43 protein-coding genes, 6 pseudogenes and 1 other annotated feature (2 of these 50 running past the window's edge) are annotated in these 57,671 nt (G+C 46.7%); of the genes and pseudogenes, 32 read left to right on the top strand and 17 right to left on the bottom strand.

The annotated features are described in order from the left end of the window. A pseudogene (gene nadB / locus KW548_16015) lies at positions 1 to 1,060 on the bottom strand (L-aspartate oxidase) (it extends 556 nt beyond the left edge of the window). A gap of 385 nt (positions 1,061 to 1,445) precedes the next feature. Here nadB and rpoE point away from each other — a divergent pair. From rpoE to acpS, 11 genes and pseudogenes are all read left to right on the top strand, one after another. Continuing rightward, positions 1,446 to 2,024, top strand: a complete 579-nt coding sequence (gene rpoE, locus KW548_16010) for an RNA polymerase sigma factor RpoE (GenBank protein QXX06531.1) — start codon at positions 1,446 to 1,448, stop codon at positions 2,022 to 2,024. 26 nt (positions 2,025 to 2,050) lie between these two features. Beyond that, a complete protein-coding gene (locus tag KW548_16005; GenBank protein ID QXX06530.1) occupies positions 2,051 to 2,674 on the top strand; it encodes an anti-sigma E factor in 624 nt (207 codons plus the stop codon). After that, positions 2,671 to 3,633, top strand: a complete 963-nt coding sequence (rseB, locus tag KW548_16000) for a sigma-E factor regulatory protein RseB (GenBank protein QXX06529.1) — start codon at positions 2,671 to 2,673, stop codon at positions 3,631 to 3,633. Before KW548_16005 ends, rseB begins: the two co-directional genes overlap by 4 nt. Beyond that, positions 3,633 to 4,103 (top strand): SoxR reducing system RseC family protein, encoded by a 471-nt coding sequence (locus tag KW548_15995; protein ID QXX06528.1) that lies wholly within the window; start codon positions 3,633 to 3,635, stop codon positions 4,101 to 4,103. The genes rseB and KW548_15995 overlap by 1 nt, the downstream gene beginning before the upstream one ends. Positions 4,104 to 4,208: 105 nt before the next feature. Further along, a pseudogene (gene lepA / locus KW548_15990) lies at positions 4,209 to 6,001 on the top strand (translation elongation factor 4). Positions 6,002 to 6,089: 88 nt separating this feature from the next. Next, on the top strand, positions 6,090 to 6,986 hold the full coding sequence (gene lepB / locus KW548_15985; protein ID QXX06527.1) for a signal peptidase I: 897 nt from the start codon (positions 6,090 to 6,092) through the stop codon (positions 6,984 to 6,986). Positions 6,987 to 7,148: 162 nt separating this feature from the next. Continuing rightward, positions 7,149 to 7,826, top strand: a complete 678-nt coding sequence (gene rnc / locus KW548_15980; GenBank protein ID QXX06526.1) for a ribonuclease III — start codon at positions 7,149 to 7,151, stop codon at positions 7,824 to 7,826. Further along, a complete protein-coding gene (era, locus tag KW548_15975; protein ID QXX06525.1) occupies positions 7,819 to 8,796 on the top strand; it encodes a GTPase Era in 978 nt (325 codons plus the stop codon). Before rnc ends, era begins: the two co-directional genes overlap by 8 nt. Positions 8,797 to 8,889: 93 nt before the next feature. Then, the gene (gene recO / locus KW548_15970) at positions 8,890 to 9,618 is read left to right on the top strand and encodes a DNA repair protein RecO (GenBank protein ID QXX06524.1); all 729 of its coding nucleotides are present in this window, start codon (positions 8,890 to 8,892) and stop codon (positions 9,616 to 9,618) included. After that, positions 9,615 to 10,345 (top strand): annotated as a pseudogene (gene pdxJ, locus KW548_15965) (pyridoxine 5'-phosphate synthase). Before recO ends, pdxJ begins: the two are co-directional and overlap by 4 nt. A 5-nt stretch (positions 10,346 to 10,350) precedes the next feature. Further along, positions 10,351 to 10,734, top strand: coding sequence for a holo-ACP synthase (gene acpS / locus KW548_15960; GenBank protein QXX06523.1), 384 nt, complete (start codon positions 10,351 to 10,353; stop codon positions 10,732 to 10,734). Here acpS and barA read toward each other — a convergent pair. Then, positions 10,719 to 13,501 (bottom strand): annotated as a pseudogene (gene barA, locus KW548_15955) (two-component sensor histidine kinase BarA). The gene acpS and the pseudogene barA sit on opposite strands and share 16 nt — an antisense overlap. A gap of 166 nt (positions 13,502 to 13,667) precedes the next feature. On the opposite strand from barA, the gene rlmD reads away from it, so the two are divergent. The 6 genes and pseudogenes from rlmD to KW548_15925 all read left to right on the top strand — a co-directional run bounded on the left by rlmD (position 13,668) and on the right by KW548_15925 (position 23,789). Continuing rightward, entirely contained in the window at positions 13,668 to 14,987 is a 1,320-nt protein-coding gene (gene rlmD / locus KW548_15950; GenBank protein ID QXX06522.1) for a 23S rRNA (uracil(1939)-C(5))-methyltransferase RlmD, read from the top strand. Between the two features lie 73 nt (positions 14,988 to 15,060). Next, a pseudogene (gene relA / locus KW548_15945) lies at positions 15,061 to 17,279 on the top strand (GTP diphosphokinase). Between the two features lie 317 nt (positions 17,280 to 17,596). Further along, complete coding sequence (gene mazG / locus KW548_15940) at positions 17,597 to 18,391, top strand: nucleoside triphosphate pyrophosphohydrolase (protein QXX06521.1); 795 nt, start codon at positions 17,597 to 17,599, stop codon at positions 18,389 to 18,391. 162 nt (positions 18,392 to 18,553) lie between these two features. Further along, on the top strand, positions 18,554 to 20,194 hold the full coding sequence (locus KW548_15935; protein QXX06520.1) for a CTP synthase: 1,641 nt from the start codon (positions 18,554 to 18,556) through the stop codon (positions 20,192 to 20,194). 78 nt (positions 20,195 to 20,272) lie between these two features. Then, the gene (eno, locus tag KW548_15930) at positions 20,273 to 21,571 is read left to right on the top strand and encodes a phosphopyruvate hydratase (GenBank protein QXX06519.1); all 1,299 of its coding nucleotides are present in this window, start codon (positions 20,273 to 20,275) and stop codon (positions 21,569 to 21,571) included. 1,058 nt (positions 21,572 to 22,629) lie between these two features. Then, positions 22,630 to 23,789 (top strand): IS3 family transposase gene (locus KW548_15925; protein QXX06518.1). Its coding sequence is split into 2 segments (ribosomal slippage): positions 22,630 to 22,897 and positions 22,897 to 23,789, totalling 1,161 coding nucleotides; the frame shifts between segments, so codons are not numbered across the junction. Positions 23,790 to 23,848: 59 nt separating this feature from the next. On the opposite strand, the gene KW548_15920 is transcribed toward KW548_15925, so the two are convergent. Further along, positions 23,849 to 25,060 (bottom strand): multifunctional CCA addition/repair protein, encoded by a 1,212-nt coding sequence (locus KW548_15920; GenBank protein QXX06517.1) that lies wholly within the window; start codon positions 25,058 to 25,060, stop codon positions 23,849 to 23,851. A 90-nt stretch (positions 25,061 to 25,150) separates the two neighbouring features. Between KW548_15920 and KW548_15915 the strand changes: the two genes are divergently transcribed. After that, positions 25,151 to 26,758, top strand: a complete 1,608-nt coding sequence (locus KW548_15915; GenBank protein QXX06516.1) for an AAA family ATPase — start codon at positions 25,151 to 25,153, stop codon at positions 26,756 to 26,758. Further along, on the top strand, positions 26,758 to 27,534 hold the full coding sequence (locus KW548_15910; GenBank protein QXX06515.1) for a general secretion pathway protein GspB: 777 nt from the start codon (positions 26,758 to 26,760) through the stop codon (positions 27,532 to 27,534). Before KW548_15915 ends, KW548_15910 begins: the two co-directional genes overlap by 1 nt. A 39-nt stretch (positions 27,535 to 27,573) precedes the next feature. On the opposite strand, the pseudogene KW548_15905 reads toward KW548_15910, so the two are convergent. From KW548_15905 to KW548_15895, 3 genes and pseudogenes are all read right to left on the bottom strand, one after another. Next, positions 27,574 to 28,186: pseudogene (locus KW548_15905) on the bottom strand (SH3 domain-containing protein). 154 nt (positions 28,187 to 28,340) lie between these two features. Next, positions 28,341 to 29,600 (bottom strand): inorganic phosphate transporter, encoded by a 1,260-nt coding sequence (locus tag KW548_15900; protein QXX06514.1) that lies wholly within the window; start codon positions 29,598 to 29,600, stop codon positions 28,341 to 28,343. Between the two features lie 130 nt (positions 29,601 to 29,730). Further along, positions 29,731 to 30,411, bottom strand: coding sequence for a TIGR00153 family protein (locus KW548_15895; protein ID QXX06513.1), 681 nt, complete (start codon positions 30,409 to 30,411; stop codon positions 29,731 to 29,733). A gap of 204 nt (positions 30,412 to 30,615) precedes the next feature. Between KW548_15895 and KW548_15890 the strand changes: the two genes are divergently transcribed. After that, entirely contained in the window at positions 30,616 to 32,133 is a 1,518-nt protein-coding gene (locus KW548_15890; protein ID QXX06512.1) for an inorganic triphosphatase, read from the top strand. Positions 32,134 to 32,161: 28 nt separating this feature from the next. Here the strand turns inward: KW548_15890 and KW548_15885 are convergent, their stop codons facing one another. Next, positions 32,162 to 32,926, bottom strand: a complete 765-nt coding sequence (locus KW548_15885; protein ID QXX06511.1) for a potassium channel family protein — start codon at positions 32,924 to 32,926, stop codon at positions 32,162 to 32,164. 119 nt (positions 32,927 to 33,045) lie between these two features. Between KW548_15885 and KW548_15880 the strand changes: the two genes are divergently transcribed. The 3 genes from KW548_15880 to hldE all read left to right on the top strand — a co-directional run bounded on the left by KW548_15880 (position 33,046) and on the right by hldE (position 38,732). Then, positions 33,046 to 34,302, top strand: a complete 1,257-nt coding sequence (locus KW548_15880) for a methyl-accepting chemotaxis protein (protein ID QXX06510.1) — start codon at positions 33,046 to 33,048, stop codon at positions 34,300 to 34,302. 98 nt (positions 34,303 to 34,400) lie between these two features. Continuing rightward, a complete protein-coding gene (gene glnE, locus KW548_15875) occupies positions 34,401 to 37,241 on the top strand; it encodes a bifunctional [glutamate--ammonia ligase]-adenylyl-L-tyrosine phosphorylase/[glutamate--ammonia-ligase] adenylyltransferase (GenBank protein QXX06509.1) in 2,841 nt (946 codons plus the stop codon). 60 nt (positions 37,242 to 37,301) lie between these two features. Continuing rightward, positions 37,302 to 38,732 (top strand): bifunctional D-glycero-beta-D-manno-heptose-7-phosphate kinase/D-glycero-beta-D-manno-heptose 1-phosphate adenylyltransferase HldE, encoded by a 1,431-nt coding sequence (gene hldE / locus KW548_15870; protein ID QXX06508.1) that lies wholly within the window; start codon positions 37,302 to 37,304, stop codon positions 38,730 to 38,732. Positions 38,733 to 38,867: 135 nt separating this feature from the next. Here hldE and arcA read toward each other — a convergent pair whose 3' ends face one another. Further along, on the bottom strand, positions 38,868 to 39,584 hold the full coding sequence (gene arcA, locus KW548_15865; GenBank protein ID QXX06507.1) for a two-component system response regulator ArcA: 717 nt from the start codon (positions 39,582 to 39,584) through the stop codon (positions 38,868 to 38,870). Between the two features lie 324 nt (positions 39,585 to 39,908). On the opposite strand from arcA, the gene KW548_15860 reads away from it, so the two are divergent. Together KW548_15860 and KW548_15855 are read left to right on the top strand one after the other, a co-directional pair. After that, positions 39,909 to 40,298 (top strand): DUF3293 domain-containing protein, encoded by a 390-nt coding sequence (locus tag KW548_15860; protein ID QXX06506.1) that lies wholly within the window; start codon positions 39,909 to 39,911, stop codon positions 40,296 to 40,298. A 29-nt stretch (positions 40,299 to 40,327) separates the two neighbouring features. Beyond that, positions 40,328 to 40,813, top strand: coding sequence for a putative 4-hydroxy-4-methyl-2-oxoglutarate aldolase (locus KW548_15855; GenBank protein QXX06505.1), 486 nt, complete (start codon positions 40,328 to 40,330; stop codon positions 40,811 to 40,813). Here KW548_15855 and KW548_15850 read toward each other — a convergent pair. Next, a complete protein-coding gene (locus tag KW548_15850) occupies positions 40,810 to 41,271 on the bottom strand; it encodes a hypothetical protein (GenBank protein QXX06504.1) in 462 nt (153 codons plus the stop codon). The genes KW548_15855 and KW548_15850 overlap by 4 nt on opposite strands. A 268-nt stretch (positions 41,272 to 41,539) precedes the next feature. On the opposite strand from KW548_15850, the gene thrL reads away from it, so the two are divergent. From thrL to thrC, 4 genes are all read left to right on the top strand, one after another. Next, the gene (gene thrL, locus KW548_15845) at positions 41,540 to 41,617 is read left to right on the top strand and encodes a thr operon leader peptide (GenBank protein QXX08093.1); all 78 of its coding nucleotides are present in this window, start codon (positions 41,540 to 41,542) and stop codon (positions 41,615 to 41,617) included. Further along, positions 41,550 to 41,672: a sequence feature (Thr leader region), on the top strand. It overlaps the preceding gene by 68 nt. A 30-nt stretch (positions 41,673 to 41,702) precedes the next feature. Beyond that, positions 41,703 to 44,162 carry a bifunctional aspartate kinase/homoserine dehydrogenase I gene (thrA, locus tag KW548_15840; GenBank protein ID QXX06503.1) on the top strand — a complete coding sequence of 820 codons (2,460 nt, stop codon included), beginning with the start codon at positions 41,703 to 41,705 and terminating at the stop codon, positions 44,160 to 44,162. A gap of 17 nt (positions 44,163 to 44,179) precedes the next feature. Beyond that, positions 44,180 to 45,136, top strand: a complete 957-nt coding sequence (gene thrB, locus KW548_15835; GenBank protein ID QXX08092.1) for a homoserine kinase — start codon at positions 44,180 to 44,182, stop codon at positions 45,134 to 45,136. Further along, on the top strand, positions 45,133 to 46,416 hold the full coding sequence (gene thrC, locus KW548_15830; protein QXX06502.1) for a threonine synthase: 1,284 nt from the start codon (positions 45,133 to 45,135) through the stop codon (positions 46,414 to 46,416). Before thrB ends, thrC begins: the two co-directional genes overlap by 4 nt. A 221-nt stretch (positions 46,417 to 46,637) precedes the next feature. On the opposite strand, the gene KW548_15825 is transcribed toward thrC, so the two are convergent. The 5 genes from KW548_15825 to KW548_15805 all read right to left on the bottom strand — a co-directional run bounded on the left by KW548_15825 (position 46,638) and on the right by KW548_15805 (position 50,317). Further along, positions 46,638 to 47,258 carry a TRIC cation channel family protein gene (locus tag KW548_15825; GenBank protein QXX06501.1) on the bottom strand — a complete coding sequence of 207 codons (621 nt, stop codon included), beginning with the start codon at positions 47,256 to 47,258 and terminating at the stop codon, positions 46,638 to 46,640. 84 nt (positions 47,259 to 47,342) lie between these two features. Beyond that, complete coding sequence (btuF, locus tag KW548_15820; GenBank protein ID QXX06500.1) at positions 47,343 to 48,167, bottom strand: vitamin B12 ABC transporter substrate-binding protein BtuF; 825 nt, start codon at positions 48,165 to 48,167, stop codon at positions 47,343 to 47,345. Next, positions 48,168 to 49,121, bottom strand: a complete 954-nt coding sequence (locus tag KW548_15815) for a cobalamin biosynthesis family protein (GenBank protein ID QXX06499.1) — start codon at positions 49,119 to 49,121, stop codon at positions 48,168 to 48,170. It lies immediately after the preceding gene. Between the two features lie 23 nt (positions 49,122 to 49,144). Continuing rightward, a complete protein-coding gene (mtnN, locus tag KW548_15810) occupies positions 49,145 to 49,843 on the bottom strand; it encodes a 5'-methylthioadenosine/S-adenosylhomocysteine nucleosidase (protein ID QXX06498.1) in 699 nt (232 codons plus the stop codon). Between the two features lie 315 nt (positions 49,844 to 50,158). Then, a complete protein-coding gene (locus KW548_15805; protein QXX06497.1) occupies positions 50,159 to 50,317 on the bottom strand; it encodes a hypothetical protein in 159 nt (52 codons plus the stop codon). Positions 50,318 to 50,464: 147 nt separating this feature from the next. Between KW548_15805 and rpsO the strand changes: the two genes are divergently transcribed. Continuing rightward, positions 50,465 to 50,734: a 30S ribosomal protein S15 gene (gene rpsO, locus KW548_15800; protein ID QXX06496.1), complete on the top strand. Its 270-nt coding sequence runs from the start codon at positions 50,465 to 50,467 to the stop codon at positions 50,732 to 50,734. Between the two features lie 185 nt (positions 50,735 to 50,919). Here the strand turns inward: rpsO and KW548_15795 are convergent, their stop codons facing one another. The 3 genes from KW548_15795 to KW548_15785 are packed head-to-tail and all read right to left on the bottom strand — an operon-like array spanning position 50,920 to position 53,214. Then, the gene (locus KW548_15795; protein ID QXX06495.1) at positions 50,920 to 52,026 is read right to left on the bottom strand and encodes an AAA family ATPase; all 1,107 of its coding nucleotides are present in this window, start codon (positions 52,024 to 52,026) and stop codon (positions 50,920 to 50,922) included. Further along, entirely contained in the window at positions 52,023 to 52,403 is a 381-nt protein-coding gene (locus tag KW548_15790; protein QXX06494.1) for a hypothetical protein, read from the bottom strand. The genes KW548_15795 and KW548_15790 overlap by 4 nt, the downstream gene beginning before the upstream one ends. After that, the gene (locus tag KW548_15785; GenBank protein QXX06493.1) at positions 52,375 to 53,214 is read right to left on the bottom strand and encodes a hypothetical protein; all 840 of its coding nucleotides are present in this window, start codon (positions 53,212 to 53,214) and stop codon (positions 52,375 to 52,377) included. The genes KW548_15790 and KW548_15785 overlap by 29 nt, the downstream gene beginning before the upstream one ends. A gap of 387 nt (positions 53,215 to 53,601) precedes the next feature. On the opposite strand from KW548_15785, the gene KW548_15780 reads away from it, so the two are divergent. Next, positions 53,602 to 56,409: a hypothetical protein gene (locus KW548_15780; protein QXX06492.1), complete on the top strand. Its 2,808-nt coding sequence runs from the start codon at positions 53,602 to 53,604 to the stop codon at positions 56,407 to 56,409. Between the two features lie 21 nt (positions 56,410 to 56,430). Continuing rightward, a protein-coding gene (locus KW548_15775; GenBank protein ID QXX06491.1) for a BRCT domain-containing protein crosses the window boundary here: on the top strand, positions 56,431 to 57,671 show its 5' portion. Its footprint extends 1,090 nt past the window's final position; 1,241 of the gene's 2,331 nt are visible here — the first part of the coding sequence; its start codon is at positions 56,431 to 56,433; its stop codon lies off the right edge, out of view.

Here is a 57,671-nt window from a genome sequence, read left to right as displayed (position 1 = left end):
AGGTATAGTGAGCTGCTGGTACGACAGGTATGGGCTCTTTGGTCATATCGATTCCAAGGTCCATTAAGCGTGTGTAGATTGTCGGAAAATGCTTTTCGATGAAGTCTGCCGGTTTATGACTGATGTCCAAATACATACAGTCTGCACCAAGGCGCTTCATTTCGAAGTCAATCGCACGTGCGACGACATCACGGGGCGCTAATTCTTCTCTTTGATCAAAATCTGGCATAAAGCGAGTACCATCCGGCCGACGCAGGTAAGCCCCTTCGCCTCTCAGAGCCTCGGTCAGGAGGAAGTTTCTCGCTTCAGGATGATACAAACAAGTTGGATGGAATTGGTTGAATTCCATGTTTGCGACTCGGCAGCCTGCTCGCCAAGCAATGGCAATACCATCACCAGAGGAAACGTCTGGGTTGGAGGTGTACTGATAAACCTTCGAAGCGCCACCGGTTGCGAGGACCACAAATTTTGCTCGAACCGTTTCAACATGTTCCTGATTTCGGTTCCAGATATAAGCACCAACAATTTTTTGATTGTCGCCACCGACTTTATCTTCACAGATTAAATCGAGGGCATTATGTCGTTCCAATACCGTGATATTGGGGTGGCTGTGCGCATTATCTTGCAAGGACGTTTGCATGGCCATGCCTGTAGCATCGGCGGCATGTAGAATTCTACGATGGCTATGGCCACCTTCACGTGTCAGGTGGTAGCGTGGTTTTTCGTCGCTGTCGCCATCTTCTCGATCAAATGGAACCCCGCCATCAATGAGCCACTGAACACACTCTTTCGCATTTTCAGCGATAAACTCAACGGTTTCTTGCTCACATAGACCAGCGCCAGCTATTAGCGTGTCCTCTACATGCGACTCAATGCTATCTGATTCGTCAAAAACAGCAGCTATCCCTCCTTGAGCGTAAAACGTGGCGCCTTCGCTTCTCGGCCCCTTACTCAATACAATGACTTTGCCATATTCCGCGACACGTAACGCTAAAGACAGACCGGCTGCGCCACTACCCACCACTAACACATCACATTGATGTTCACGGTTTGCGTTCATAAAACTTTTAAATTCCCGAGTTAAGTTGTACTGGCGCCAATCCAACATTTTAGCGTCAGCAACAGAGCGGTCTCGCTCTCCAAATCAATTTTAAAATTGCAACATGGACCCTGAAAAAAACAGAGTTAGCTCACTATAGTAGCACTGGAGTGCTTGCAATTCTTCGTAAATAACATTGCTTTTGAACTCTTTCGTCCCCACAATCTGGAACAGAAGTTACTGGTCCATCACTTCCCAAATAAAATTCGAAGAAAGTTTGAACTTTATATTCATTACAGAGTCACAATAGTGCTCAAGTAAGCAGTGGTGTCAATACTACATTTTGCATAATTAATGCTCATATCTGTCAAGATAGGGGTTAATAACAATAGGAGTACCCGCTCGAATGAACGAGCAGCTGACCGATCAGGTGTTAATTGAGCGAGTTCAGAGTGGAGATAAGCAAGCATTTAATTTGTTGGTCACAAAATACCAAAACAAAGTATGTAATCTTATTTCTCGCTACGTCAATAATCCAGGGGATGTGCCTGACGTAGCACAAGAAGCATTTATTAAAGCTTATCGTGCTATACCAAGTTTTCGTGGCGAAAGTGCCTTCTATACTTGGTTGTATCGAATTGCTGTTAATACTGCGAAAAACCATATTGTTGCTCAGGGCCGTAGACCGCCTGCGCAAGATGTGGATACTGAAGAAGCTGAATATTACGAAACTGGTAGTGCATTAAAAGAAATTTCGAACCCTGAGAACTTAACGTTGTCCAAGGAATTGAAACAAGTAGTTTTTAGTGCGATCGAAGCACTACCTGATGACTTAAAAACCGCAATGACGTTGCGCGAGCTTGATGGCTTGAGTTACGAGGAGATCGCTGCGGTGATGGATTGTCCTGTTGGAACGGTACGTTCGCGTATCTTCCGAGCTCGTGAAGCGGTTGAAAAAAAGATTCAACCTCTTTTGCAACGCTAGTACCAGTAACGTTAATGGTGAAAAGAATGGCTGACAAAGAGAAACTTTCAGCACTCATGGATGGAGAGTTGGTCGATAAGGCTTTAATCGGTGAATTAGAGCAAGACCAAGCTAGCCTACAAATCTGGAAAAATTACCATTTAATTGGTGATGTGATGCGAGGTGAAGCGCCGGAAAAACCGGAGTGGAATATTGCAGACAGCGTTGCTCTTGCGCTAGAAGACGAACCAGCGCATTCAACGTTTACTGCTGGCAAAATCGCTGACATAAACCGTATAGAATCACAACCAACGCCTTCTCAAGCTCGCCGGCAGCTTCCAGCATGGCTGAGTCAGTTTGGCCAAGTAGCCGTTGCGGCCTGTGTGTCACTCGCTGTCATTTTGGGTGTTCAACAATATAGTGGTAGTGATCCTAGTCAACCAGAAACAGAACAGTTGCCTGTTCTGCAGACGATTCCATTTACTGGCAGCGCTGAACCAGTGAGCTTGACACGTTTTTCGGTAGAGCAGCAGACTGCTGCAAGTGAAGCTAACATCCAAGAGCAGCGCCGTCGAATTAACGCCATGCTGCAAGACTATGAATTACAGTTGCGTTTAAACAGCGACAGTGCTGCAGAGCATAACGACAACCCAGAAACGGTAGTTGAATGAGAAAATTTCTGATCAGTGTGCTGACACTGTTCAGTTTGAGCTCGCCACAAGCCTTTGCAGAAGAAAAACCTGCAGAGGCTTTGTTGCATCAAATGAACGAAGCCAGTCAGCATCTCAATTATGAACTGTCTTATATTCTGATTAAGAAAAACAGCATCGAACCTTTACTTTATCGTCATGCTCGTAGCGAAGATCAGCAACTTGCTCATCTTGTATATCTTAGTGGACCTGTACGTGAAGTGATTCGCCGAGGTGATGAGGTCAGCTACATAGAGCCAGGTGTTGAACCGTTTACCATAGAGTCCGGTAATATGGTTGCCCCAACTATCCCGCTTCTAAATGCCGATGTTGATGAACTGAGTGGCATTTACGACTTTATCCAAGTGGGTCGAGCGCGTGAAGCGGGAGCGGCATGTCAGGTATTGAGAATCGCACCGAAAGATGGGCTACGTTATTCTTATATCCTGTGGATCGATGAGCAAACTAAACTTCCACTAAGAGCGGATCTTGTGGATCGTGATGGCGAGGTTCTAGAGCAGTTTCGCACGATTTCTTATAGCGTGAACGATCAGATTTCAGATATCTTGAGTCGACTCAATACCGTCAAATTGCCGGACGTGCTCTCTTTACCCAAAGGGGAGCTGGAGGAAAGCTTTTGGACGGTTGGCTGGATTCCGAAAGGATTTGAGTCTAAAGAATTGAATCGTTATCGAATGGCGAACACCAACCGTATGGTTGAGACACAGATGTATAGTGACGGGCTGTTTAGTTTCTCTGTTTATGTGTCAGCGAGTGACAATTATTCGCTTAAAGGTCAATTGGTTCGTCAGGGACGTCGTACACTTCATAGCTTTGTAAAAGGTGATAAAGAGATCTCAGTGATCGGGGATATCCCACCAGCAACCGCTAAGCGCATAGCGCAATCTGTTACCATCAATAAACAAACGAGTACCAAGTAATGATGACCGCGTTAGCGACAGTATCGGCAGTAAAATCAGGGCCTAAAGGCTATGATGTTGAGCTGAATTGCGAACAGCAAACCAGCTGCAGTAGTTGTTCATCGCAAAAAAGCTGTGGTACTGGCATTGTCTCGAAAGCGGTGGGGAACAAATCTCTGCACTGGCATCTAGTGACGAGTACAAGAGTTAAAGAAGGTCAGGTTGTGGAAATCGGCTTACCAGAGAAAAGCCTACTGCAATCTGCTGCCGTCGTTTATTTGGTTCCGCTGTTTGCCATGATTTTAGGCGCAGTTCTAGGGCAGTGGCTATTCGCCCCTATTTTAGGTCTTGGTGAAGGTATTGCTATCCTGACATCTGCTATCTTTACTATGGCAGGCATTTATGGTGCCAAAAGTTTGGCCAGTAATTTTGAACGCCAGTCGCTACGAGAAGTCATACTACTTCGGGTTTTGGGAGATCCAATTAGCTAGTGCGAAGTGCACAGAAATTGGGTAGAATCTGCCAACTTGATTGAAACGCCGTCAAAAGACGGCTTTCTTATTTCCCTATTTTAAAGAGTTTAGTCACACCAAATCATGAAGCACATTCGTAACTTTTCGATTATCGCCCACATCGACCATGGTAAGTCGACCCTATCAGACCGTTTGATCCAAGACTGCGGTGGATTGAGTGACCGTGAAATGGCAGCTCAGGTTCTGGACTCCATGGATCTTGAACGTGAGCGTGGCATCACTATTAAATCTCAAAGTGTGACACTCAACTATACCGCTAATGACGGTGAAACTTATCAATTAAACTTCATCGATACACCAGGACACGTTGACTTCGCCTATGAAGTTTCTCGTTCTCTAGCAGCATGTGAAGGTGCGTTGCTGGTGGTTGATGCGGGTCAGGGGTTGAAGCTCAGACTTTGGCGAACTGCTATACCGCGATCGAAATGGATCTGGAAGTGGTGCCAATTCTGAATAAGATTGATCTACCAGCTGCGGATCCTGAGCGAGTAGCAGAAGAGATCGAAGAAATTGTTGGCATCGATGCGATGGAAGCAACCCGCTGTTCAGCTAAAACGGGCCTAGGTATTGAAGATGTACTAGAAAACATCGTCTCTGCGATTCCGGCACCAGAGGGTGACCCAGAAGCACCATTGCAAGCTTTGATCATTGACTCTTGGTTTGATAACTACCTAGGTGTGGTGTCTCTGGTCCGTATTAAAAATGGCGTCCTGAAGAAGAACGATAAGATCAAGGTGATGAGCACTGGCCAAGTTTGGGGTGTGGATCGTCTTGGTATCTTCACACCTAAGCAGGAAGACACGACGGAACTGCGAACGGGTGAAGTTGGTTGGGTTGTCTGTGGTATCAAAGATATCCTAGGTGCGCCTGTTGGTGATACGCTAACGCTGGCAAAGCATGGTTGTGATGAGCCGCTGCCAGGGTTTAAGAAAGTGAAGCCTCAGGTATATGCTGGACTGTTCCCAGTCTCTTCGGATGACTACGAAAACTTCCGTGATGCCCTAGGTAAACTGAGCCTAAACGATGCATCTCTGTTCTATGAACCAGAAAACTCTGCTGCACTTGGCTTTGGCTTCCGTTGTGGTTTCCTTGGCATGCTGCACATGGAAATCATCCAAGAGCGTCTAGAGCGTGAATACGATCTCGATCTGATTACCACGGCGCCAACGGTAGTGTACGAAGTAGAGCAAACGGATGGTGACATTCTTTACGTTGATAGCCCAGCTAAGCTACCAGCAGTGAATGATATCGAAGAAATTCGTGAGCCGATTGCACGTTGTAATATCCTTGTACCTTCTGATTACTTAGGTAATGTGATTACTTTATGTGTTGAGAAGCGCGGCGTTCAGGTTGATATGGTGTATCACGGTAACCAAGTTGCGGTGACTTACGATATTCCGATGGCGGAAGTGGTACTCGATTTCTTTGACCGTTTGAAATCAACGTCTCGTGGTTATGCGTCTCTGGATTACAATTTTCAGCGTTTTGAAGCGTCTAACATGGTTCGTGTGGATGTACTCCTTAACGGTGACAAAGTGGACGCATTGGCATTGATTACGCACAAAGATCACTCTCAAACTCGTGGCCGTCAGCTCGTAGAGAAGATGAAAGAATTCATTCCACGTCAGATGTTTGATATTGCGATTCAGGCGGCGATTGGTAACCATATTATTGCGCGTTCAACGGTTAAGCAGCTACGTAAGAACGTAATTGCAAAATGTTACGGTGGTGACGTGAGCCGTAAGAAGAAGCTACTGAAGAAGCAGAAAGAAGGTAAGAAACGTATGAAGCAGATCGGTAACGTAGAGCTGCCTCAAGAAGCCTTCTTAGCCATCTTACACGTAGGTAAAGATTAATTTGTTGGGTAACGACTCAATATAAGAACTTGTTAAGTGAAAGGGTTTCGGCTCTTTCACTTTCGTATTTTTGAGGTAAGGGAAGTCAATGGCAAATACATTTTCACTGATCTTGGTTATTGTCACTCTAGTCACTGGTATTGTTTGGGTGTTGGAAAAACTGGTGTTTGCGAAGCAACGTCAGGCTAAACTCGCTGCTGTTGAAGCTCAAACAAACGGACTGGATACTGCAACGGTTGAACAAGTGGAAAAGCAACCATGGTGGATTGAAAACAGTGTTTCAATTTTCCCTGTTATTGCTGCTGTCTTGGTATTGCGCTCGTTTATCTATGAACCGTTCCAAATCCCTTCAGGTTCAATGAAGCCGACCTTATTGGTTGGAGATTTCATCCTGGTTGAAAAATACGCATACGGTCTGAAAGACCCTGTGTGGCGTACACAACTTGTTGAAACGGGTAAACCAGAGCGCGGTGACATCGTAGTATTCAAATACCCACCTCAGCCAAACATTGACTATATCAAGCGTGTTGTTGGCCTACCGGGTGATACTGTGCGTTATAGCAGCAAGAAAGAAGTCTGTGTTCAACCGAAAGGTGAGAGCCAATGTACTCAGGTACCGTTGTCGAATGTGGAAGAAAGCCCATTTATCCAAGATGGTGTGCCACTGATTCAACTGAATGAAAAACTGGGTGAGGTTGAACACCAAATTTTGGTGAACCCATTACGCCGTGATCGCGTATCGGCTTATCAGCCACGTGCTGGTGTTAATGAGTGGGTTGTGCCGCAAGGTCAGTACTTTGTGATGGGTGATAACCGTGACAACAGTGCAGACAGCCGCTACTGGGGCTTTGTTCCAGAGGCGAATCTGGTTGGTAAAGCAGTAGGTATCTGGATAAGCTTTGAGTTCGAACGCAGTGCAGATAGCGTTTTACCATCATGGATTCCAACTGGTGTTAGGTTTAACCGCATCGGTGGTATTAACTAAATTTTCCTCATAGTTGATATCACAGCGTTGTGACTGCATAAATCCACCGCAACGCCGGCCACCCAAATTACATAGAATCTCTATGCTAATAGGGTTGGATTTATTTGTCGCCTAGCCGTGAAATCAACTATTTAGAAAATTCGAAATTATTAATGAGAGAGCATGAATTCTCCTATTGCCAAACTAGAGAAAAAGCTCGGCTATCAGTTCAATGATGCAGAGCTTATTAACTTAGCACTGACTCACCGCAGTGCTCATGGAAAACACAATGAGCGTCTTGAGTTTCTGGGCGATTCAATTTTAAGTTTTGTCATTGCTGACGATCTTTATCACCGATTCCCTAAAGTGAATGAAGGGGACATGAGCCGCATGCGTGCGACACTTGTTCGTGGCAACACGCTGGCGGAGCTAGGTCGAGAATTCGAACTAGGAGATCACTTAAAATTAGGTCCAGGTGAATTGAAGAGTGGCGGTTTCCGTCGTGATTCAATTCTAGCTGATGCTGTTGAAGCTATCATAGGTGCAATCTACCTAGACAGTGATATTGAAGTGGTGCGTGGCATTATCCTTAGCTGGTATAAGCAACGCCTTGAAGCGATACAGCCGGGTGTTTCTCAGAAAGACCCTAAAACGCGTCTTCAAGAGTTCCTGCAAGGACGAAGAAAACCACTGCCGGTCTACACAGTGACTAATATTAAAGGTGAAGCACACAACCAGCAGTTTACTGTGTCGTGTGAAGTCGCAGGTGTCGGATCGCCTGTAATAGGTAAAGGCACCAGCCGCCGCAAGGCAGAACAAGCGGCTGCTGAACTAGCACTAGAGCAACTGAGCAATGACTGATTCAACTGACAACAACGAATTTGATATCGATGCGTTTTTCTCATCGAGTGACGAGCAAGCAAGTACACCAGAAAATCAACATTGTGGTTTTGTGGCGATCGTTGGTCGTCCGAATGTAGGTAAATCAACGCTACTGAATCGAATTCTTGGACAAAAAATTTCGATCACTTCTCGTAAGCCGCAAACAACGCGTCACCGCATTATGGGGGTAGACACCGAGGGTGATTATCAGGCGATTTACGTCGATACACCTGGTCTTCATATTGAAGAGAAGCGGGCAATTAACCGTTTAATGAACCGTGCGGCTAACTCATCATTGAGTGATGTAAACCTAGTATTTTTCCTTGTTGACGGTACTCATTGGACTAGCGACGATGAGATGGTACTGACTAAACTGCAGAAGTCGAACTTCCCAGTGGTTTTGTGTGTCAATAAGGTTGACAACGTACAAGATCGCAATGACGTCATGCTACACATGATGGAGATGTCGAAAAAGATGGAATTCGTAGATGTGGTGCCTATCTCCGCGAAGCAAGGCAAAAACATCGATGTACTGCGTAAACATGTTCGTCACCATCTACCACAAGCGACACACCATTTCCCAGAAGAGTATGTCACTGACCGTTCTCAGCGCTTTATGGCATCGGAAATTGTACGTGAGAAACTCATGCGTTTTACTGGTGAAGAGTTGCCTTACTCTGTGACGGTGGAGATTGAACGTTTTGATTACAATCCTGAAACCGATGGTTTCCATATCAATGCGTTAATTCTGGTTGAACGTAATGGCCAGAAGAAAATGGTGATTGGCAAGGGCGGCGAGAAGATCAAAACGATTGGTCGTGAAGCACGTCTAGATATGGAAGAGCTGTTTGGTCGCAAGGTTTACCTAGAAACGTGGGTGAAAGTGAAATCTGGCTGGGCCGATGATGAACGAGCACTACGTTCTCTTGGTTACATCGACGATCTGTAATTTTTGCAGCGAAATCACTTCGCTCCAACATAAGTAAGTATAAGGAGCCATCAGGCTCCTTATTTTTTATGTAACATTCATCTGGCAACCTCTATGACCTCAGAAGGATTACAGCGCTGTTTTGTTCTTCATCGTCGTCCTTACAGTGAGTCGAGTTTAATTCTCGATGTTTTCAGTGAGGAGTTTGGTCGTGTTACTTTGATGTCTAAAGGCGCGCGCAGTAAACGCTCAAACCTCAAAGGTGCGTTACAGCCATTTACGCCTTTATTGCTCAAGTGGTCGGGTAAAGGATCGATGAAGACATTGCGTCAGGCAGAACCGATCAGTCTAGGTTTGCCACTCACGGGTATCAACCTATACTCCGCCATGTATGTCAACGAATTGATAGGACGAGTGTTGATGGCCGAAGTGTCAATGCCGGCCCTGTTTCATGATTACCTTCACGTTCTCACCGAACTGGCTCAGTGTGAGAATCCGGAACCCGCATTGCGCCGTTTTGAACTGGCACTGCTGTCTGCAATGGGATATGGCGTCGATTTTCTGCATTGCGCTGGTACAGGAGAGCCGATTGACCCTGAAATGACCTATCGATATCGAGAACAAAAGGGTTTTATTGCCTCAGTGCGGCGCGACAATCTGACCTTTGTTGGTAATGAACTGATTGCGATTAGTGAGCGTAGGTTTACCACAAAAGAACAACTTAAAGCGGCAAAACGCTTTACACGGATAGCATTAAAGCCGTATCTTGGCGGCAAACCATTAAAGAGTCGGGAGCTATTTATGCAAATTTTAGCGCCCAAATCACGGAGTATTGGAAAATGAGCTCAATTTATCTGGGTGTTAACATCGATCACATTGCTACATTACGTAACGCGCGCGGTACCAAGTACCCAGATCCTGTTCATGCAGCTGAAGTTGCCGAGCGTGCTGGAGCAGACGGCATTACCATTCACCTTAGAGAAGACCGCCGTCACATCCTTGATCGTGACGTACGTATCCTAAGAGAAACGATCCAAACTCGTATGAACCTTGAAATGGCTGTAACGGATGAGATGGTTGATATTGCCCTGAAAACTCAACCTGAATACGTGTGTTTGGTTCCAGAAAAACGTGAAGAGCTCACTACTGAAGGGGGTTGGACGTGGCGGGTCATGTAGAAAAGATCAAAGCGGCAACAAAAAAGCTGACAGAAGCGGGCATTAAAGTCTCTCTGTTTATTGATGCAGACCGTGAACAGATTGATGCAGCAAAAGCCTGTGATGCGCCTTATATCGAGCTACACACTGGTCATTATGCTGATGCGAAAAACGATGAAGATCAGCAAGATGAACTAAAGAAAATTGCTGCTGGTGCAAGCTATGCGGCTGATTTGGGTATTACCGTAAATGCAGGTCATGGTTTGACTTACCATAACGTAGCTCCTATCGCCGCTATCCCTGAAATCTATGAGCTGAACATTGGTCACTCTATCATCGGTCGTGCGGCCTTTGATGGTTTGCATAAAGCCGTAGCTGATATGAAAGCACTGATGGTTGAAGCGCGTAAGTAACCGTAATGGCGATTGTAGGTCTAGGGACAGATATTGCGGAAATTGAACGTATTGAAAAGGCACTGTCCCGCAGTGGTGAAGCGTTTGCTCGACGTATTTTGACGGATATTGAGCTACAACGCTTTCAATCGCTTAAGCAACAAGGGCGCTTTTTAGCTAAGCGCTTTGCGGCTAAAGAAGCGGCGTCTAAAGCATTAGGGACCGGCATCGCATTGGGGGTGACTTTCCATGATTTCACTATTACCAATGATGAATACGGTGCGCCAAATTTGTCTTTGTCTGGTAAAGCTCTAGAGTTTGCCCAAAAAAAACAGGTGGAGAGCATCCACCTGTCTATTTCTGATGAACGGCATTATGCCGTTGCTACTGTTATTTACGAATCTAAATAAGGCGCCGCACTCGCGGTGACCTTCTCCATTTCGTCTTGCAGCTCAAACAGCTCCGGTTCGACATCTTCAAGACGTTCACCCGAACGCAGGGCTCTCTCTATGGTAGCACACACTTTTTCAGTCTTGGGACGCCACAATATGAACTGCTACCGTGTAGCTTATGTATGTGATGGATCAGTGTCTCGCTGTCAAAGTCATCCTCTTCCAGAGCGCTTTCAACCACACTGTTCACCTCAGGAATGAAGTCGATCAGCATTTGCAGCATGTCACGTGCAAGATCTTCTTTATTGGCGGATTGCTTTAGCGCTGCTTGCCAGTCGATAATGATGTTGTCATGCTCAATCACTGCTGATGAAGGTAACCCTGACGGTTCAATGTTGGACGGCAACTCAATCTTAGCCATTTCTGATTGCGTCGTGTGCGGGTTCCAGTGCATTAAGACTTGTTGCAAAACATGCTCCTCAATTGGCTTAGTGAGGTAATCATCCATGCCGGCTCCGAGGAGTCTGTCACGTTCTCCACTCATCGCGTGTGCGGTAACAGCGATCACTGGAGTGTTAGCATTAAGCTCAGTTTGTTTGATTTTGCCACAAGCGGTCACGCCATCCATGTGTGGCATCTGAATATCCATTAGGATGATATCGAAATGCTGACTTTCAGCTTGAGTTACAGCATCGAGGCCGTTAGTACAAGTCACCACTTTTTCGACCCGTTCCTGAAGCAGGGCACTGATCAATTTTAGGTTTGCTGGGTTGTCATCGACGGCCATAACCGTTAGAGGAAGCGTCTCGTTGTAAGCTGGTTCAACCTCAACCATCGGCAAGCTATTCTGGTTAGCGGCTAATATCTGTAATAGTTTTCGGCGAGATAATGGCTTCGTAATGCAATGAACGTGATAGGTCTGTGTTAAGTGATCAGATAAAGCCAACGCAGTACTCGGAATACCGACCACGACTTGAGGTGAACATTTCTGGGCTTGTTTTACCCACTGTTCGACAAGCTCAGGCTCGTTAGCTCTGTTCGGCGCAAGGTTCAACAAGACATAATCAAACGGGTTAGCCTCTTCTGGTACTGATGAACGATAGGTTACGACCAAACCTTCTTGTACCAAAGTTTGTTGAGTGACAGAAGCGGCTTGCATGTTAGGTTCAATAAGCAGTAGCGTGCGCTGCTTCAAAACCTGAGTTTCGAGTAAATCGCTCATTGGCATATCGGTTGAGTTCAATCTCAGCGTAAACCAAAACGTCGAACCTTGGTGCAGACGACTGGTAAGACTGATCTCACCTCCCATCTGACTAACCAGTTTCTGAGTGATGACTAAGCCAAGTCCAGTACCGCCGTAACGGCGAGAAATACTCGCATCTGCTTGGCTGAAAGCTTGGAATAATTGTGATTGTTGGCGTTCAGAAATACCAATGCCTGTATCTCGCACCATAAATTGCAATTCAACAACATCTTCTTTTTGTGAACGAAGCTCAACACTGATGTCAATGTTACCTCGCTCGGTAAATTTGATTGAGTTACCCACTAGGTTAGTCAGTACTTGTTGGATTCGCAGCGGATCGCCAACAAGACCTGCCGGGATCTTATGATCCACTTTGAGTGTCAGTTCTAGGCCTTTTTCATGCGCGCTGGTGGCTTGTAAACTGACCACTTCTTCGAGTGTTTCTTGGAACTCAAACGGAATATTTTCCAGTGCCAACTTGCCAGCTTCCAGTTTGGAGAAATCCAGAATGTCGTTAATAATATTGAGCAGGTTATTGGCTGACTTTTCAATGGTCTGTAAATAATCCGCTTGGCTGTTAGTCAGTTTGGTTTTTAGCATCTGACGCGTAAAGCCAATCACGCCATTCAACGGTGTGCGAAGCTCGTGAGACATATTGGCAAGGAACTCAGATTTCACTCGTGCAGCTTCCTGAGCCCGTTTCTTGGCTATATCCAATTCAACGTTTTGAATCTCAAGCTGTTCAAGAGTTTCCCGTAAGTCTGAAGTTGCCTGATCAATGCTGTGTTGCATTTCGACATGGTATTCCGACAATGACACCGCCATGGCGTTGATGCCATTTTTGAGGGAATCGAGCTCACCATGCATCTTGCCTTCAATTCTAACATCTAAGTGTCCACGACGGATTCGGTCGACCATATTTTTCATATGCGAAATCGGGCGTGTCACATCGTGCATCAGTCGATAAGCAAACATGGCTGACAAGCCCAGCCCAGAGAGCAGAACCAAAAAGGCTGAGAAAATTTCTTGATATTGTTGCAGGCGCAGGGAAGAAAGATCGAGCTCTACGGCGATGTAGCCAAGTGCTGGATTAGTGTTTTGACCTTTTGGTGTCGATATTAGTCCTGACTCGGTAATGATAGGAGCACGTAAGATTAGTGTGTTCTCCTGTAGGTCTGAAGTGACCAATAGGGGAATGACTTCGTTGCGAGGGAAAGTCAGAGATTCAAAGTTTGGATGAAAGTTGGAAGTGACGAATAATTCGTGGTTGTAATCGAAAACGGCAATACTGCGGACAAACTTTGAGTTTTTCCGGTGCGCGTAACTAATAATCCGCCGAACAGACTCGCGGCTATTATTCTTTAGACCCTCTTCACTGGCAATGGCTAGGGGCTCAATAATACTTAACCCTGAATTGATGACCTGCTTTTCAAGATCGTGGTAGCGGTTAAATGAGAAAAACGCGCTCAATAACAGGCCAATGATCAACGTCGGCGCGAGGGTAAGGGTAATAACGCGGGCGCGTAAGCCATATCTTGTCATTATTATCTAAACATCGTGGTGTGGATATGGGAAAATAACTTCCGCAAAAAAGAAGCCGTCGAATACTTAAGCATAATCAACTCGTTCGGCTCAGACAACGATTCAGGTCTGAAAAGGTGCACCTGGACAGCAATACAGAGCAACAGTAAAAGGCACAGAGCAAAGCATGGCGCGTTTCTTCCAACCTAAAAAGAAAACTCAACTCAACACAAAGCATCAATCGCTTCAGATTGAAAAACTCGATCACCACGGTGCCGGCATAGCTTATCAGAATAAAAAACCGATATTTATTGAAGGTGCACTGCCTGGGGAACAAGTGTTAGCTCAGTTGATTGAAAGTAAGAGTAAGTTCTCACGTGCGGCACTCATCAAGGTGCAAAAGGCGAGTGAACAGCGACTTGAGCCCTTCTGCCCTCATTATCATCAATGTGGCGGGTGCAACATGCAGCATCTGAGTAGTGAACATCAGCAAGCTTACAAACAGCAAACATTGAGTCAACTGATGAGCAAGTTTGCGGGTCAGACTCTTGATTTAGAACCCCCGATTGTCGGTGAAACAAAAGGGTACCGCCGTCGTGCCCGTATCAGTGTGATGGTGGATAAAAAAACACGTCAACTGCAGTTCGGTTTTCGCAAGAGACAGAGCAAGGATATAGTGACTTTGACTCACTGCCCAGTATTGATGCCAGAGTTGAATGAGTTGTTGCCAGAGTTGCATCAATTGCTTAAGAGCTTTTCTCAACAAGATCAACTTGGCCATGTTGAATTAGTCAAAGCCGATAACACTCGCATTCTGGTTTTGCGCCATCTCAAACCACTGAAAGACAAAGATCATGATGCATTGCTTGCATTTGCCGAGCTTAATCAGATTACGCTTTATTTGATGCCAAATAATGAACAGCTGGTGCTTGAAGCTGGTGAAGCGGGGGTTTATCAGGAAACAGGCATCACTATCCCCTTCGAGCCAAATAATTTCATTCAAGTTAATCAACAAGTGAATGCACAGATGGTTGCTCAGGCACTGGATTGGCTGGCGTTATCTGAGCAAGACCGAGTATTGGATTTGTTTTGCGGGCTAGGGAACTTCAGTCTCCCTATTGCTAAACAGGTAAAAAGTGTGACAGGAGTGGAAGGGGTTGATGAGATGGTCAACAAAGCCACGCACAATGCTCAAATAAACCAGATTGAGAATGCTCAGTTTTATCAGGCTAATTTGGAACAAGATATGTCTGGTCAGCTCTGGGCGAGAGAAAAGTTTGATAAAATACTACTGGATCCGGCACGAGCTGGCGCCAGTGGAATTGTTGAGCAAGTTTCATCGCTAGGTGCGACAAGAGTCGTTTATGTTTCTTGTAATCCTGCTACTCTAGCGCGAGATTCGCAGAGCTTGCTTAGTCAGGGGTTTAAGTTACAACGATTGGGAATGCTAGACATGTTCCCACATACCAGTCACTTAGAATCCATGGCGCTTTTTGTGAAGGATTAATGCGAACTTACCCTTTCGAGCAGGGTCTCACTGTGGGTTAGGTCGAAGAAAAAAGTATAACAGGACAAAGACAATGGTTGCGGTAAGAAGCGCACATTTGAACCAAGATGAACAGTTTGATTTAGATAATTGGATTGCTAGCTTAGAGCAGGACACGAAAGTCGCGAAGCGCCTTAAAGAGGTGTACCGCCATTGCGAAACGATTCTTGAAGACAACGATCGCGGACCATTGCTCTTGTGGCGTGGTAGAGAGATGATCGAAATCCTCATCACCCTTTCCATGGACAAAGCCACGTTAGTGGCTGCCTTGTTGTTCCCAGTGGTGTCCAGCGGTGCATACGAACGCGAAGTTTTGGAAGAGGATTTTGGTAAAGAAACGATAAAGCTGATTGACGGTGTTGAAGAAATGGCTGCACTGGGCCAACTCAATGTCACTATGGAGGGAGCGCAGCTTCTGCTCAAGTAGATAATGTTCGCCGCATGCTATTGGCTATGGTGGATGATTTCCGCTGCGTGGTGATAAAACTTGCGGAACGAATCTGTAACCTGATTGAGGTCAAGAAAGCACCGGACGAAGTTCGCCAAGCAGCAGCGAAAGAATGTTCAAACATCTATGCGCCTTTGGCCAATCGTCTTGGTATTGGTCAGCTTAAGTGGGAAATCGAAGATTACGCGTTCCGTTATCAGCAACCTGAGACTTACAAACAAATAGCGAAGCAGTTATCTGAGCGTCGCATTGTTCGAGAGCAGTACATTACAGACTTTGTTAATGACCTTTCTAATGAAATTACTTCTTCAGGCATTAATGCGGAAGTGAGCGGTCGTCCTAAACACATCTATAGTATCTGGCGCAAAATGCAGAAGAAGAGTCTGGCATTTGATGAGCTGTTTGATGTTAGAGCCGTTCGAATCATTGCTGATAAGCTTCAGGATTGTTATGCGGCTTTGGGTGCGGTGCATACTAAGTACAAGCATTTGCCAAGTGAATTCGATGATTACGTCGCGAATCCAAAACCAAACGGATATCAGTCAATTCATACCGTTATTCTTGGTCCCGAAGGGAAAACCATCGAGATTCAAATTCGTACTAAAGACATGCACGAAGACTCGGAGCTTGGGGTTGCGGCACACTGGAAATACAAAGAAGGTGGCGGCGGTCGCAGTGGATACGATGAGAAAATCACGTGGCTGCGTAAACTGCTTGATTGGCAGGAAGAAATGTCAGATTCGGGCGAAATGCTTGATGAAGTGCGCAGTCAGGTATTTGATGACCGTGTGTATGCCTTTACCCCGCGTGGTGACGTGGTCGACTTACCTATGGGAGCCACACCACTTGATTTTGCTTACCACATTCACTCAGAAGTCGGTCACCGCTGTATTGGTGCTAAGGTTGCTGGGCGGATTGTTCCGTTTACCCACAAACTGGCAATGGGTGATCAAGTTGAGATCATCACGGCTAAAGAGCCCAATCCATCACGTGACTGGCTAAATCCTTCGATGGGTTTTGTGACTTCAGGACGAGCACGCGCGAAAATCAATGCGTGGTTCCGTAAGCAAAGCCGAGAGAAAAACGTCGAAGCAGGGCGCGATATTCTCGAAGTTGAATTGCAGAAAATTGGTGCGACTTTAAAAGACGCAGAGCAGTATGCGTTGAAGCGCTTTAACGTCAATAGCACTGATGAACTGTACGTTGGCATCGGAAGCGGTGATTTACGTATCAACCAAGTGATCAACCACATCAATGCCTTGGTCAATAAGCCAACCGCAGAAGAAGAAGATCAGCAAGCACTTGAGAAGCTCCAAGAGGCAGAAAGCAAAGCCCCAGCGCAAAGTCGCCCTAAGAAAGACGCAGTCGTTGTGGAAGGGGTTGATAACCTGATGACGCATCTTGCGCGCTGTTGTCAGCCGATTCCAGGGGATGAAATCTCAGGTTACATCACCCAAGGTCGAGGTATTTCAGTGCATCGCGCTGACTGTGAACAGCTTGAAGAGTTGCGCCACCATGCACCAGAACGCATCATTGATACCGTTTGGGGCAGTGGCTTTGTTGGTTCTTATATCCTGACAGTTCGTGTAGAAGCGATGGAGCGCAGCGGATTACTGAAAGACATCACCACCTTGTTTGCTAACGAGAAGATCAAAGTGACTAGCATGAAAAGTCGTGTTGATTATCGCAAGCAGCTATCGATTATGGATTTTGATCTAGAGGTCACCAATATTGAGATTCTGCAGCGTGTGTCGAAGCGAGTTGAACAGATTAAAGATGTTATGTCGGTAAAACGCCTTGGCTAAAATTCTCGTCATACTTGAAGCTGATAGCGTTGTTGCCTGCGCTTACTCCGGAATGCCGGCCCAGGCTCATCACATAGGCGAGCTATGCTCAGGAGTCGCGAAAACTTGTTGCCTTGTTAGAGTAACAATTACTTAGTGAAAGTAAAAATGAATGCGGTCATTCCCTACAGTGAGGGACGAACGCGATAGGGAATCTCTTAAAGTAATTAGAGATCTCAATTCGTTTCACTCTTGAGGATGATAGATAACAATTAAAGGTGAGTGGTTGTACCGCTCACCTTTTTCTTTAGATAGATAGGTTTAAAGGAACAGAGAAAATGAGTCATCCGATTCAACAGTTAGAACAGATTATGGCACGGCTTCGTGACCCCGAGAATGGTTGCCCGTGGGATTTAAAACAGAGCTTTGACACGATTGTTCCGCATACAATTGAGGAAACGTATGAAGTGGTGGATGCCATTCATAATCGTGATTGGCCGAATCTGCAGGAAGAACTCGGGGATTTGTTGTTTCAGGTTATCTTTTACAGCCAGTTGGCGAAAGAGCAGGGGTTATTTGAATTCGTCGATGTTGTAGATACGGTCAATGAGAAGCTGACTCGCCGTCATCCTCATGTATTCTCTGATACTAAGTTTGAGAATGACGAGCAAATAAATGCTAATTGGGAAGCAGAAAAAGCCAAAGAGAAGGCCAAATTAGGCAAATCTGAACAAAGTATTCTAGACTCAGTACCAGCTTCACTACCTGCACTTTCTCGTGCTACAAAAATACAGAAAAAATGTGCCAAATTTGGCTTTGATTGGGATTCGCTAGGTCCGGTTGTCGACAAGGTACGCGAAGAGGTTGATGAAGTCATGGATGAGGCTCTTCAGGTGTCCCCTGATGACGAAAAAGTGGAACTTGAGCTGGGGGATTTGTTGTTTGCAGTCGTGAACTTAAGTCGGCATCTTGGGCAAAATCCTGAATCGGCATTAAGCAAAGCAAATCTCAAATTCTCTCGGCGATTTAAAGGGGTTGAGAAGATGGTGGCTGAACAAAGTAAGCAGTTGACAGATTTCGACTTAGAGCAACTCGATAGCATGTGGGATGAGGTGAAACGTCGAGAATCGTAACAATAAACCCAGTGTGTCGAGCTGCTTGAATTTGATTTGAAGCAAAAAATAAAAAATAGCAGTGTGATAGATTTCACGTTGTGGCGATAAGGGTCTTCTGGTATATTTATCTCCCGTCCAGAAGAAATCCATTTCCCTCATTCAACCAATTTCAGGTTAAACATGACGACAAATTACATTTTTGTTACTGGCGGGGTCGTATCCTCTCTAGGTAAAGGTATTGCAGCAGCATCTCTTGCCGCTATTCTTGAAGCTCGTGGTCTTAAAGTGACTATGATGAAGCTTGACCCTTATATCAACGTTGACCCGGGCACAATGAGCCCAACTCAGCATGGTGAAGTGTTCGTTACGGAAGATGGCGCAGAAACTGACCTAGATCTTGGTCACTACGAGCGTTTCATTCGTACCAAGATGACTAAGCGCAACAACTTCACTGCCGGTCGTGTTTACGCAGATGTTCTCCGCAAAGAACGTCGTGGTGATTACCTAGGTGCAACGATTCAGGTTATCCCTCACATCACTAACGCCATCAAAGACCGCGTAATCGCTGGTTCTGAAGGTCATGATATTGCTATCGTTGAAGTCGGCGGTACTGTGGGTGATATCGAATCACTACCATTTATGGAAGCCATTCGTCAGCTAGCCGTAGAGCTGGGTCGTGAGCGTGCTATGTTTATGCACCTAACACTGGTTCCTTACCTTGCCGCAGCGGGCGAAGTGAAAACGAAACCGACACAACACTCTGTTAAAGAGCTACTGTCTATCGGTATTCAACCAGACATTCTAGTTTGTCGCTCAGATCGTATGATCCCAGCGAACGAGCGCAAGAAGATTGCTCTTTTCTGTAACGTGCAAGAAAAAGCAGTTATCTCTATGAAGGACGTCGATTCCATCTACAAGATCCCTCAACTGATCAAATCTCAAGGTCTGGATGATCTTGTCTGTTCTCGTTTCGGTATCTCTGCGCCTGAAGCTGATCTGACTGAGTGGGAACAGGTTATCTATGAAGAAGCGAACCCGACGGCGGAAGTGACCATTGGTATGGTTGGTAAGTACATCGAACTGCCGGATGCTTACAAGTCAGTCAACGAAGCGCTGAAACACGCAGGATTAAAAAACCGTTTGAGCGTTAAGATCAAATACGTTGATTCACAAGACGTAGAAACCAAAGGTGAAGAAGCGCTGGAAGGTCTAGATGCTATCCTTGTGCCTGGTGGTTTCGGTGATCGTGGCGTGGAAGGAAAAATTCGTGCAGCGCAATACGCTCGTGAAAACAAGGTACCTTACCTAGGTATTTGTCTGGGTATGCAAGTAGCACTGATTGAATACGCGCGTAACGTTGCGGGTATGGAAGGTGCACATTCAACAGAATTTAACAAAGAGACCAAGTACCCTGTGGTAGGTTTGATCACAGAGTGGGTAGACGGTGAAGGTAAAGTTGAAGAACGTACCGAAACGTCTGATCTAGGTGGTACGATGCGTCTTGGTTCTCAGCTATGTCACCTAGAGAAAGGGACTAAAGCTCGTGAACTCTACGGTAGCGCGACGATTCATGAACGTCACCGCCACCGTTACGAAGTGAACAATAATCTGCGTCCAAAAATTGAAAAAGCGGGCCTAAAAGTGTCAGGCCTGTCAGCAGATAAGAAACTTGTGGAAGTGATTGAGAATCCAGCTCACCCATGGTTTGTAGCGGCTCAGTTCCACCCAGAGTTCACTTCGACACCTCGCGATGGTCACCCACTATTCGCAGGGTTCGTAAAAGCGGCTGGTGAATTCCAACGCAGCGAATTAGAGAAGTAAAAAGGATACGGGCAGTGGCGAAGGTTGTGCTGCTGCCTTTTAAATTTGACATTTATATTTGAACGAGAGGAAACATTAATGTCTAAGATCGTTAAAGTTCTAGGTCGTGAAATCATCGACTCACGTGGTAACCCAACTGTAGAAGCTGAAGTACACCTAGAAGGCGGTTTCGTAGGTATGGCTGCTGCTCCATCTGGCGCATCAACTGGTTCACGTGAAGCTCTTGAGCTACGTGACGGCGACAAAGCTCGTTTCCTAGGTAAAGGTGTTCTTAAAGCTGTTGAAGCGGTAAACGGTGAAATCGCTGAAGCTCTAGTGGGTAAAGACGCTAAAGACCAAGCTGCAATCGACGCAGTAATGATCGAGCTAGACGGTACTGAGAATAAATCTAAGTTCGGTGCTAACGCAATCCTAGCTGTTTCTCTAGCTAACGCTAAAGCTGCTGCCGCGGCTAAAGGCATGCCTCTATACGAGCACATCGCTGAGCTAAACGGTACTGCTGGTCAGTTCTCTATGCCTCTACCAATGATGAACATCATCAACGGTGGTGAGCACGCAGACAACAACGTTGACATCCAAGAGTTCATGATCCAACCAGTTGGCGCTAAGACTCTTAAAGAAGGTCTACGTATCGGTGCAGAAGTATTCCACAACCTAGCTAAAGTTCTTAAGTCTAAAGGCTACAGCACTGCAGTTGGTGACGAAGGTGGTTTCGCTCCTAACCTTAAGTCTAACGCTGAAGCTCTAGAAGTTATCGCAGAAGCTGTTGCAGCTGCTGGTTACGAACTAGGTAAAGACGTTACTCTAGCGATGGACTGTGCAGCATCTGAGTTCTTCGACAAAGAAGCAGGCATCTATAACATGAAAGGCGAAGGTAAGACTTTCTCTTCTGAAGAGTTCAACCACTACCTAGCTGAGCTAGCTAACCAATTCCCAATCGTTTCTATCGAAGACGGTCTAGACGAGTCTGACTGGGATGGCTTCAAGCACCAAACTGAACTACTAGGTGACAAGCTTCAACTAGTAGGTGACGATCTATTTGTTACTAACACTAAGATCCTTGCTGAAGGTATCGAGAAAGGCGTAGCTAACTCTATCCTTATCAAGTTCAACCAAATCGGTTCTCTAACTGAGACTCTAGCTGCAATCAAGATGGCTAAAGATGCAGGTTACACTGCAGTAATCTCTCACCGTTCTGGCGAAACTGAAGATGCAACTATCGCTGACCTAGCGGTAGGTACAGCTGCAGGTCAAATCAAGACGGGTTCTATGAGCCGTTCTGACCGTGTTGCTAAGTACAACCAGCTAATCCGTATCGAAGAAGCACTAGGTAAGCGTGCTCCTTACAACGGTCTGAAAGAAGTTAAAGGTCAATAATTTATAGTTTGAATTATTGGCTGAAATCTTTAAAAAACGCCTCCGATCTCGGGGGCGTTTTTGTATTTGTCATTCCATAGATCGACGCAGGAGAGAGTAAGGAATCCCTTAAGGCATGCGTATCGCTTTATGAGATCCCCAACTCGTTCGTTCCTCACTCTTGAGGATGACGGGTTTGGATTTCGTGTCATTCCATAGAGCGACGCATGAGAGAGTAAGGAATCTCTTAAGGCATGCGTATCGCTTTATGAGAGCCCCAACTCATTCGTTCCTCACTCTTGAGGATGACGGGTTTGGATTTCGTGTCATTCCTTAGATCGACGTAGGAGAGAGTAAGGAATCTCCTAAAACTTTCGGCTCGCTTCAAGAGAACCCTAACTCATTCGTTCCTCACTCTTGAGGATGACGGGTTTGGATTTCGTGTCATTCCATAGAACGACGCAGGAGAGAGTAAGGAATCTCTTAAGGCATGCGTATCGCTTTATGAGAGCCCCAACTCGCTCGTTCCTCACTCTTGAGGATGACGGGTTTGGATTTCGTGTCATTCCATAGAACGACGCAGGAGAGAGTAAGGAATCTCTTAAGGCATGCGTATCGCTTTATGAGAGCCCCAACTCATTCGTTCCTCACTCTTGAGGATGACAGGTTTGGATTTCGTGTCATTCCATAGAACGACGCAGGAGAGAGTAAGGAATCTCTTAAGGCATGCGTATCGCTTTATGAGAGCCCCAACTCATTCGTTCCTCACTCTTGAGGATTACGGGTTTGGATTTCGTGTCATTCCATAGAACGACGCAGGAGAGAGTAAGGAATCTCCTAAAACTTTCGGCTCGCTTCAAGAGAACCCTAACTCATTCGTTCCTCACTCTTGAGGATGACGGGTTTGGATTTCGTGTCATTCCATAGAACGACGCAGGAGAGAGTAAGTAATCTCCTAAAACTTTCGGCTCGCTTCAAGAGATCCCTAACTCGCTCGTTCCTCACTCTTGAGTGTAGTGGTTTAATGATCCCGGACACCAAATTAGGTGGTAAAGTCTCCACCATACATGAGGTGTTCAATGACAAAACGACAACGACGTACATTTTCTTCTGAATTCAAAGTAGAAGCTGCAAGCTTGGTTCTTGATCAAGGTTACTCAATATCTGAGGCGGCACGCTCTCTAGACATCGGTGATACAGCCTTACGACGCTGGGTCGAGCAACTAAAGATTGAGCGTGGCGGAGAAACGCCAACGGTTAAAGCTTTGACGCCAGAACAGCAGAAGATCCAAGAGTTAGAAGCTAGGATTAATCGCTTAGAAAGAGAAAAATCCATACTAAAAAAAGCTACAGCTCTCTTAATGTCGGACGAACTAGAACGTTCTCGCTAATTGACCAGTTGAGGGAGCACGAAACGGTCAAAGTTCTTTGTGAGCTGTTCGATGTTGCGTCTTCCTGCTACTACGAGTTTAAACAACGAAAGCCGGATGTTAATCGCATTCGGTTAGCCAGCAGAATGAAGCAGCTCTTTAACATGAGTCGCGGCGCTGCTGGTAGCAGAACTCTTGCTTCTATGCTGAAGTCTGAAGGCTTTGATGTCGGACGTTTCAAAGTACGTAAGCTTATGCAAGAAGCAGAGCTGATAAGCAAACAACCGGGCTCGCATCGCTATAAGCAGGCTAAGCTAGAGCGACCAGATATCCCCAATAGGTTGAAGCGTGAGTTCTCTGTTACCACTCCAAATGAAGTTTGGTGTGGCGATATTACTTACATCTGGTGCGGTTCAAAGTGGAGTTATCTGGCTGTTGTACTCGACCTATTTAGCCGTCGTGTAGTGGGTTGGGCACTATCAGACAAACCTAATGCAGAGTTGACTTGCAAAGCCTTGGACATGGCTTGGGAACAACGAGGACGACCTAACAACGTGATGTTCCACTCAGACCAAGGAAGCCAATACAGTAGCCTAAAATACCGTCAAAGGCTTTGGCGATATCGCATAACTCAGAGCATGAGTCGTCGAGGTAATTGCTGGGATAATGCTCCTATGGAAAGGCTATTTAGAAGCCTAAAAACCGAATGGATACCAGCGACAGGATATTTAACCCAAACTCAGGCAAAGAGGGATATCAGCTATTACTTAATGAATTACTACAATAGGCACCGGCCTCATCAAGCAAATGATGGGCTGTCCCCAGTTACTGCCGAAAATCGGCTTAAGTTAGTGTCCGGAATTTGTTGACCACTACAGAGGATGACAATATAAGTTTAGATTGACGAAGGAAGGAGCAGGGCATCTCCTTAAGCGCTTCGAATCGCCTCGACTCTGCGCTTTTCCATTTCTTCTTTTATTCCCGCACCCTTAAACCCATCTTTAATAATGTCTTGCACGTTGACGGAAAGTGCGGCTTGATAGGCTTGCTCAAAAATGGCTTTTTGCGGGTAGTCGATATCTTCAAACCCAGTGCGTCCACGACTATCAGCCATACAACAAATCAGAATGTCTTCTAAGCGCTCTGGTTTACGCCAAACATCAAACTTGCTCAGAACCTTGAGCTTGGTTTCTGGGCGAAGTTCTGCAGCTCGATGAATATTGGAGTGTTGCTCACAGACCATCAATGCGAGGTCACGATATTCATTAGGGACTCTGACACGTTCACACAGCGATTTAATCAGCTTCAGCCCTGTATGACAGTGCATTTTATGACTTGGCCATTCATCCTTTGGTGTCACGCCTTTGCCTAAGTCATGCATCTGAGCAGCAAAGCGCACTTTGGTTGATGGGCTAAGCAAAGCAGCCTGTTTCGCCACTAAAAGGTTATGAATACCTGTATCGATTTCCGGGTGCCATTTTTCTGGTTGAGGTACACCAAACAAGCGATCCAGTTCAGGAAGAATCACTTTGAGGGCACCGCAGTCGCGTAGCACCGATAGAAAAACCTGCGGATCTTGGGTTGAGAGCGATTTGTGCCATTCCTGCCACACACGCTCAGCTGTTAAATGCGCAAGTTCTCCAGACTCGACAATCTGAGCCATTAACTGTTGAGTTTCTGGGGCGATAGTAAAACCAAGGTGATGTAGTTTCGCCGCGAAACGTGCGACTCTGAGTACGCGAAGAGGATCTTCTGTAAAAGCACCTGAAACGTGGCGAAGAACGCGATCATTGAGATCTTTTTGGCCGCCGTAAGGGTCGATAATCCGACCTTGCTTATCTTCTGCCATTGCATTGATGGTCAGATCTCGGCGGATTAAGTCTTCTTCAAGGGTGACATCAGGAGCAAAATAACAATCAAAGCCTTTGTAGCCCGAACCTGTTTTGCGTTCGGTTCTTGCTAGGGCATGCTCTTGCTTGGTTTTTGGGTGCAGGAACACGGGGAAGTCCTTTCCAACAGCGACAAATCCTTGTTCGAGCAAAAGCTGAGGCGATGCGCCAACTACTACCCAGTCTTGGTCGTAAACGTCGATTTTCAGCAGTTTATCGCGGACTGCACCACCAACCAGAAATATTTGCACAGATGTCTCTCTTAAATTCGGATTTTAGAATTGGCTATTTATGCCAGCAATGGTACTTTTCTTATCGGTAAATTCCCAGAGACGAGAAGTATGTATAAACAACATTTTGGATTCACAGAGCTGCCGTTTTCGATTGTGCCGAATTCTCGTTTCCTGTTCCAAAGCCAAAGGCATAAAGAAGCGCTGTTTCGCCTACAAGCGGGCCTTGGCGAGGGTGGGGGCTTTGCGATGCTGTCTGGTGAAGTGGGAACAGGTAAGACAACCGTTGCACGTGCATTGCTGAAATCACTCGGCACGGATACTCAGCCCGGTTTAATCCTCAACCCTACCTTTTCAAGCATAGAATTGCTTGAAGCAATCTGCGATGAATTTTCTATTGAGTATCAATCTGGCGCAACGCTCAAACAACTGAATCAGAAGATTCATGAATTTTTGCTCAGTACATATGCGAACGGTATTCAGACTTTGCTGGTGATTGATGAAGCACAGCATTTGTCCGCTGAAGTGCTAGAACAGTTGCGCTTATTGACCAATCTTGAAACGGACAACCAGAAGCTACTCAAAGTGCTACTCGTTGGCCAACCAGAATTGCAGCAGAAATTGCAGATGCCTCAATTACGCCAGCTAGCGCAGCGTATTACGGGGCGATACCACCTATTACCATTGGATAGCAAAGAAACCGCTAATTATATTCAGTATCGTCTTGAGTTGGCGGGTGGTGAAGTGAGTTTGTTCTCTGCTAAGTCACTCAAACATATTGCACATCAGTCGCTGGGCATACCACGCCTGATTAATCTGATTTGTGATGCTGCTTTGAAACGAGCGTATAGTATTGGTGAAACGGTACCAAGTCATTCTAGTGTCGAAGCGGCTTGTGAAGAGGTGATGAGTTTTCAAACCTCATATCAATCGGTTCTATCTACGCCTTCATTGCCACGCCGTTCTCCTCTGACTATCGCTGCTGCCGTTGGGGCAATATTCGCTGTCGGTAGTTATTGGTTGACTCCTAGGTTTCTGAATGCGTCAATTGAATCGTACCTGAGTGAAGCGTATCCAGTGTCAGATGTTGAAGTGTTAGAAAAGGAAGTCTTCCCTGTTGAACTACAGTCCTCTCTTGCTCGTGCAACGGATTTTCAGCAGGGTATTGCGCAGCTTTACCATGTATGGGGTTTTAATCCATCTGTCGCTGAGCGTCTTTGTCAGCAAAGTGATCAAAGTGTGTTTCGCTGTACTCAATCACGAGGCACGTTAAATACGCTCAGGCAAGGGGATGTTCCCGTACTCTTGTCCCTCAGCAAAGACGGCCTGCAAAGTTATGCTGTGCTATATAAACTCACACCGAATTCGGCTCAGCTATTGTTAGGAATGGAGCGAATCGAATTGCCTATCACCAAACTCAAAGAGCTCTGGCAGGGGCAATATCACCAGATCTGGCAAAGTTACTGGCATCAGACTCTTAAACCTAATATGTCAGGACGAGCAATCGCTGAATTAGATGAACGTCTATCTAAAGTTCTGGGTGAGTCGGAAGGGGAGTCCGATGCTTATGATCATGAGCTCAAACGCAAGGTTGAACTGTTCCAACAATGGCAGGGTCTCCATGTTGATGGCATTGCAGGGCGAAGAACCTTGGAGCGTCTTGAAAAGCTCTCTCAAGAGCATGCCCCTTCGTTAACGGCCTCAGAGGAGAAAGCATAATGTCAAAAGTACTGCAGGCTTTAGAACACTCAGAGCAACACCATCAGACGTTTAGCAATATGAATCTTTACCAGTCGGTCAATGATCCTCGATCTCGACGGACTGTATCAGGCTGGTTATTAGCTACGGTTGTTGTAGCCCCTGCGTTGGTAACGGGAGCCCTAAGCACATACCAGAGCTACCTCGATCAACGAGTGGAATGGCAAGCAAGTCATCAAGCGAAACCTCAAGTGCTAGAAGTCCCGTTTGCGTATCAAACTTTGCTTTATCCGTCATTTAGTGGCCTTCGCGAAACTTATGAATATGCTAAGACCGATACTGATCGTATAGAACTGGTAGGTCAACAAGATCAAACTCCCAAGGCTCAACCACAGGTACCTGTAAAACCGAGTGTTCAGCATACTCCTAAGTCAGAAAACAATACGCTACTAGATGGCTTGGATTTATCAGGTTTATCGCCTGAGCTTGCCATGCGGGTTGAATCGGCTCTGGAATCAAGTACAACCCCTGAGCCGAAGTATGATGACAGCAAGGCGTCCGATCTTGCGGTACACAGTCGCCAGTGGCAAGGAAAGTTACCGCCAATGAATTTCCAGACCCATGTTTACTCAAGCAATCCTGATAAACGTTGGGTGAAAGTTAATGGCATCGAGTATCGCGAAGGTGACTGGATCAGTAATGACATTCAACTGCAGCATATCGAACCGCAGCGCAGTGCGATTTCATTTAAAGGCTCGGTGATTGAAGTGCCAGCTTTATATGATTGGAAAGGATAATAAAAAGGTCGCCAGAGCGACCTTTTTTATATTCTGTATTTAGGCCCAGCCAGATGGAGAGCGCTTTTTGCGTGGAACAATGTGCGGCAAGATCAGGCCAAACAGCAGTCCAATACCCGCTACGCCACCGCCGTACATAAAGTACTTCAGTAATAAATCATCTTTCTGAGTGTCCAGTTTGGCACGTAGGTTACGGACTTCTTCCTGCGAAGCTGTCAGTTGTTGACTGATTTCACCATAGCTCTTCTCGAGATCAGCAATTTGACGATTGCGGTTTTCCAGTGAATCTGCCAACCCTGCTTTTTCCTGGTCCGCGCTAGAGCGTGCATTCGCAAGTTTGCCCTTAACATCGGCCAGTTCTTTTTTCTAGTTTAGGCAAACGAAGCGCCATACTTTCTTGTCTTGTGACGAAACGGCTCTCTACCCAGCCCTTGCGACCTTTGGCATCTTCTATCTGGGTGTAACCGGTATCGCGATCAGTCGAAAGTTGCTTCACTTTGTCACCGGCATCGACACTGCCGATGATGCGGAATTGGTTGCTAGGACCAGAGTGCATGTAGGTAAATAGCTTATCAGAAATGTATCGATCTTGAGCCATTGCTGCTGGAACAGCGAGCATTGATGCTAGAACGAAGCAAACCAGTTTTTTCACGGTAAATCCTTTAACAGTCTTGTGTCTATAACTTGCTAATGCCAAATAGTAAGTAGTTTCCCCAGTCACTGCAACAAAGAAGGGAGGCTTAGCCTCCCTTTCTGTGGATTTGAGTCAATAATGACAGTGAGTTAACACGTCATTGACTTGCTTATCAGATGAACATAGCTTGAATTGCGTAGAAGAACACAACCGCTAAGAGTGCACCAGCTGGCAAAGTTACAATCCATGATGCAACGATGTTACGCACTACACCTAGGTTGAGTGCAGCAATACCGCGAGCAAAGCCGACACCCAGAACCGCACCAACTAGCGTTTGAGTGGTAGATATTGGCAATCCAGTACCAGAGGCCAGTACAACGGTACATGCTGTTGCTAGCTGAGCGGCAAAGCCACGGCTCGGAGTTAGTTCAGTAATACCAGTACCAACTGTCGCCATGACTTTGTGACCAAGCGTTGCCAGACCGACAACGATACCCAAACCACCAAGAGGTAGAATCCACCAAGCGATAGCGCTCTTAGTTGTGATTTCACCCATGTGCTCAATTGTAGAAACTACCGCAGACAAAGGACCGATAGCGTTAGCAACGTCGTTTGAACCGTGGGCGAATGCCATTGCACACGCAGTGATAACCATAAGTACGCTGAAGATGCCTTCTACGCCTGCAAAGCCGTGATCGTCTTCTCGGCTTGAGAATTTCTTCTGGATGTAGAAGTAGCCTCCAGCCATGACTAAGGCAGATACTGCCGCTGCACATACCCACGCTTCACCATCAGAAAGGTGGAGGCCAACATGCTTTAGGCCTTTCTTGATGGTAACCAGTGCAATCACCATCGTAGTGATGAACATGTAGACAGGTACAAACCGTTTTGCGTTGAAGAGTGGCTTCTCTGTATCAAAAATGAGGCGTTGGGCGCTAACGAAAATGACATAGGCAAAGAAACCTGAGATGACCGGAGTAATAATCCAGCTACCGACTATGCCTTTGACTGAGCCCCAATCAACCGCTTCTGTACCTACAGAGACACAGGCGAAACCAATGATGGCACCAATGATTGAGTGAGTGGTCGAAACGGGCCAGCCCATATAAGAAGCGAGAAGAAGCCAAGTACCAGCTGCAAGTAGCGCTGACATCATGCCGAAGACAAGTACGTCCGGTTGACTGGCAAAGAGTGACGTTTCGATGACGCCTTTACGGATGGTGTCAGTGACCTCACCGCCTGCAAGGTATGCCCCTGCAAATTCAAAAATCATCGCGATAATGATCGCTTGTTTTACAGTCAGCGCTTTAGAACCCACTGATGTACCCATCGCATTGGCTACATCATTCGCGCCAATACCAATCGCCATCATAAAGCCAAAAACTGCTGCAATAATAATCAGGACAGTGCCGTAGTTCGCAAGGATATCCATCGTAATACCTAGTTGTTGATAACAAGCGGAGCAAATTAGGCACGACAAAACCCCTTCAGCGTTTCATTATTTTACGCCTATAAGGGGAGTGCTATTAAGATGCTCTTCGTTATTTGGTTAACTTATTTATTTATGAGCGAGACAACATTAGCTCAAGACGCGCACCAACACGTTGCGCCTGATCAGCTATGCCACCTACCCATTCAAGAATCTTATAGAGGAACATGACATCGATCGGATTCAGATCGTTTTCAACCGCCATCAGTTGTTGACGAAGCTGAATCTGCATCGCGTCTGTATCGTCCTCAATCACATCCAGTTGATGGATCATTTCAGCCACAAGTGTCACTTCACGGCCTTTAAATCCAGTTTCCAATAACTCATCGAGCTCATTGATGACTTTTTGCGCCTGATTCGCTGCGTCGAGACAACGTTTAACATACGCAATGAAGTTTTCTTGGAGAGGCTCTGGGATAGTCAATTGACGACCGTAGACACGGCCAGCAATATCTTTTGCGAGGTTTGCCAGTTTGTCTTGCTGAGTCAGTAGTTCAAGCATGTCGCTACGATCTACTGGCATAAACAAACCGCGAGGAAGTTTAAGGCGAATTTCGCGCTTAAGTACGTCAGCTTCTTTCTCAAGATGAGAAATCTGTGCACGAATTTCTGAAGCTTTCTCCCAGTCACCCTTTGAACTTACTTCAAAAAAGTTAACAAGGTGAGAACAACATTCGTTGACACACACTACGTGGCGCTGCAAAGGCTTAATAGGGGACTTTGCAAATAACCCCATAATTGTATTTACTGGCATGGTCAGTCAACCTAATTAATATAACCTAAAAATAACATACACCATTCATGGTGAAATGTTGAACGATGGCTATAAAGGCGCGCATGGTAACGCATTAAATCCATCATTAAAACTGTTTTAGATCATCATTGCTGTGATATTTCTTTCTTGCCCAGTACGAAAATTGGCAATATCCTGTTTGTATCTGCTTTAAAAGGTATAACTATGGAAACCGAGATAGAACTGAAGTTTTTTGTTTCTCCTGATTTTTCAAATACTTTACGAAAAAAGATTGCTCAAGAGAAAGTACTTCAGCATAGCTGTCGTGAGTTAGGGAATACCTACTTCGATACTCCCGACAATTGGTTACGTCAGCATGACATTGGTTTGAGAATCCGTCGTTTTGACGATGTGTATGTCCAGACGGTCAAGACTTCCGGACGTGTGGTAGCAGGATTACACCAACGACCTGAGTTTAATGCCGAACATCACAGCAATAATCCGCTTCTTTCTCTCCATCCTTCTGATATCTGGCCGATAGGTAAAGATACTGAAACGCTCCAGTCGGAACTTGTTCCGCTTTTTTCTACTAACTTCACACGGGAACAGTGGTTGATTGCGATGCCTGATGGCAGCCAGATTGAAGTGGCGTTTGATCAAGGTAAAGTCGAATCTGGTGACAAAGAAGACCCTATTTGCGAAGTGGAGCTGGAACTAAAGTCCGGTCAAACTGATGCATTGTTTACATTAGCGCGTTGTTTTTCTGAAGAAGGCGGGATGCGATTAGGTAACCTGAGCAAAGCAGCAAAAGGTTATCGTCTTGCTAGTGGCTATACTGGAGATGACGTTAAACCTATTGCCTTGGTGAGTACAGACAAACATGACACTGTCGAGTCTTGCTTTGTTCATTCTCTAGAGCATGGACTTTCTCATTGGCATTATCATGAGCAAATTTATGCTGAGCGAGAATCTATTGATGCTTTGCATGAAATTAGGAATGCCATCAGTTTTATCCGTCAGGTTCTTACAGTATATGGTAGTGTAGTGCCACGCCGAGCGAGCGCGTTGGTTCGTCAGGAACTCAAGTGGCTTGAACAGGGCTTAGAGTGGTTGAATGATTATGATTACCTTGAAGCACTCCTAGATGATAAGGGCCATGCGTTGCGTAAACTTGATGCGCGTAAGTTTTTGGTTGGTGAGCTCAAAGTTGTCCAGGAAGCGTTGCCGGATCGCGCAGAGATACTGACGCTTCTCAATTCCGCCAGATATACCGCTCTTCTACTTGACTTAAGCCGTTGGATTTTAACACGTGGTTGGCAGCCATTTCTTGATGATAAGGCGCGCGATAAGATGGCGCTGACGATTGAACCTTTCTCTATTAAGCAACTTGACCGTACTTGGGCCGAATTAATGGAAGCGTTCCCACCTGAACGGTCGTTAAATAGTCAGGATTACATCGATCAGCAATATCGTTTGAGGCGAAACCTTTATACTGGTGTGAGCTTTGCTAGCCTGTTTGATTTCGAAGAGCGCAACAACTTTCGCGTACCATGGAGTGATTTACTTCATGGTATTGATGATCTGATTAAACTTCGCACACTAGGCAATATGGTCGATAAGCTCGAAGGAGAAGAGAAAGAGCAGCTCCAGCGTTGGTTGTCCCGTCAGGAAGGTTCCATTCTTCATGCTATGGAACAGACTCGTGTGATCTGCATTGAAGCAGAACCATACTGGCAAGATTAATCCATTTATGACTATTGAAGCGGGAGCCTTAAGGCTCCCGTTTTTGTTGATTTTGTTGTTCCAGCCTATCGAGCCTCTTTAGGATTTCGTCCTGTTTTGCAACCAATTCTAGAAGTAGACGTTCTTTGTTCTCGGAACGCTTAGCTTGAACCTCTGTTGGTGAGGTGAGCAATGAGGTGATTAAACCTGAAATCATACCAAAAATGCCCACACCACAAATGATAAGCCCAGAGGCGAGGATCTTTCCTGCATCCGTGACAGGGAAGTGATCACCGTAACCTACTGTTGAGATGGTCACCAGTGCCCACCACATGGCGTCTCCTCCAGTTTGGATATTGGCATCTGGAGATTTGCCTTCCACAAACAACATCATGCTTGAGCCTAGAGTGAGTAAGACAACCATCAGCAGCAAAATAGAAGCTAGAGTGGTTTCACGACGATTGACTAACAGCTGTTTGATAATGAAATTACTGGAGCGAATGACCAGAATCACGCGCAAGATATGGAACAGGCGAGCAAAGCGCAATGGCTCGATCATTGGGATACTGGCAAGGAAGTCGATCCAGTGTCGTTTCATAAATTGCATACGATCTGTTGAGCGGATCAAGTCTATGCTCAACTGGAGAAGAAAGACACTACAGATAATAAAGTCTAAGCCGATAAAGACTTGGCGTGTTTGAGTACTAAGTGGGAAGAACAGCAAACCAGATATCACAAACAGCGCCATAAATGACAGAATTAGTGACAGCAAGCTCATTGGTTTTGTATCAAATTTGATATCATTTCTATTCATACGAGGCTCTAAATAAATACATATTCGCTATCTACCGATAGTAACGAGCGGAAGTTTATATCGTCCTGACTGCTATCAGGAATAACAACAAATATATAAGACTTAGCGGAGAACTAACAATGACCAAGATGGCATTTAAGCCATGGGAGCGAGTGATAACGGATATTCGCCTCGTTCCCAAAATGGTGCTCTTGATGGTGTTCAGTACCATTTTGATCATCGCCAAACAATTATGGGATGCAAGTACCTTCTATAACGCCCTGCTCGCGGCTACTCAAAATGCTCAGGTTGCTCAGAAGCACTATGAGGCATACATGGTGCAAGTAGCATGGCAGACAGCGATCATGATCATAGTATTTGTCGTTCTACTTCTTTTTGCTGCACGTATCATGCTGCGTCAAACACAATATCTGAGTGATTCGATTAAGTTAATGGCGGACCGCAACTTATCGGTAGCTATTGAGATGGATTGTAAGGATGAATATGGCGATGTAGCTCGTGAATTGGAAAAGACGAGAGTGCAGTTGCAGGAAATGATCAAGCTACAAATTGATGCGTCACAGGAATTAGCAGGTTTGACAGAAGTTATGACCTTGAGCATGTCGGAAACAAAAGAGTCGGCACAAGAAGAGTTTCATGAAATCGACCAACTGGCGACGGCAATGAGCGAAATGTCGTCTACGGTACAAACCGTAGCTGACCACGCTCAGAGCGCATCTTCTTTAACAGAAAATGCTTCTGGTCAGGCGGAAAGCGGCCAGCGTTTTGTTCAGGGGACTGTTCATAAGATCAGCCAGCTATCGAAAGATATTTCCGCTTCTGCACAAGCAGTGAATCAGGTCGAAGAGAGTGTGGAGTCGATAGGCAGTGTTGTCGGAACGATTCAAAGTATTTCTGAACAAACGAACTTGTTAGCCTTGAATGCAGCGATCGAGGCTGCACGCGCTGGTGAAGCTGGTCGTGGATTTGCCGTCGTTGCGGATGAAGTTCGCAGTTTGGCGCAGCGTACTCAGAATGCGACGGTAGAAATTCAGGATATGATCACCCAGTTACAATCCAGCGCCACCTCAGCAGTTGAGCTTATGGAGCAAAGTGTGGTTGAAGCTGCCGAAGGTGTGGAGTTAGTCACCAATGCTGGGAGTGAATTGGATGGAATCGTGGTACAAGTGAAGCAAATCAATGATATGAATTTCCAGATTGCGACAGCGGCTGGTCAGCAAAGCAGTGTTGCTGGAGAGATGAATCAGAACCTGACGAACGTCCGTGAGTTAGTCGAGGCGTCGGTGACCGTGGTATCTGAACTGCTTGAAACGTCAGAGATCATGCAGAAGAATGCCGAAGCTCTGGATGCCAAGATCACATCCTTTAAAGTCTGAGCACCATAATGGTACGAATAAGCGCCCACTCATTGTTAGTGGGCGTTTTTTATTGGTATAAATCCCTATCAACGAATTTATTGACCCAAGGAAGATCCATGCAACTGCCCGCGAGTCTTGCTTCTGTTTCCCAGATTGCTCTAGAGTCCCTACTGCAATATCAGGCCATTCAGGAATGGCCTGAGTGTCGCCGCAAGGAACTCAGTTATGTGGCCGGATTGAGCCAGTTTATTGTCGATACTGTTCAGCAAGATGAGTATTTGCATCAACATTTTCCAGAGATGTTGGAGGTAGAATCTCGACACGAAACATATCGACAGCGTCTAGCAGGCTTACTGGCAGAGTGTAGTGATGAAATGCAAGGCCATAGAGTCTTAAGGCAGTTTCGCAATCGCGAGATGGCTTATATTGCGTGGAAAGATTTTGTTGGTAGCTGGGCGCTTGAACAGAGTCTAGAGCATTTGTCTCAACTAGCAGAAGCGGTGATCTTTGAAACTTACCAGTGGCAATACAAAGCGTGCTGTGATTTGTGGGGGACACCTTGCAATGAAGCCGGCGAGGCACAGCCAATGCTGATCATTGGTATGGGGAAACTGGGTGGCGGCGAACTGAATTTCTCCTCTGACATCGATCTGATTTTTACTTATCCCGAGAACGGTGAAACTCAAGGAACACGTCGTAGTCTGGCTAATGCTCAGTTCTTTACTCGTTTAGGTCAAAGGATCATTAAGGCCCTTGACCAGCAGACTTTTGATGGCTTCTGCTATCGTGTTGACATGCGCTTGCGTCCTTTCGGTGACAGCGGACCTTTGGTGATGAGCTACGCAGCGCTCGAAGATTACTATCAGGAGCAGGGGCGCGACTGGGAACGCTACGCAATGATTAAAGCGCGAGTGATGGGGAGGGAAATGTACCCACAGTATCAAGAACTGCGTCAGATGTTGCGTCCGTTCGTTTTCCGCCGCTATATTGACTTCAGCGCGATTCAATCTCTGAGACGTATGAAGTCGATGATCAGCAGCGAAGTTCGTCGACGTGGGTTAAGTAACAACATTAAACTCGGTGCGGGCGGAATTCGTGAAATTGAGTTTATCGCACAGGTATTCCAGTTGATTCGTGGCGGCCGTGAACCGAATCTGCGTCAACGCGGGTTGTTGGTGACCCTCGACGCGATTGAAGAGTTAGAACAGCTTACCAGTGAAGAAGTCAGTCAGCTTAAGCTGTCGTATAAATTCTTGCGTCGACTTGAGAATTTGTTGCAGGCGATGGCAGACAAGCAAACTCAGACCTTGCCGGAATTGGATACTGAACAGCTTCAGTTAGCGGTGGCGATGGGTTATAGCCAGTGGCCAGAGCTTATTGCTGATGTTCAACAACATATGGCCAAGGTTCACGCTGTTTTTGCCACTTTGATCGGTGAGGAAGAGGAAGATCAGCAAGATATTGCCAAGCACTTTACCGAGTTGTGGGATATGGCGGCCAAACAAGACGTCATTGTGCATATCTTAGAGCATGATATTCAAGCCGATGATCCGCAGCAAATGGCGCAAACCATTATCCAATTTAAGCAAGATTTGGCTAAGAAAACCCTCGGTCCGCGTGGCCGTGAAGTGCTTAACAAGCTGATGCCTAAGATCTTCTCGGCCATTTATAGCCATCAAGATGCCAAGTTTGGCCTGCCGCGCGTTTTGCATTTATTGCATAAGATTGTCACTCGAACCACGTATTTAGAGCTACTAGACGAACACCAAGCGGCGCTGGTTCAGCTCGTTCGTTTGTGTACCGCAAGCCCGATGATCTCGGAGCAACTTGGTCGTTATCCAATTCTGCTTGATGAGTTGATTGACCCTCAGCAGTTATACAATCCCGTACCATTGGAAAGCTACCGCACTGAACTGCGTGACTTCCTCGCTCGTATCCCGGAAGACGATATGGAGCAGCAGATGGAAGCACTGCGTCAGTTTAAGCAGATCTGTATTTTGCGTATCGCTGCTGCAGACATTGCAGGAGTGCTGCCTGTCATGAAAGTCAGTGATCACCTAACTTACCTCGCTGAAGCGATTGTGGAGTCTGTGGTGAATCAAGCGTGGCTGCAAATGGTCGAGAAATATGGTGAGCCAACGCATATTAAAGACAGAGATGGCCGAGGTTTTGCTGTGATTGGCTATGGCAAAGTCGGCGGGTGGGAGTTGGGCTATAACTCAGACCTAGATATCGTCTTTATGCATGATTGCCCTGTTCATACTTATACTGATGGCAAAAAAGAGATTGATGGTCGTCAGTTTTACTTACGTTTGGCGCAGCGTATCATCCATATATTCTCAACGAGAACGGCATCAGGCATCTTATACGAAGCGGATACTCGTCTGCGCCCATCCGGAGCTTCAGGCTTATTAGTGAGCCCGGCAGATGCATTTGATGAATACCAGCATACTGAAGCCTGGACATGGGAACACCAAGCGTTAGTCAGAGCCCGGATGATCTACGGCGATCAACCTCTACAACAGGCATTTTCTCAAACAAGGCATGATATTTTGAGTTTGGCGCGAGAAGAATCAAAGCTCAAAAAGGATGTGGCTGAAATGCGAGTGAAAATGCGTGAACATCTGGGTGGAAAAAAATTAGGTCGTTTTATGCTTAAGCAAGACCCTGGTGGTATTACCGATGTGGAATTTCTTGCCCAATATCTGGTCTTAAGGTTTAGTCACGAAAAGCCTAAGCTGACTCGATGGAGTGATAACGTCCGAATTTTTGAATCTATGATGTCACAAGGCATTCTGGATGAAGCCCCAGCGATGGCGTTGACTCAGGCATACACAAGGATGCGTGATCAAATTCATCATCGCAATTTACTCAATCTTGATGCGGACGTAGCTGAAGAAAAACTGACCAAAGAGCGAGAGCTTGTTAAAGCGCTTTGGCTGGAGTGGCTAGAATAGGTTTAGGGTCCTTATCCCCTGTGTTAAACTCTTGCCCGAATTAGAATTTGGAGACCCATAATGAAACCAATCCTACCGAACTATAGTGATTCTGGTGTATTGATCATAGGTGACGTGATGCTTGATCGTTACTGGTATGGCCCGACTGGACGCATCTCCCCAGAAGCGCCAGTTCCTGTAGTAAAAGTAGAAAATAACGAAGAGCGTCCAGGCGGTGCAGCTAACGTAGCAATGAACATTGCTTCTTTGGGCGGCCATGCGCATATCGTAGGTTTAACTGGGATTGATGAGCCTGCCAAAGTGCTCAATGAGACGCTGTCTGCACTCAAAGTAAAGTGTGACTTTGTGGCTCTGCCAAACTATCCAACCATTACTAAACTTCGCGTTTTGAGCCGTGGTCAGCAGCTGATCCGCTTAGATTTCGAAGACAAATTTGAAAACACCGATGCCGAGCTGATTTTAGACCGTATGGAACAGGCATTGCCAAAAGTGAAGTCGGTTGTTCTGTCTGATTATGCGAAAGGTGCATTGGATCACGTTCAGCAATTCATTCAGAAAGCACGTGCTGCCAAGGTTCCTGTGTTTATTGACCCTAAAGGAGCGGACTTTGAACGCTACCGTGGTGCAACACTACTGACTCCTAACATGGCAGAATTTGAGCATGTGGTGGGTAAGGTCAAATCTGAAGAAGAACTGGTCGATAAAGGCTTAGCGCTGATTGAAGAGTTCGACTTTGAAGCACTTCTCGTGACGCGCAGCGAGCATGGTATGACATTACTACGTCGTGGTCAGGAGCCGTTCCATTTACCGACTCTTGCCAAAGAAGTCTATGATGTGACAGGTGCAGGCGATACGGTTATTTCTGTCCTTGCCGCATCGGTCGCTGCGGGTAAACCGCTTGATGAAGCTTGTGCATTGGCAAACGCAGCAGCAGGCGTCGTAGTAGGTAAGTTAGGTACATCAACAGTATCGACCATTGAGCTGGCGGAAGCGGTCCATGGCAGCCAAGACACTGATTTTGGTGTTATCACCGAACAGGCGCTGATTGATGCTGTGAAGAATGCACAATCGAAAGGCGAGAAGGTAGTGATGACCAATGGTTGTTTCGATATTCTACATGCTGGACATGTTTCTTACCTAAACCACGCTGCTGAGCTAGGTGATCGCTTGATTGTTGCTGTCAATACCGACGAATCAGTAAAACGCCTTAAAGGCCCAGGTCGCCCTGTAAACCCTACTGATCGTCGCATGGCGGTATTAGCAGGTCTTGGTGCGGTTGATTGGGTGGTGCCTTTCGGTGAAGACACGCCGCAGCGCTTGATCTCTGAAGTGTTACCCGACTTGCTAGTAAAAGGCGGAGACTATAAACCTGAAGAAATTGCTGGTGGTAAAGAAGTGATCGCTAATGGTGGCGAAGTGAAAGTACTTAACTTTGAAGATGGCTGTTCAACGACTGAGATCATTGACGCAATCAAAGGCGGCAAAGGCTAAAGAAATATCCGGCAGAGTGTTATTAGGCTCTGCCTGAATCACAGCTTGCTGATAAGTTGATACCATTTAAGCCATAGCTGATAAAACAAAAAAATGGAGCCTACTGGCTCCATTTTTTTATCTTTACCTTGGTGGTTACTCTTCTAAATCACCACAGAATCGGTAACCTTCACCGTGAATTGTCGCGATGATTTCCGGAGTACCTGAGACTGACTCAAAGTGCTTACGGATACGACGGATAGTGACATCTACCGTGCGGTCATGTGGCTTCAGCTCACGACCCGTCATCTTCTTAAGCAGGTCGGCACGTGTCTGGATCTTGCCTGGGTTTTCACAGAAGTGAAGCAAAGCACGGAACTCAGAACGTGGTAGTTTGTAGCCATCACCTCCTGGACTAACCAGTGAACGGCTATTGATATCCAATACCCAGCCGTTGAATTCGTATTTCTCAACGCTGCGTTTTTCTTCCGTGACCACACTGGAGCTCATGGAACGATTCAGCAGATTGCGAGCACGAATAGTTAGCTCGCGAGGATTAAATGGCTTAGTAATGTAGTCATCTGCACCAATTTCAAGTCCGAGGATCTTATCGACTTCATTGTCACGACCAGTCAGGAACATTAATGCCACATTTGCTTGCTCGCGCAGCTCACGCGCAAGCAGAAGGCCATTTTTGCCCGGCAGGTTAATGTCCATTATAACCAGATTTACCTGGTTGTCAGACAGCACCTGGTGCATCTCTTCACCGTCACTGGCCTCGAAAACAGCGTATCCCTCTGCTTCAAAAATACTCTTTAGAGTGTTACGAGTTACTTGCTCATCTTCAACAATAAGAATGTGCGGGGTTTGCATTGGCGGTACCTAAACTTGTGAAAAAACTGTGCTAATAGAATAAATTCTAGGCAAAAACCTAACATACAGGTAATGTGATGTTGATAATAAACCAAAGACTGTAAAAATACATTGTTTCTTTGACTGCCCGCCTTCCATGGTCCCAATTCGCCTCTTGAGGTCCCTTTTCCTCACTGTTCTATTAGTCTTTGAGGCGGATTCTATAATGTTAACAGCATGCTAACAACGTCAGAATGTTAATTCCATGCACTTTGTTGATTTACATCAAGAGTTCGAATGTAACAAATATTAATAGTCTAAAACAAATGTAAAACTGTGGTTTATATGATGATTGATGCACAAACTTGGCAAGCATATTCAGACCCTTACTTCAAATTCATTCGCTCGCCAAACTGTTATCGGTTTGCCATTATCACGGCGTGGAACCCCGCCAGTCAGTGGCAGTCTAAACAACAAAATGAAGGAAATAATCGCTACTTAGCTCAAGAATTTAGCCATACTTACTTTGTTGAAGTGCTAGTCGGAGATGAAAGTTTTGGTTGGGCTGAAGAGAGTTTCGCTGTCGATATTGATGAGTCACAAGCACTATTGCTAGGACGTAAATATCAGCAGAACGCCATCTACTATGTTGATGGTAACGAGCTGTTTTTGCTCTCTTGTTTGGCCGACGGAATGAAAGTCGGTTTAGGTGAGTGGAAATATCGATGCAAATAAGGAATTAAAGCCATATTCATGGAGGGAAAATGAAAGATATAACACCAGATATATGTGATAAACATGAAGAGAAAGTAACGTCGTTGGATTTACCCTTACACACTTTTGGTAAAAGAAGTGCTTTTTGGGGAGAAATTGTTACGGTTCGCTGCTACCACGACAACTCTAAAGTTAGGGAAACCTTGAGTAATGACGGGAAAGGCAAAGTGCTGATTATCGACGGGCACGGTTCCTGTCAAAAAGCGTTGCTTGGTGATCAATTGGCGATCCTAGCGATTGATAACAACTGGGAGGGCGTGATTGTTTATGGTGCTATTCGTGATGCGGCTGCAATGGCGGAAATGGAACTGGGAGTCAAGGCGCTTGGAACCAGCCCATTTAAAACGGAAAAGCGTGGGGCGGGTGACACGAATGTGACTTTGACGATACACAACCAGATGATCCAGCCTGGGGACTACGTCTACGCCGACTGGAACGGTGTATTAACCTCTACAGAATTGTTGGACTGGAGTTAGAAACGAAAGCCGATGCCGACTTCCAGCTCCTGTTGCCACTCTTGATGTTCGAGAGTGGCGTGGAGATCGAGATTTTCTGTCAATCTCATGCGACTAGAGACTTCTGCCGCTATGATTTTATCCGTCCCCTCTGCCGTGTTTCCTTCGTTGTACGAATGCAGAGTACTTTTCACTGAGACCCTTGGTGTTATCTGATAGCTGACACCACTTAAAAATCCACTTTCGTTGATATGACTCCCTTGATTAATGCGGGCTCCTACGTACAAGTCGATATTATCAAACACGTTATAAGAGTAACCGCCATCAATCTTCCAAGTGTCGAAGTCGCGTTGTTCGCTCTCACTAGAGAGGAACAGTTTATGTGGAGATATTTTTTGTTGTGATGGTAAAGCAGGAAGCTCTGTAGCGATTGATGAGCTCGCAACAAGAGTAAGCAAAAGGCTTAGTATTATTTTCATTTTGCCACTCCTTGATTGTTAACTATCCACTGCAAGATCAATTAAAGCATAAAACAAAAGCACGGGGAGAATCTTTTTCTGCTAAAACTAGAACTCATCAATATGCAACCTGACTCATTTTGTTTTCTAGTGACATAACTTATTGAACTGGCTCACAGAAGCCAATTGGACCGAAGTGTAAAAAAAATAAAATTTTTCGTTGACTCATACTGAATAAATAGGTTAAACGTATGGGTAAGCAAACACACAATCGCAATAACATTAAACTATGCAAAACCACAGCCACTTAGTAATGACCACAACCATTATTATTACCGACATCACACATGTTGGGGCAGGCTGCTAAGCGAAAGAAATTCATAAAAAAGGCCTGTATCCCACAAGATACAGGCCTTTTTTTATAACTAATTTACAGATATTTGGAGGAAGGGATGCGTGTTTTAAAGTTTGGAGGCTCATCATTAGCAGATGCCGATCGTTTTTTACGAGCAGCAGATATTATTGCTAATAATGCTCAGCAAGAAGAGGTCGCTGTTGTTCTCTCTGCGCCCGGAAAAACAACGAATAAACTCGTTGCCGTGATTGAAGGTGCGTTGAAAAATGGTGAGGCCGAGCTGCAAATCGCTGAGTTGGAGGATTCTTTCCGCGATCTGTATCAGGATATCAAGCAAGTCCTGCCTACTATTGATGGCTCAGGCTATGATAACCAAGTGAAAACCTCGTTGACTCAATTGCGTCAGTTTGTACATGGGATTAACCTGCTGGGCATGTGTCCAGACAACGTTAATGCACGTATCATTAGCAAGGGGGAACGGGTATCCATTCAGCTTATGAAAGCGGTATTGGAAGCAAAAGGTCAACCAGCTAGCCTAATAGATCCAGTGAAATACCTCTACGCAAACGGTGAACACTTGGAGGCGATGGTTGACGTTGAGGTCTCTACCCAGAATTTCCGTCAAAACCCTCTGCCTGAAGGCCACGTCAATATCATGCCAGGTTTTACCGCAGGTAACGAAGAGGGTGAGCTTGTCACTCTCGGGCGTAACGGCTCTGACTACTCGGCAGCAGTGTTAGCAGCCTGTTTGCGTGCTGATTGCTGTGAAATTTGGACGGATGTCGATGGTGTATACAACTGTGACCCACGCTTGGTTGATGATGCGCGTCTACTGAAATCACTCAGCTATCAAGAAGCGATGGAGCTGTCTTACTTTGGTGCTTCTGTACTTCACCCTAAAACCATTGCTCCTATCGCTCAGTTCCATATTCCTTGTTTAATTAAAAATAGCTTCAACCCTCAAGGGGCTGGGACGTTAATTGGTCAAGATACTGGCGAGGATAACCTAGCCATTAAAGGGATCACGACGCTTAGTGACCTGACCATGGTCAATGTCTCAGGTCCGGGTATGAAAGGCATGGTCGGAATGGCGAGCCGTGTATTCGGTGCTATGTCTTCAGCTGGTGTTTCTATTGTGCTGATCACTCAGTCTTCTTCCGAGTACAGCATCAGTTTCTGTATTGAAGCGGAAGATAAAGCCATCGCTCAGCAAGCACTCGGCGACTCGTTCGAGTTGGAGCTCAAAGATGGTCTTCTTGAGCCAGTTGAGTTTATGGACGATGTCGCTATTGTGACACTGGTTGGTGATGGTATGCGTACCTCGCGCGGTGTCGCTTCTCAATTCTTCTCTTCTCTAGCTGAAGTGAACGTCAATATCGTGGCCATCGCTCAAGGATCTTCTGAACGTGCGATTTCTGCTGTGATTCCTGAAGATAAGATTTCTGAGGCGATAAAAGCATGTCATGAGAACCTGTTTAACTCTAAACACTTCTTGGATGTATTTGTTGTCGGTGTCGGCGGCGTTGGTGGCGAGCTGGTGGATCAAATTCAGCGTCAGCAAGCGAAACTGGCAGAAAAAGGCATCATTCTAAGAGTTTGTGGTTTGGCGAACAGCAAGGGATTACTGCTTGACAGTGAAGGTCTGCCTTTAGAGCACTGGCGTGACCGAATAAACGACGCAACGGAAGACTTTAGCCTTGCACGGTTGATTTCACTGGTTCAGCGCAACCACATTATCAACCCAGTTTTAGTGGATTGTACTTCTTCAGAATCTATCGCTAACCAATACGCAGATTTCTTGGCCGCGGGCTTCCACGTTGTTACACCAAACAAAAAAGCCAATACGTCGAGTATGGCTTACTACCATCAATTGCGCGATGTTGCTCGTAGTTCTCGTCGCAAGTTGATGTATGAAACAACAGTTGGCGCTGGTTTGCCAGTGATCGAAAACCTGCAAAATCTTATCTCCGCAGGGGATGAACTTGAGCGCTTTAGCGGGATTCTTTCTGGTTCGCTGTCCTACATCTTCGGTAAGCTTGATGAAGGTATGACACTAAGCCAGGCGACCAATATTGCTAAAGACAATGGCTTTACCGAACCAGACCCACGTGATGACCTGTCTGGTATGGACGTTGCTCGTAAGCTATTAATCCTAGCGCGTGAAGCCGGCATGAATATAGAGCTGGAAGACGTACTGGTTGATCAAGCATTGCCACCAGGTTTTGATGATTCGGGAAGCGTAGATGAATTTATGGCACGACTGCCTGAGGCAGACACATACTTCCAAGAGTTGTCTGCCAAGGCTGCGGAAGATGGTAAAGTGCTACGTTATGTTGGAGAAATCAATGATGGCCAATGTCGTGTGAGTATTGCTGCTGTTGATGAAAATGATCCTATGTTCAAGATAAAAGATGGTGAGAACGCATTGGCCTTCTACAGTCGCTACTATCAGCCGATTCCACTAGTATTGCGTGGTTATGGTGCGGGTACAGAAGTGACTGCGGCTGGGGTGTTCTCAGATGTGATGCGTACTTTAGGATGGAAACTAGGGGTTTAAAGCGGATGAGTAGTGGTATGGATGTGGTGGTTTACGCCCCAGCGTCAATTGGTAACGTGAGTGTTGGTTTTGACGTACTCGGCGCTGCAGTATCGCCTATTGATGGCACCTTGCTCGGTGATCGAGTGATGGTGAAAGCTGGAAACGAGTCTTTTAGCCTCAAAACGGCGGGCGATTTTGTTTCCAAGTTACCGGAAAACCCTAAAGAAAATATCGTTTATGATTGTTGGCAAGTGTTCTCCAGAGAGCTAGATAAGAAAGGCGTGACTCTGTTACCCCTTGAAATGACGCTTGAGAAGAACATGCCTATCGGTTCTGGGTTAGGCTCTAGTGCCTGTTCTATTGTCGCGGCTCTGGATGCGCTAAACCAGTTCCATGGTAACCCGTTGGATAAAACTGAGCTGTTGGCATTGATGGGTGAGATGGAAGGGCAGATATCTGGTGGTATACATTACGACAATGTCGCACCATGCTACCTAGGTGGTGTTCAGTTGATGCTTGAAGAGCTTGGCATCATCAGCCAGGAAGTACCATGTTTTGATGACTGGTTCTGGGTCATGGCGTATCCGGGGATTAAAGTATCAACGGCAGAAGCCCGTGAGATCCTACCCTCTCAGTATCGTCGTCAGGATATCATTGCTCATGGTCGACACTTGGCCGGCTTTATCCATGCTTGCCATTCGAACCAGCCAGAGCTGGCGGCTAAGATGATCAAAGACGTGATCGCTGAACCGTATCGTGAGAAACTGCTACCAGGCTTTGCTGATGCACGTAAATATGCAGCTACAGCCGGTGCTTTAGCTACTGGTATTTCTGGAAGTGGTCCGACGCTGTTTAGCATTTGCAAAGATAAAGATGTCGCTGAGCGAGTTGCTCGCTGGTTAGAACAAAATTACGTACAAAACCAAGAAGGATTCGTCCATGTTTGTCGTTTAGACAAACAGGGCTCGAAAGTAACAGGAAGTGAGCTATGAAGCTTTACAATATAAAAGAAAATGATGAACAAGTTTCCTTTGGCCAAGCCGTTCGCCAAGGGTTAGGTCGTAACCAAGGCCTCTTTTTTCCACAAGAGTTGCCTAAGTTCGATGATATCGATGCCCTGTTGGCAGAAGATTTTGTTTCACGAAGTACAAAAGTTCTTTCTGCGTTAATTGGTGATGAGCTTGCGGAAGAGAAAGTGAACTCGCTAGTGGATGCGGCTTTCCAATTCCCTGCGCCAATCAATCAAGTTAAAGATGGTGTCTATGCCCTAGAGTTGTTCCATGGTCCAACTCTAGCGTTTAAAGACTTTGGTGGTCGTTTTATGGCGCAATCACTCGCGGCTGTTTCTGATGGCGGTAAAATCACCATTCTAACCGCAACATCGGGTGATACGGGTGCAGCAGTGGCTCATGCTTTCTATGGAATGGAAGACATCAATGTGGTGATTCTTTACCCTAAAGGTAAGATTAGCCCATTACAAGAGAAGCTATTCTGTACGCTTGGAAAAAACATTCACACTGTAGCGATCGATGGTGACTTCGATGCTTGTCAGGCGCTTGTGAAACAAGCTTTCGATGATGCTGCGTTACGTGAAGAAATTGGCCTAAACTCAGCAAACTCAATCAACATCAGTCGTTTGATGGCGCAAATCTGTTATTACTTTGAGGCGGCTTCTCAGCTGAGCAAAGAGCAGCGTGAAAACCTTGTTGTTTCTGTACCAAGTGGTAACTTTGGTAACTTAACCGCGGGCCTATTGGCTAAAGCACTTGGTTTACCAATCAAACGTTTTATTGCTGCGACTAACGCTAATGATACCGTGCCGCGCTACCTAGAAACCGGTAAGTGGGAGCCCAAGCCAACAGTGGCAACCACCTCGAATGCTATGGATGTCAGCCAGCCAAACAACTGGCCACGTATCGAAGAGCTATGCCGCGTGAAAGAGTGGGGCTTAGAGACTCTAGGTAAAGGTGCGGTTTCTGATGAGCAAAGTGCGCAGTCGGTGAAAGACTTGCACTCGCTTGGTTACTTATGTGAGCCACACGGTGCGATTGCATACCGCGTCCTTGAAGAGCAATTGCAAGAAGGTGAAACGGGTCTATTCCTTTGTACGGCTCACCCAGCTAAGTTCAAAGAAGTCGTCGATGATATTCTAGGTTCCGATATCGAACTACCAGGACCACTCGCAAAGCACGCAGCAATGGAGCTTCTATCTGAAGACCTAGCTAATGACTTTGACTTGCTAAAAGATGTACTGCGCCGAGTACAACAGTAATCCTAAAGAATGGAAGATGAGAAAGGTCGCTTAGGCGACCTTTTTTGTTTCTGTGGGTTATTACCTAATAGTCATTCCATAGAGTGACGAAGGAGCGAGTAGGGAATCTCCAAATGTATTCGACTTGCTTTAAGAGATCCCCAATTCGTTCGTTCCTCGCTCTTGAGGATGACTCTAATAATAAAAGGTTGGCATTGTGCCAACCCTCCAACCATCCTTGTTTAACGATTCAAAGCAAATGTTGGTAGAGACAAGTGCCAGCGAATCGCACCTAGGCGAATCAACAAAGTAGAAAAGACGCCTGCTAAGAATGCAGTGTCAGGATCATGCCCCATCGCCAGCGCCGTGGTGTGGAATACTCCACCGATGATACACGCAGTAGCATAGACTTCACTTCTCAGTACCATAGGCACTTCCCGCGCAAGTACATCACGGATGATACCGCCTCCACATCCAGTAATTACACCCATGATGATGGCAACCAGTGCTGAATCCTGATAGGCCATGGTTTTATCAACACCAATACCAACAAACACCGCAAGACCGATTGCATCACATACTGGCAAAATCCACCAAGCGAGACGTTTAGGACGGCGAACAATGAGCATCGTTAGCAGGCAGGTGATCAAAATGGTCCATAAATAATTGGTGTCAGTAATCCAGAATACCGGGGTGGCACCTAATGCCATGTCACGGATTGTACCGCCTCCAATAGCGGTTACGCTGCCAAGTACGGCAACACCAAAAGGGTCCATTTTGAGTCGGCCAGCAAGCAGTACTCCGGAGATAGCGAAAATGGCGGTGCCGAATAAATCGACACTGTATAGCAGCATGGAATCCACGGGATGAATATCTCTTACAAATGCTCAGTTGATCCTGAGGAACAAAAACGACGGCGGATTGTATGGTATCAGACCTAAACGGTGTTAGCGATTTCGCCTGACGGTTTCGAAGTGCTCACAAACTTCTTTAATTGCATTAAGTGTTCTGGGCGTCGGTCGGTTGAGCCAATCTGAATTCAGTGACCAGACGTATCCGTTTTCTACCGCTGACAACTGTTGTTTCCAGTCTAACCAAGGGCTCCCTTTTGCGATGGCATGCTCTGAAGTAAAGATGACTTCTGGTTCACTTAACACCACTTGTTCAGTGCCAACTTGTGGGTACGGCACTGCACTTTTTGCAAACACATTCTCACCTCCACAAAACGAAAATACTTCGCTTGGCCAATTCCCTTTTGCGACGGTAATGATCGGCTGTTCGCTTAGCTGGTAGAAATACCTCACTGGGAGGTCTGTTTGATAGCGCTGTTTAAATGTTGCCAGCCGACTTCTATATTGCTTGGCTGCATTGAGTCCGACGGATGGATCTTGCGAATATTGACTTAATTGTTCGATGTTGTTGGCAATGTCATCCAGTGAGCCGGTGGTCGAGTAGTAAATGTTGATACCAAATTGTTTCAGCTTTTCCAGTTCTTTCGCCGGATTTCCGGCTGGCCATGCAATCACAAGATCTGGTTGGAGCGCGATAATGCGCTCTAGTTTTATGCCTTGGTAGTTGGAAACCTTTTCCAGCTTTGTTGCCTCTTCAGGGTAATCGCTGTGGTCACTGACGGCGATTAGTTTGTCGCCCAAACCCGCAGCATAAGCTATTTCGGTCGCGTGAGGGGCTAAGCTAATTACGCGCTCCACTGGATCTGCGTTAACCAGCGCGGAAAACAGTAGTGTAACGAGGGTAAGCAGCCGTATCTGCATTTAGATTCCTTGATAAATGAGGCCCATGATAGCGCTTTGCACCATGATCCAAGCGAACATTCGCCATGCTAGCAGGCGCTGTACTTGAGCAATATGTATGGCAGAGGGCGCTATTCGTCCTCCCAGCTTGCTGCGCACCGATTTCTTACCGTCATAAATAGCAGGCCCTCCGAGAGAAAGTTCTTGTTTCGCACCGACAGCTATGATCAACCATGATGGACCTGGTAGCGGCCAACTACTCGCTTGTTGCTTGAATAGTGCAAACACTTCACGGGTGCGTTTTCCCAATGCAATCATTAGTGCAAATAGGCGCAGAGGGATATAGTCTAACACCGCCACGACACGAATGACTGGCAGGCCAAAAGGAGAGAATTTCTCGCGAGATGGAGACCAAGCACGAGCTAGCTCAACAGTCATTCGATAAATGAAAGCACCAATTCCGCCTGCGATGGCGTACCAAAACAGTACAGCGACCACGTTGCGACCGTAAGACATGATTAGCGTTTCTGTGCCGGCTTTCCCTAAGCCGAGAAGGGATAGCGATTGGGTTGAACGGTTTACCATTGGCTTGAGCAGCATTTTAGCGTGCTCTTTATCTTCTCTCGCCAGTGCTTCGACAAAGTGTGCAGTGAATTTATCGGTATTACGCCAGTCTATAGCGAGCAATAACAGGGCAAGCTCAAACAGCTGGGTCTGCCAAACCAGAGGCTTTAAGGCGAGCAGCACGATCAGCATAGGCGTGATCATCAGCAACCATGCCAGAGTGCCAGAGATCATACTTTGTGAATAACTGGAATTGGTATTGACCTTGTCGGCCAGTTGCTCAGCAAATTTGTGCCAGAGAATAGCTGGGTGCGCTTCACGGGGAAAAGGGAGGATAAGATGAAACAATAAAGCGCCCCATAACACTAGAAGCGCTCCGTTTGAATATAACTGATTAAAAGTCTCTTCCATGATTATCAGTCACTTGATTTCGATTATGCTCTAAGCAACTCAACCATTTTGAAGACCATTTCAGAAGAGCTCTTTGCCGCTAGCGGTAGAAACTCTTCGAAACTCATTGGTGACTCTTTGTCAGCTACGTCTGAAATGGCACGAACGACAACAAACGGTACTTTAAATTGGTGACAAGCCTGAGCAATCGCAGAGGCTTCCATTTCAACGGCAATCACCGATGGGAAATGTGTACGGATAAACGCTTGACGCTCAGCGGTGCAGACAAAAGCATCTCCAGTGCAAATCAGGCCGCGGACGGCGTGCTTGTCTTCCATTTGCGCCAGTGCTTTTTCAGCCACATCCATCAGTTTTTCATCAGCTAAGAAAGCCGCTGGTTGCTGGGCCATTTGGCCCATTTCATAACCAAATGCAGTTACGTCTGCATCGTGGTGACGTACTTCAGTTGAAATAACAACGTCGCCAAGGTTTAGGCTTGAGTCAAAGCCACCTGCAGAACCTGTGTTAATCACAACATCAGGCTGGTACTCGTCAAGAAGCATAGTTGTGCCTATCGCAGCAGCAACTTTGCCGATACCTGATTGAAGGAGCACGACTTCTACACCATTAAGCTTACCCGCGTAGAAAGTACAACCTGCTTTCGAGACTTCTTGGCAGTTTTCAATAGCTTGCTTAAGAATAGAGACTTCTTGCTCCATTGCGCCGATGATGCCGATTTTCATAAGGAATCCTGTTATTTCAATTAGGTAGCTTTAATCCGCTAAGTGTAACAGAAAAGGGAAGGATGGGAACGGGCTGCGCCCTATGGAGTTGGGAACGGACTTTGTCCGATGGAACACGTCGTTTCGGGAAAACGGGATCGGGCTTCGCCCTGCTGGAGTGCTACGCGTTGAAAATCTAAGGTGGACAGCGTCCTTTGAGAGGTAAACTGTCATTCCATAGACTGACGAAGGAAGGAGTAGGGAATCTCATAAAGCTTTCTGCTTGCTGTAAGAGATCCCCAACTCGCTCGTGCCTCGCTCTCGGGGATGACAACGTTATGTATTGAAAAAAAGGTTTGACACGCTATGCCAACCCTCAAAAACTTTCCAGTTTTCCAGTTTTCCAGTTTTCCAGTTTTCCAGTTTTCCAGTTTTCCAGTTTTCCAGTTTTCCAGTTTTCCAGTTTTCCAGTTTTCCAGTTTTCCAGTTTTCCATAGGACGAAGTCCGCTCCCGCCTCCCGTATCCCGCGCAATTACCTATTGCTTAACCTATGTACATCCCCTATAATTCGCGCTCCTCGTGTCGGCTGAATCAGAGATTGGCTGGCACAACGTTTAACCTACTCTTATTAGGAGAGAATTATGTCTCTGAATGCAGAAACTAAAGCAACAATCGTTGCAGATTACGCACGTGGCGAAGGCGACACTGGTTCACCAGAAGTACAAGTAGCTCTACTTACAGCTTCTATCAACCACCTACAAGGTCACTTCAAAGCGCATAAAGGCGATCACCACAGCCGTCGTGGTCTTCTACGTATGGTTTCTCGTCGTCGTAAGCTTCTAGATTACCTTAAAGGTAAAGATCTAGATCGTTACCACGACCTAATCAAGCGTCTAGGCCTACGTCGCTAATAAGCGACTGCATAGAACAGTTTGTCGAAAAAGGGGCGATATGCCCCTTTTTTGTATCTGAAATTCATAAATTGACAGTTCTATTTGTTATATCCTTGCTGAAAAGTAAGTGATCAATCGCCTTAAATAAAAATGCCAGTTCGCTAAGCGAACTGGCATTTTTCTTTAGGGAAGTGGCAACAAGGTTAAGCGTTACTTAGGAACTGCTTAGCCAGTTCCGCATCTGCTAATACCCCTTTCACCGAAGCATTGCCGCTGTTCATCAGATCCTGCATCAGTCCAAGACGCAGATCGTTTGGTAGGAAGCCTAGCTTAAGAAACGCCTGCACATTGCCAATTTGAGCTGGTTTAAGCTTAACGCCACTGACTTTCAGATAGTGGTACAGGCGGGTACACAGAGTGGCCAGAATGTCTATTCGTGGTGCGGCACCGCCGGCGATGCGCTCAATTTGCGGAGCGATCTCCTTATCGAAGGATTTGGCCTCCACCATCGCCTGAGGCGAAACCAGCTTACTCAGGTTCTGTTCCACAAAGGCGATGAAGGCGGCGCAGGTGGTTTCATCTAAACAGGAGCGAGCGAGAATGTTCACTAGTGGCAGATGCGACTTAAGATCCTCAATTGGCGCAATGGCTTGGAAGAACTGCACCAGAGAGCGAGGGGTGGTGCGCTCGCCGCTGACCAGCTCGGGGTAAGTCAACACAAAGTCGATGCCTCTAGGGTCAATGTTGGCACCTTCTGCCCACAATGCCCACGCTTTCGCATCAAACTCCATGGTGATGTGCATCATGCGGGTCAGCATGGCGTCGTCCATTGGCGTGACCGAGTAATCGCCACCATCTGGGTTTGCGGTAAGCACAATTTGCCAGCCTTCAGGCAGTGCCCAGCTGATGAGTTCATGGTTTTGCAGCAGCTGCATGATGCCTCGAAGGATGCGCTCGTCGGCGCGGTTAACGTCATCAATCAGTAGGATACCTGGTCCGGGTTCGGTCGGCACCCAGTGGGGAGCGGCAAATTGAGTTACGTTTTCTCCCTGTTCATTTTGGGTTACCTGAGGCATTCCCAACAGATCCCCCATCTCCTCAAACTGAGCTGGAGCAATGGTGCGCCACTGCATTCCTCTCTCTTTGGCGATCTGCTCCACCATCTGGGTTTTACCTATGCCGTGACGGCCCCAGATGCAGACAGGAACGCTGCGCTGACCTGATTTAGGTAGCAGATGCTCGATGAAGCTGCGCACTTCCGGCGCTTGGCAGGTTAAACCGTAGTAGCTGTAGTTGTGGCTATGTGTCATGAATGTCTCGTGCTGGTTTCGGTGATGGTATTGGTATCGGCCATGGGGATCACCCGACCGCATTGGCGAAGAGGTGTGTTTTTTATCGAAGTTCTGTCGTTGTGGATAAGCCACAGAATAGGTGCCCGCGCCGAAATCTCCGGCAGCGGCGCATCACCGTCGGTGAAGTAGATGGTGGCATCAACCCGCAGTCGATTGGCCATTTCAATGGGTGCGTCAAAGCAGGTGCCTCCGCGTCCACTGATCGCTTTCGGCGGTTCACCACGGTAACGGTATTGACTTTTAATCTCGGTATCGCATTCAACGATGGTGAGTTCGGCGCCGGCACGCCAGATATGGTGTAGCTCCTCAAAAAAAACGCTTGAGCTGTTGGTCATCGACACTGGCCGAAGTATCTATAGCGACCAGAATGTGTTGATGAGGCTGAATGCGGGTTCCGGGAGTGGTACCGTAGCGTTTAGAAGGTCGTCGTAGGGTGTTTTTTACTGAGGTGCGCCGAGCGCTAGAGGCGAATAATCTTAGTATACGTCGCCAGTTAACTGTAGGGCGACGACGAGCAATGGCCTGAGTAAGCGCTTCTAGTACGCTGGCGGGCAAAAGGCCTCGCGCTCTGGCGTTTACCTGCTCGGTGCGTTGAGCGCTTTCCTCCAGCTTACTGTCTAGCTGCTGACTCACCAGAGAGCGATGGGCTTCATCGAGCTGGCCCAGTGCGTTCCAGCTTTGGTGCCCAAGCCCTGCGCCGTTAAAACCCTGATAGCTCGGGAATTGGTTGCTTTGGGGCAGTCGTTGATAGTAGTAACCCAGTTCGTGATGGGGCTCTAACTCTGGAGCGCCTAATCCGGTCAGCCACTGGTTTACCAGTTCGATAGTTGGGGCATTTGGGGCCAATTGGTCAGGGCTGAGATATTGATTCACCACCAGATCTGCCGCCAGATCAAAACGGGCTGAGTCTGCGTATTGGTGGCGGCCGAAGGGATGCCCTAAGACCAAGTGCAGGGCTTCATGTTTCAGTGCCCCCAGCTGTTGAGGCTCACTCAATGCGCCCCAAGGTGCAAAGTGGCATATGAACTGAATGTTACTGTTTTCTTTTAGTTTTATCTCAAGAGGAGCGGTTTCTTCGTCGCCTCGCTCTAGGGTAGCCTTATGAAAACTACTCAGATAATGGCCGTAAAAGGGCTCATTGAGCATCAGTTTGACTAGGATTCGTGACAGATTGGCGTTGTTTATAGCGTTATCCAGATTAACTATATGATTTAAAATGAATTATCCATATAATGCTCAGGTGGTCAATCCACGTTCGATTTTAATAGTAAGGGCTTTAGGAGCATTTCGTTGAAAGCGATGACTGGTGATTTTAACGTAAAGCCCGGTACGCGCAGTAATCGTACACAGACAAAACCTCGCAGTACCGATCTGGAAACCTATCCACCATGCTCGACTGAGCGAATCAATTTCTGCTGCTACCCAGCGCTTCGAAGTCGAACCTATATCGAATTTTAGAGGTGATTCTCGTTGGTCACCCTTGCTGCCGTGCCTTTGTCGCATCCCCCCAGAACAGAACCGTAAGGAGGCTCCATGCAGAGTGTGGAACTGGAAGATTACAATCACGACTCCCTGTTGGAATCGGTACACCTTGATGTCGAGCATTTGTTTTATGATAGTGATGAGCCGATGGAGAGTTGGCAGCAGCTCAGCCGAGCCTTCCCTCGACTTCGTAAGCTGACTTTTGAGGATCTTGGCCGCGTCGATGGTCGCAAAGAGATCAATGCGGAGTTTTTCCAGCAGTTCCCCAACTTGTCTGAACTGGAGATGCCGATTCGAAGTCGCGATAAGCTGTCGGTGAGGTTGGAGAACGTTAATCCGGAGCATCTGGTCAATTTGGAAAAACTGAAACTGAGCCAATGCCGAGATGAGGATTTGGCGTTGCTCTCAAGCCTGCCTAAGTTGACTGAGTTGACAGTGCGCCTCTACCAGTCCAGCGTTAAGGTTGCCATCAGTGACCAATCCTCTTTGAAGGTACTTAAGGTGGGGCTTGAGCCTCAGGTGAGGGCGCTCAGTTGTGACCTTGAGAGCAGCCAACTGACCTCTGTGGTTCTGGGGCAACTGGATTACTATGATGATGGCCCAGCAGCTCTTTCTGTGAATCAGCTTTGTTTGCCAAGTTCACTGCAAGAGTTCACCTTAGATGCCTATTGTGTCGGAAAACTGCCCGGCGCTGTCTTGGGTGCCAACCAAAGCCTAAACCAGCTAACTCTGAATTTGGGCTCCGCTGAGCTTGCGGAGGACCTTCTCGGCGAGCTTAAGGAGTTGAACCGACTTACCCTGACCTTAACCGAGCCGACACCGCCCTTGCCTCCGGCTCTATTTGCCAAGCTGACTCGAGCTACTAAGTTTGAACTCAAGTGCGAACAGACCCAGATCCCAGAACTACTGCTGCCTCATGGAGTGGTGGTGGAGGAGTTTAATTACAGCAATGCCAGTGGGGCGCTAGAGAAAGCCAATGAGTTGGTACTGCCAGAGCTGACTCGGGCGTGGATTTGTGGTTTGAACGGCGATCAACTGGATTGGTTGGCTTACAGCCCGAAACTGAACGACTGTAATTTTTTACTAAAGGGCAAAGTGTCGCAGATGCCAGAGCTGCCGACGCTTACCAGTTTGACCCTGCGAGGAGGGGAACTGGATCAGTTACCTACGTCGGTACTGAGCAGTAGCACTATTGAGCGTCTTAATTTGCTGTCAGTTACCTTGCCTCGACTTGGGGACATGAGCCAGATGACGGCTCTTGCTGACGTGTGGATTCAGCCTTGGCGTCATGAGCAAGCGTCACTGCCAGAACAGCAGGACTTGGTCACCATTCCCGCTCTAAAATCGCTGCGTCTAGACATCGAACTGAAGCAGTTTGCTCCCGCCTGGATAAACTTAAATGCGGAATTGGAGCTGGATATCAGCAACGAAAAATTGGCGGCGGAATGGCAGATCTTGAAGCGCTCTCACTTAAGTGATGAGGAGTCTTTGGGCTACCTGAATATCTTGGCTCCTGTGTATAAGCCCGCTGAACTGCCAACGATGCCGGCCAATTTCCATTTGACGATGATGGCGGCTAAGTACAACCGCTTTAAGGCGCAGCACAAAACGTGGCTAAGCCAATTGGCTCAGCACAATCAGCAGCAGCGACCTTTTGGTGCTGACAGTATTTTGTTTGTTTCCGGACGCAGTGGCTTTAAAGCCACTGAACTCAAAGCTAAAGCCGAGGAGGTGGGCTTTAGTCTCAGCAAGAAACTGGATGACAAGGTCACTCACATTTTGCTGGGCAGTGCTCCTAAGAACACCGATAGTTTCGACCTTGAGCGCCATGCCATCATTAATGATTCGGTGCTGCAGCAGTGCTTCGAAGTCAATGCGCCTAAGTTTCTGCAGCAGGAGGGCGGCGAATCGATGGAGGCCAGTGTATTGGAGATGTTGGCCTCTCCCGATGAAGCGTCCCACAAGGTTGCCGTACAGATGTTGGAACAGGGTGGGGTGACCGAAGCGATGCGTCTGCCGCTGTTCCTGATTTTGAAAACCACCGCCGACAATGGCTTTCGTAAGCAGATCAAACATCTGCTGGCGGGCATGGGGGATGAAGCTTTTCAACTGGCAGTGAACGATCGCATCCTGTTCCACAACTGCCGTGGCCTCGACGATTACGGCAACCTCAAGGGGCAGGGCGTGATGGTAGATAAGCTTAAGAAGCAGCGTAGAAAGTGGGGCGACGTGCTGTGCATGGAGTTTGCGCAGCTGTTCTTTAGGCGTTATGGCGAAGGCCTTATCTACGTGATGCTGCAAAAGACCCCAGCTGAGCTGCGTTTGTCAATGCTGGAATCACTGGTTGAAGGTGATTGTCTTAACTGGCGTCGAGGCATGGGGATGGATCAGATTCAGGAGTTCTGGGACAAGGAATCCCAGATTAACCTGCACTGGCATCCGATGTTCTATCTCAATAACGATAACCTACTGGGCGCAGTGAAAATCGAGATTCCAAAGGAGTTGGCCAGCGGGCGTACTATTCGTCGTCTGGATCTGGGCAACTGCTTATTGAGTACGCTGCCAAAAGGTGCCGACCAATTTACCGAGATCACCAGCTTAAGCTTGGCCCACAACATGTTGGACTCCCTGCCAAGCGCGATGACTAAGTTCACTCAGCTTGAGGAGCTGGACCTCTCCTTTAACCACTTCCGTGAATTTCCCAAGGTGTTGTTGAAGATGCCTTGGCTGAAGAAGCTGGATTTTCGCCGAGCCACCCGTCCTGGGCTGGATGAGGATTATGGTTCGAACTATCACAAATTGCAGGTACCGCAGGCATTTTTAGAAGCCTGCCCAGACTGCGAAGTGCTTCAGGATTAATGAGTTAGGATACACTTTTCGATGACAAAAAAAGCTTCTTTGTATGAGTATGATCTGGAACAGTTGAAACAGGTCCACCCGGACGTCACCAATCTGCGCTACCGCGTGAGTGACGTTGCCCCTGATTGGAACAAGATCGGCCGAGCTTTCCCTAATGTTGAACAGCTCTATTTTGGTAGCTATCTGGAGCCTCTGCGCCCGATTGATGCCGAGATGTTCAGTGCGTTTCCGAATCTCAAGATTCTCAACTGCGAAACCAATCCGCTGGAGCTCTCCGACGTTGAGCCGGAGATGGTTAAAAACCTTAGGGCGATTCGGGGAGCGGTGGTTACCCAAGCCAACCAATTGGGTTATCTCAAACACTGTCAGGCGCTAACCGAGATCTACCTTGAGGTGGAGAAGGGCTCTTTGGTTCTGGAGCTGCCTGAAGGAAGCCGCCTCCAAACGTTACATCTTCGGGTCGATGAAGTGGATCGACTGGCCCTAAACCTCTCTGGGGCCAAGGAGCTGAATGAGCTTCACCTCTATTGTCGCCATTACAATGGTGAGTCTTATACGATGCAGGTGGAGCAACTGCTGCTGCCCGACTCAATCAAGAAGATCTCTATCTCTCCTCACTGTCAGATGCAGATAGAGCGAATTATCGATGCTGGAAACGCTGAACTTGATGAGATGCGACTGGAGGCCGATAAGTTAATTGTGGCTCCCGGTGGTTTGATTCGAGCTAAATCAGTGAAGGAGCTGCACCTCAATGTGGGGCGAAATGGCACAGAGGTTGCCAGCGATCTGTTTTGCCAGCTGGGCAGCGCTGAGCGTTTGATCTTCCTGCCTCACAACGCCAGTTATAACCTGACGGAACTGGTGGCGCCGCTGCAATCCTTAGCCTCTATCTATCTGTTCTCAGAGGGCAAAGGGGTAGTTGGCGATCTTAACTTGCCGCACTTGGATCATCTGTTTGCCACCGGTGTGCCATTTGCACAACTGGACGGCCTGAAAAACTCACCACAGCTGACGAAATTGGAGCTGCGTGACTCGGGAGATTTGGGCGAGGCCAAGGTGCTTAGCGCCCTAACTAATTTGGAATACCTGCAGCTGGAAGGTTTTACCGATGCCGAGCTGCCGTTAACGCTGCGTCAGCATTCTGGCCTCACTCGATTGCGAGTGAGCAATGGCCCTACCGAGCAGCTTGGGGATCTGAGCGCCATGACTGGCGTTACCGAGATTCGAATCGAGCAGTTTAGCCATCATGGCCCATGCACCGC

Source organism: Vibrio neptunius, from assembly GCA_019339365.1.
GTDB lineage: Bacteria > Pseudomonadota > Gammaproteobacteria > Enterobacterales > Vibrionaceae > Vibrio > Vibrio neptunius.
The sequence above is the reverse complement of the archived record's forward strand: the minus strand, read 5'-3'. Positions and strand labels throughout refer to the sequence as shown.

Bases quoted from the DNA above. Each gene is read 5' to 3' on its own strand.
- rpoE (QXX06531.1), top strand. From the start codon at position 1,446: ATGAACGAGCAGCTGACCGATCAGGTGTTAATTGAGCGAGTTCAGAGT.
- KW548_16005 (QXX06530.1), top strand. From the start codon at position 2,051: ATGGCTGACAAAGAGAAACTTTCAGCACTCATGGATGGAGAGTTGGTC.
- rseB (QXX06529.1), top strand. From the start codon at position 2,671: ATGAGAAAATTTCTGATCAGTGTGCTGACACTGTTCAGTTTGAGCTCG.
- KW548_15995 (QXX06528.1), top strand. From the start codon at position 3,633: ATGATGACCGCGTTAGCGACAGTATCGGCAGTAAAATCAGGGCCTAAA.
- lepB (QXX06527.1), top strand. From the start codon at position 6,090: ATGGCAAATACATTTTCACTGATCTTGGTTATTGTCACTCTAGTCACT.
- rnc (QXX06526.1), top strand. From the start codon at position 7,149: ATGAATTCTCCTATTGCCAAACTAGAGAAAAAGCTCGGCTATCAGTTC.
- era (QXX06525.1), top strand. From the start codon at position 7,819: ATGACTGATTCAACTGACAACAACGAATTTGATATCGATGCGTTTTTC.
- recO (QXX06524.1), top strand. From the start codon at position 8,890: ATGACCTCAGAAGGATTACAGCGCTGTTTTGTTCTTCATCGTCGTCCT.
- acpS (QXX06523.1), top strand. From the start codon at position 10,351: ATGGCGATTGTAGGTCTAGGGACAGATATTGCGGAAATTGAACGTATT.
- rlmD (QXX06522.1), top strand. From the start codon at position 13,668: ATGGCGCGTTTCTTCCAACCTAAAAAGAAAACTCAACTCAACACAAAG.
- mazG (QXX06521.1), top strand. From the start codon at position 17,597: ATGAGTCATCCGATTCAACAGTTAGAACAGATTATGGCACGGCTTCGT.
- KW548_15935 (QXX06520.1), top strand. From the start codon at position 18,554: ATGACGACAAATTACATTTTTGTTACTGGCGGGGTCGTATCCTCTCTA.
- eno (QXX06519.1), top strand. From the start codon at position 20,273: ATGTCTAAGATCGTTAAAGTTCTAGGTCGTGAAATCATCGACTCACGT.
- KW548_15915 (QXX06516.1), top strand. From the start codon at position 25,151: ATGTATAAACAACATTTTGGATTCACAGAGCTGCCGTTTTCGATTGTG.
- KW548_15910 (QXX06515.1), top strand. From the start codon at position 26,758: ATGTCAAAAGTACTGCAGGCTTTAGAACACTCAGAGCAACACCATCAG.
- KW548_15900 (QXX06514.1), bottom strand. From the start codon at position 29,600: ATGGATATCCTTGCGAACTACGGCACTGTCCTGATTATTATTGCAGCA.
- KW548_15895 (QXX06513.1), bottom strand. From the start codon at position 30,411: ATGCCAGTAAATACAATTATGGGGTTATTTGCAAAGTCCCCTATTAAG.
- KW548_15890 (QXX06512.1), top strand. From the start codon at position 30,616: ATGGAAACCGAGATAGAACTGAAGTTTTTTGTTTCTCCTGATTTTTCA.
- KW548_15885 (QXX06511.1), bottom strand. From the start codon at position 32,926: ATGAATAGAAATGATATCAAATTTGATACAAAACCAATGAGCTTGCTG.
- KW548_15880 (QXX06510.1), top strand. From the start codon at position 33,046: ATGACCAAGATGGCATTTAAGCCATGGGAGCGAGTGATAACGGATATT.
- glnE (QXX06509.1), top strand. From the start codon at position 34,401: ATGCAACTGCCCGCGAGTCTTGCTTCTGTTTCCCAGATTGCTCTAGAG.
- hldE (QXX06508.1), top strand. From the start codon at position 37,302: ATGAAACCAATCCTACCGAACTATAGTGATTCTGGTGTATTGATCATA.
- arcA (QXX06507.1), bottom strand. From the start codon at position 39,584: ATGCAAACCCCGCACATTCTTATTGTTGAAGATGAGCAAGTAACTCGT.
- KW548_15860 (QXX06506.1), top strand. From the start codon at position 39,909: ATGATGATTGATGCACAAACTTGGCAAGCATATTCAGACCCTTACTTC.
- KW548_15855 (QXX06505.1), top strand. From the start codon at position 40,328: ATGAAAGATATAACACCAGATATATGTGATAAACATGAAGAGAAAGTA.
- KW548_15850 (QXX06504.1), bottom strand. From the start codon at position 41,271: ATGAAAATAATACTAAGCCTTTTGCTTACTCTTGTTGCGAGCTCATCA.
- thrL (QXX08093.1), top strand. From the start codon at position 41,540: ATGCAAAACCACAGCCACTTAGTAATGACCACAACCATTATTATTACC.
- thrA (QXX06503.1), top strand. From the start codon at position 41,703: ATGCGTGTTTTAAAGTTTGGAGGCTCATCATTAGCAGATGCCGATCGT.
- thrB (QXX08092.1), top strand. From the start codon at position 44,180: ATGGATGTGGTGGTTTACGCCCCAGCGTCAATTGGTAACGTGAGTGTT.
- thrC (QXX06502.1), top strand. From the start codon at position 45,133: ATGAAGCTTTACAATATAAAAGAAAATGATGAACAAGTTTCCTTTGGC.
- btuF (QXX06500.1), bottom strand. From the start codon at position 48,167: ATGCAGATACGGCTGCTTACCCTCGTTACACTACTGTTTTCCGCGCTG.
- KW548_15815 (QXX06499.1), bottom strand. From the start codon at position 49,121: ATGGAAGAGACTTTTAATCAGTTATATTCAAACGGAGCGCTTCTAGTG.
- mtnN (QXX06498.1), bottom strand. From the start codon at position 49,843: ATGAAAATCGGCATCATCGGCGCAATGGAGCAAGAAGTCTCTATTCTT.
- KW548_15805 (QXX06497.1), bottom strand. From the start codon at position 50,317: ATGGAAAACTGGAAAACTGGAAAACTGGAAAACTGGAAAACTGGAAAA.
- rpsO (QXX06496.1), top strand. From the start codon at position 50,465: ATGTCTCTGAATGCAGAAACTAAAGCAACAATCGTTGCAGATTACGCA.
- KW548_15795 (QXX06495.1), bottom strand. From the start codon at position 52,026: ATGACACATAGCCACAACTACAGCTACTACGGTTTAACCTGCCAAGCG.
- KW548_15790 (QXX06494.1), bottom strand. From the start codon at position 52,403: ATGACCAACAGCTCAAGCGTTTTTTTTGAGGAGCTACACCATATCTGG.
- KW548_15785 (QXX06493.1), bottom strand. From the start codon at position 53,214: ATGCTCAATGAGCCCTTTTACGGCCATTATCTGAGTAGTTTTCATAAG.
- KW548_15780 (QXX06492.1), top strand. From the start codon at position 53,602: ATGCAGAGTGTGGAACTGGAAGATTACAATCACGACTCCCTGTTGGAA.